Consider the following 51732-nt stretch of genomic DNA (forward strand, 5'->3'; position numbering starts at 1 on the left):
TGATTTTGTTGGGGTTTAATCTTTAACTAAATTGATTTGCGATAAAAAAGACCTTTATACAAAGGTCTTTTTTATGGGTTATGCTTTACTTTTATGCAAATAAGTCGTGACAAAACCTGACAGCGCATAGGTGACACCGATGGCTAGCAGCCCCACTGGGATGTCATATAACAAAGCACCAAAAATCAATAAAGCCACTAATAACACCACAAATGGTACTTTTTGCTTATCAAATTCTTTGAATGAATAATATTTGACATTGCTGACCATCAAAAGACCGCAAGCAATGACCCAAAACGCAAAGAACCAGGTCAACTGCGCGCTTATACCAGTCATAAAATCAGCATATTTTAGGCTGACAAGCACTGTGCAGGCAATCAACAATGCCGCCAATGGACTTGCCAGACCAATAAAATATTTTTTGTCAACGACGCCAATTTGTACATTAAATCGCGCCAAGCGAAAAGCTGCACACGCTGCATAAACAAACGCACACGCCATGCCAAATCTACCCCACGGCTGCAAAGCAAAGCTATACACCAATACTGCAGGTGCAAGCCCAAAAGCAATACAGTCTGCCAATGAATCATACTGCTCACCAAAAGGACTTTGGGCGTTTAGTAGTCTTGCAGCCCTGCCATCCATCCCATCCAAAAACGCTGAGATAAAAATCGCAAAGCTTGCCTTGATAAACTCACCATTGGTGCTGGATAAAATCGAATAAAACCCTGCAAATAATGACAGCGTTGTAATCAGATTTGGCACAAGATACACGCCTTTGCTCATCACTTTTTTGCCATCGCTATGCTCTGGTTCAATGACTTCAAAGGTGATGCCGTCGTGTTCGCATTCAGGATGGATATCTTGACTGTCTGGCTTATTGATTTGTGTCATGGTTTGCCTTTATCACTGTCTATAAACGATTTTTTCTGCTTATTCACCGACAAGCCATTTCACCACTGCCATCTCGCCGAGCGACATCTGTGGTGCATCCACTGGCTTTAGAATTGGTGCCAAAAATTCCAAAATCTCTTGGGCGGCATCGGCAAATTGCCACGGCGGATTGATGATAAATAGCCCCGTGCCATTTAGACCAACTGCGACATCATTTGGGTAAAGATTCAGCTCACAGACAAGCTGTTTTTTGATGCCCGTGCGTTTCATTTTTTTGTAAAATAGTTCGGTAGCGTCGATATTTTTGATCGGGTACCATAGCACAAAAGTGCCATTGCCAAATTTCTTATAACTAGCAACAAGCAAATCCACCAAACGGCTAAAATCCTTGTGTTCTTGTTCAAATGGCGGATCTAGCAAAATCACGCCACGGCGTTCTTTTGGTGGTACGACAGCAGGTACGCCCTCGAAAGCATCACGATGATGGATGCCGATAGGCAACTGATATAGCTGATAATTAAGCGCATCATATTCATCAGCGATCGCTTCAAAGGCCTCACAACGTAGCGGCGCATCCGCTGAATGATACTCGCTGTGATGGGCAATCCACCAAGGCGATCCTGGATAGACAAACTGGTCGTATTTATTACGAGCAAATGCCAAATCATCCAAATACTGTGCGACTGCTTTTGGTAGATGATCCACGCCTGCCGCGACTGCCTTTTCGAGTGCGACAATACCGCGTTCAGCTTCTTTGGTTTTTTGAGTTTCGGTGCTTGCCAGTGAATACAGACCTCGCCCACCATAGGCATCAAGCACATAGTATGGCTTGGCTTTGGCAGAAAATTGCGCCAATAACTGTAATAATAAAATATGCTTGGCAACATCAGCGAAGTTGCCTGCATGATAGGCGTGTTTGTAATTCATAGCGTCTCGATTGATTTTTTTTTAACAAATTTGTCTGTGATATGGTAGCATAGACAGCGATTTTTGGCGAATTGTTTTTTGTTAGGGATAAGCACATGACAGCAACTATGGCGACAACTCACGATTTTGGCATCGACTGGGCAGCACGGCTAGATGCGATGCTTGATAACTTTGTGCAGACTGGCGTGATGGTGGTTGATGACTGTTTTGACGATAGTGCGGTGCGTGAATTGCAGGCTGAGAGTGGCTATATCGACTATAAAGATGCACATCTGACACATGGCGAGCGAGAAGCGAGTATTCGTGGCGATCGCATTCGCTGGATTGATGATGCTTGCCCTGTGGGGCTGTTATACTTATCAAGTATTGAATCACTGGCTCAGTATTTTAATGCGACACTATTTACTGGTATTCGTCGCTGTGAAGCGCATTATGCCTGCTATCCGTCGGGCTTTGGGTATCAATGGCATAAAGACAATCCCATCGGTCGGGATGAACGAGTCATCTCTGCGGTGTATTATCTCAATGATGACTGGTCACAGACAGATGGTGGCGAGATTCTGGTCGATGACAAGCTTGGCAATGAACAAAAGCTACTGCCAAAAGCCAATCGCCTTGTTCTATTTGACAGTGAGCTATTACACCAAGTCAATATCACCAACCGCACTCGCTTTTCGATCGCTACTTGGATGCGTCGGGATGATGGGGTCTTATAATGGCTGATATAAAACAAATCTATATTGATAGATTAAAAGAAATCATCAATAAATCCTATCAAATTTTAATTCATAAATTAGGTAATGGTAGTTTAAATGCTCAAAATGAAGCCTCTTTTCAATTGGAGTTTGCTTATATATTAAAAACAATTGGTAATTTATACGAATTTAACCTTGATGATAAATTTCATCTAGAACTTGAAAGTTATATTAAATTGACAGAAAAGTCCCCAAAAAGTAGGTCGAATCAAGCAAGGGTAGATTTAGTTGCAATTTACAAAAATAAAGACGTTAGTGTTCGCTGTGCCATTGAACTAAAATTCTTTAAAAAAGAAAACCACAGAGAACCAAACAATAGATATGATGTATTTCAAGATTTAAAAAACCTTGAATTGTACAAAAAACATGAAGTAGACTTCTGTTATTTTATTCTAGGCACAAACCACGCACATTATTATAATCAAGAAGAGTACAGCATAGGAACGGGGGACTTTGATTTTAGGCATTCCAAAACATACCAAAAGGGCAAATTACTTAAATATAATACCAAAAAACCACACGGAGGCCCAATTAGCCTAGAGAATGATTATACATTCTATTGGGATAGCATTAATAATTTGCACTTCTTAAAAGTTGAAGTTTGAGAAATTGAAGGAAAGCAAACCATAGCTCTGTCCTATTTGGCAGCGATTTATTACACCGAGTCGATATTGCAAATCATACATGCTTTTCGATTGCAATATGGATACAACAAGATGATGCACCATGCATATAGATAATACAAAGGAGTTTTTATGCCATCCATTACCCAGAAACGCAATCGAGCCATTGGCGTTCTAACCGGTCTAGCAGTTGGTGATGCCTTGGGCGCACCTGCCGAATTTAAAGCCCGTGGCAGCTTTTCCCCTGTCACCGACATGATAGGTGGTGGTATATTTAATTTACCTGCCGGCTATTGGACGGATGACACCTCAATGGCATTATGCTTGGCAGATAGCCTGCTGGCTTGCCACGGTTTTGATAGCCATGACCAAATGCAGCGCTATGCCAGATGGCTAGAATTGGGTGAAAATTCCTCAACAGGTAGATGTTTTGATATTGGTGATACCACCAGAAAAGCTGTGATGCAGTTTATCCATCGTGGCATCAGCCAAACCACTTATACCGATCATAGCAACTCTGGCAATGGCTCAATCATGCGCCTTGCCCCCGTGCCTATTTTTTATCATCATGATATTGAGCAAGCGGTGCATTATGGGCGGTTAAGCTCAACCACCACACATGGTTCGGATGCGTGTTTATCTGCTTGTGCCTACCTAAGCCTAGTGCTGTGGCGCGCTATCAACAGTAAGGTGAGCAAGGACGAACTGCTTGCAGATGATTCAACTCAATACAATGAACATTTGCATTCTATCATCAGTGGTGATTATCAGCACAAAAGCTGTAATGACATCATCGGTAGCGGCTATGTGGTCGAAAGTCTCGAGGCGGCTTTGTGGTGTTTTTATCATACCGATAACTTTACCGATGCTGTATTGACGGCTGTCAATCTCGGCGATGATGCCGATACCACCGCCGCCATCTGTGGGCAAATCGCTGGTGCTTATTATGGTGTTGATGCCATACCAGCACACTGGCTTGAAAAGCTTCATGACAGTGAACGCATCATCAATCTTGGCGCGGCGTTATTTGACGCCAATCAATAGTCAAAATACCAACCATCTACATAAGATATCAATTAGGAAATTATGATGAGCCACTCTCCAGAACTTGCCCTATCCATTGAGCTTATCCAACAAGCATCCATCACCCCTGATGATAAAGACTGCCAAAATATTCTTGCTAAACGATTGCAGGCACTGGGTTTTGACTGTGAATTTATGTTTTTTGGCGATAAAAACGACAGTGGCAAAAATGCCGAAGTCAAAAACCTATGGGCAATCAAACACGGTACGGATAAAGATGCGCCGGTGTTGTGCTTTGCTGGTCATACCGATGTCGTGCCAACCGGTGATGAATCAGCATGGACTTACCCACCATTTTCGGCGACTGTCGCTGATGGCAAACTGTGGGGGCGTGGTGCATCGGATATGAAAACTGGTGTGGCAAGCTTTGTGGTGGCGTGTGAGCAGTTCATCAACAAACACCCGCATCACAAAGGTGGCATCGCTCTACTAATCACCAGTGATGAAGAAGGTGTGGCAATTAATGGCACGGTCAAAGTCGTCGAAACGCTCGCCGCTCGTGGTCAAAAGATGGATTACTGTCTCGTCGGTGAGCCGTCTAGCACGGATAAGCTTGGCGATATCATCAAAAATGGTCGCCGTGGCTCGCTCAATGCCAAACTCACCGTCACTGGCAAACAAGGCCATATCGCCTATCCGCATTTGGCCATCAATCCCATTCATGCTGTCGCTCCAGCACTCGCTGAACTGACCGCCACACACTGGGATGATGGCAATGACTATTTCCCTGCCACATCAATGCAAATCTCCAACATCAACTCAGGTACAGGCGCGACCAATGTCATCGGCGGCACTTGCACGGTGCTATTTAATTTCCGCTATTGCACCGAAAACACCGCTGATAGCCTGATGGCAAAGACACATGAAATTTTTGATCGGCACTTTGCGGATAGTGATGCCACTTATCATATCGACTGGACGCTCTCGGGCGTGCCATTTTTGACCGAAAAAGGTAAATTTGTCAGCGCCTGTGTTGATGCCATCAAAGCCGTGACAGGAGTAGATACCAAACTATCCACATCAGGCGGTACATCCGATGGTCGCTTTATTGCGCCGATCATGAATGCCCAAGTGGTTGAACTTGGTGTCAAAAACGCCACCATCCACCAAGTCGATGAGCATATCGACATCAAGGAGATTGAGCAGCTAACCCAAGTTTATGAAGCGATTTTGGATCGTTTGGTGGCATGAGTTGACCAAATAATCTGGAATAAAAAACAAGCCATGCAATCGCTGCATGGCTTGTTTTTGGGTGAGTTAATTAATCAATCACTTATAGCCTGCTTTTTTCATCAGCATGGTGGCTTTTTGTTGGTTTTGACCTGCAACAGAGACATTGATCATGTCGCGCTTAAAGCTGCTTGGCAACCAACGAGCCATATTGCCAGTCACAGCGACGCGTGGGTTGGCTGGGTATTCAAAGTTATTTTGGGCGTATAGGCTTTGAGCTTCAGAGCCACTTAGCCATTCGATGAATTTTTGGGCTTCAGCAGCATTATCGCTGTGCTTGACCACGCCTGCGCCTGAGACATTGACATGAGTACCTTTGCCTTTTTGGTCAGCGAAGAACACTTTGACATTGTTAGCAACGCTTGGCTTTTGGTTCAGTAGGCGGCCATAATAATAGGTGTTGGCGATACCCACATCACAGCGACCTGCATCGATGGCTTCTAGCAGTGCGGTGTCATTTGAAAACGGTGCTGCTGCCAAGTTATTCACCCAGCCTTTGACCACTTGCTCAGTTTTGGCTTGGCCATTATGCGCAATCATGGTTGCGACCAAAGATTGGTTATAGACATTGTTTGAGGTGCGTAGGCATAGCTTGCCTTTCCACTTGGCATTTGCCAAATCAGCATAGGTGGAGAGCTGGCTTGCGTTGACTTTCTTTGGATTATAAAAAATCGTACGAGCGCGCACAGACAGACCAAACCACTGGTTTTTTGGGTCGCGCAGGTTTGATGGGATATTTGATTTTAGGACCGATGAGTTGATTGGGCGAAGTAGGCCTGCTTGAGCGGCTTGCCATAGGTTACCGCCATCAACAGTGATGAATACATCCGCCTTGGTGTTTTTGCCTTCGGCTTTAAGCTTTTCCATCAATGGACCTGCTTTATCGCTCACCAATGTCACTTTGGTGCCCGTTTTCTTTTGATAAGCCTGAGTCAATGGCTTAAGTAGCTCATCTGCACGAGCAGAATATACCACGATTTCGCTTGCCATGGCTGGCGCGGTGACCGCCAATGCCAGTGACGCTACAACTAACTTTTTCATCATCGATCCTTTGTCTTAAAAAGCTATTGAAACAAAAATTTATCCAATATGTAAGTTTTGTCAAGAAAACTTGCTATTAATTGTGTTATTATAATAGAATATTTTCTAAATAGAAACAAGAAAAATTATCATTATCAATGATTTTTTGATTTTGATGACTTAACTTTCCCTTTGCCACTTCTGGCGTCGCAATTTTCTTGATATGAGTGCTATGAATTCATCATTTCTGGCTCGTCTTTGGCTATCGCTGTGTGCGTTTTTGGTCATCATTCCGCTGGCTGTCATCGTCTCATCATTGGGCAGTTTTAATGCTGAGATTTGGCAGTTTTTGCTTGAATACGAATTGCCTTTATTATTGAAAAATACGTTATTGCTCGTCATCGGGGTCGGTGTTGGCGTAACCATACTTGGTACGACCACTGCTTGGCTGACTGCGATGCATCGATTTCCGCTACAGCGGTTTTTTGCTTGGGCGATGATGCTGCCCTTGGCGGTACCTGCTTATGTGCTTGCTTTTGTGCAGCTTGGGATTTTTGATTATACAGGTGGTATTAGCACTTATTTAAGAGACAATCTAGGATTTGAAAACGGCTTGCCCGATGTGCGAAACGGCTTTGGTCTGACCATCGTGATGAGTCTGACGCTGTATCCTTATGTCTATCTACTTGCCAAAAATGCCTTTGGCAGCATGGGCGTGCGCGCCTTGGAAGCTGGGGCATCGATGGGGCTATCTGCACCCAAAGCCTTTGTCAAGCTTGCCTTGCCGATGGCTCGTCCATGGATTGCTGGCGGTATGATACTTGCCTTGATGGAAGTATTGGCAGACTTTGGGGCGGTGAGTGTTTTTGGCTATGACACGTTTACCACTGCCATTTATCAGGCGTGGTTTGGGTTTTTTTCGATTGACACCGCTAAGCAGTTGGCAAGCTTGCTCATTACTTTGGTATTTATTTTTTTGGTGCTTGAGCAGTTAAGCCGTGGGCGTCGCCGTTTTGAGACCACAGGGCGTGCCAGCCATCATCGCCCAATTGCCCTGCATGGCTACAAAAAATGGCTTGCCACCGCTTATTGTGCGATCATTCTTTGTCTTGCTTTTGTCGTGCCTGTCGTTCAGCTGATCTTGTGGGCGACGGCTATTTGGCAAGACACCATCTTTGCTGAACTATTGACCCAGATTTGGCACTCAATCAGTGTTAGCCTAATGGCATCGCTGCTCGTGGCGGTGGTTGCGTTATTTATCGCCATCAGCACAAGGAGCGACCACAGCAAATTTGCCCTTGCCAGTGCCAAAATCTCAACGCTCGGCTATGCCATCCCAGGCTCGGTGCTGGCTGTTGGCGTGTTTGTCCCTGTGGCATGGCTGGATAATTGGCTGATTGCCACCCTGCCTAGCTTATCAGACGCCGATGCTATCTTTAAGGGTACGCTTGGCGTGATGCTGATTGCGTTATTGATTCGCTTTTTGGCATTGGGCGTGCAGTCAGTGGATGCCGGCATGAAACGCATCAAATCTGCACACATCGAAGCAGCGGCATCACTTGGAGTGGCGCCATTTGACACCGTGCGTCGTGTCTATCTACCACTCATCAAAGGCTCACTCGGTGTGGCGATGCTGATGGTCTTTGTTGATACGATGAAAGAGATGCCGATTACCTTGATGATGCGTCCGTTTGATTGGGATACCTTGTCCGTGCGGATTTATTCGTTCACCAGTGAAGGCTTATATGATAAGGCGTCGCTACCTGCGCTTGCCATCATCATTGCAGGGCTGATTCCTGTGATTTTATTTGCCAAAATGGATCAAAAATAACGCCATTATCAGTAGAATATTAAAAATTTTGAGAAAATTATGCTAAATATTCATCAACTATCCATCAGCTTTGACAAAAAAACCATCCTAAGCGATATCAGCTTTGAACTTCAAAAAGGTCAAATCGCCTGCCTGCTGGGCGCTTCAGGCTGTGGTAAGACGACGCTACTACGCTGTATCGCAGGTTTTGAGACACCTGACACAGGCAGCATTACCCTTGATGGTCAAGCACTATTTGATGGCAAAGGGGCTACGCCTGCTCATCGTCGCCATATCGGTATGGTATTTCAGGACTATGCACTGTTTCCACACTTGACGGTGGCGGATAACATCGCCTTTGGACTGTCAAACATGGATAAATCTGCACAGGTGTCACGAGTAGATGAGATGCTGAGCCTAATCGATATGCAAAGCTACAAAAACAGCTATCCGCATGAACTGTCAGGCGGTCAACAGCAGCGCGTGGCATTGGTGCGAGCGCTGGCACCCCGTCCAAGCTTGGTGCTGCTCGATGAGCCATTTTCAAATCTCGATGTCGAACTACGCACCAGCCTATCCAAGGAAGTACGCCGCCTGCTCAACTCCCAAAATGTCAGCGCCATCATGGTGACACATGATCAAGCCGAAGCCTTTGCGATGGCGGATATGGTCGGCATGCTTGCTGATGGTAAGCTACAACAATGGGACACGCCCACTGCCCTGTATCACACGCCTGCCACCGAGACCGTCGCCCGCTTTATCGGTGAAGGGGTGCTTGTCGATATCCAAAACGGTGGCGAGCATGGCTTTGATAGCATCTTTGGGCATATCAATCTGCCTGTGCCACCGCACGCCACCAAAGCACTCATCCGCCCACATGATGTCAAGCCCTACAAGGCTGATCGTGATACGCACGCCATCGATGCCACAGTGAGTGATCGAGATTTTCGTGGGGGTAATTGGCTCTATACGCTCAGCACAAATACTGGTCAAACGCTACTGATGCAATCGTCACTGGCTGCCAATCACGATAGCCACCAAATCGGTGATGCTTTGACTGTCGCTATCAGACGGGTCAGCACCTTATAAATCGCCCACATCATAAAAAAACCGTTCATGGCTGATACCAAGAACGGTTTTATTTCAACTAAAGCATCACAGCTCATCAAGCCATGCCATCTGGATGGCTTCTAGGATGCGTTCGTTCGACTTATTTGGGTCATCGCTAAAGCCATCAAGCTCACAGACATAGCGGTGTAAATCAGTAAAGCGAATGTACTGCACATCTTCATCAGGGTATTTTTCTGCCAACGCAATGGCAATATCTAGGGTGTCGTGCCAAGTTAGGGTCATGGGATTCTCCTGTGTTTTTTTATCATTGTAACACATGCCATCGCGCTCGCCAACTCATCGCACCATCGCGATCAACTTATCCCCAAACATAAAAACCATCAAACCCATCAGCATCACGCCCAGTCCCAAATATTTATGCCAAGTCAAAGGGCGTACTGGCATCTGAATCAAGCCAAAAGCATCGATCGCCATGCCCGCTGCCAATTGACCGATGATGATCAAAAACACCATGTTCACCAAGCCGATCTTCGGGGCAAGCAGCACGGTCGAAAACACGAACGCCGCTCCGATCGCACCGCCAATCCATCGCCACCAAGGCTGTGATGGCAAGCCTGCCACCGCCAATCCCAAATTGGCCTGATGCAGCATGACCACGCCCAAGCACAGCGTACCGACCAAAAAAGACAAAAAAGCCGCCACCACAGGCTGCTCACCCAATCCATGCGCCAAGCGTGCATTGATCGCTGCCTGTATCGCCGCACCTGCACCAACTGCAAATGCCATCAGCCAATAAATATACTGCATAATCACCCTGTTGAAGTTGATAAGTATCCACATCGCCACTTTAGCACAACCCACCCACCAACACAAACCAAAAAAATCACGCCCATCATAGGCGTGATTTGTCATATTCAGCAATCGATCAGCTGTTCATCATCAGATATTCAAAGGCTGATAGACCCGCTTTTGAGCCTTCACCCATTGCGATGTTGATTTGCTTATATGGCACTGTGGTTACATCGCCACAAGCAAAGATGCCTGGCTTGTCGGTACGGCATTTGGCGTCGATTTCAATCTCACCTTGCGGGGTGGTTTTTACCAAGCCTTTGGCGACTTCAGAGTTTGGCACCAGACCGATTTGGACGAATACCGCTGATAGTGGTAGCGTTTGGTTCTCGCCTGTGGTGCGGTCTTGATAAATCAGTGCATTGACCTTGCTACCATCAGTGGTGATTTCTGTCGTGGCAGCTGATTTGATGATGGTGATGTTGTCTTTTGCCATCGCCTTATCCACCAGTACTTGGTCAGCACGCAAGGTGTCACCAAACTCAAGTACAGTCACATGCTTGACGATACCTGCCAAGTCTAGAGCTGCTTCGACGCCTGAGTTGCCGCCGCCGACGACAGCGACATCTTTACCCTTGAAGAATGGGCCGTCGCAGTGTGGGCAGTACGCCACGCCATTACCGATGTTCTCATCTTCGCCTTTGACACCAAGCTTACGCCATTTGGCACCTGTGGCTAGGATGATGGTGCGTGTTGTCCAGCTTTCACCTGTGTTTAGTGTAACTTGATAGCCACCTTTGACTTCTTCGATACTGCTGATACTCACGTGCTCTTTGACGGTGATGTTGTACTCTTTGATGTGCGTCGCTAGATTGGCAGCAAGCTGATTACCATTGGTTAGCGGAATTGAAATCAGGTTCTCGATATCTTGGGTGTCTTTGACCTGACCACCGATACGGTCAGCCACCAGTGCCACACGCAGACCCTTTCGAGCGGTATAAATCGCCGCCGCACTACCTGCAGGGCCACCACCGATGACGGTCACATCTTGAGTCTCCAGCTGTGGCTCATCCGATGCTGATAGCAAATCAGGGTATTGCTCTTGTAGTTTTTCGATGAGCTTGGCAGTATCCACTTTACCATTGGCAAATGGCTTACCGTTCAAGAATACCGCTGGTACGCCTTGGATGCCTTTTTCGGCGACCAATTCAGGGAATACACCACCGTCGATCATTTCGTTTTCGATGCCGTCATTTAGGATGGCAAATTGGTTCAACGCCTGCACGACATCAGGGCAGTTGTGGCATGATAGCGATACAAAAGTTTGGAACTTTAGCGGTGCTTGGATACGCTTAACTAGGCTTTGGATGCCTTCGTCCAGTTTTAAGGTATGGCCACCTGCTTGTAGAATCGCCAGAATCAATGAAGTGAACTCATGACCGCCTGGGATACCGCTAAAGACGATACCTGTGTCTTTGTTTTCGGTGGTGATCTTAAAGCTCATTGGGCTAAGATCGGTATCGACTACGGTCGCATCAAAGCCAATCTTGTCGCTAGTGCCTGCGATTTTGGTCAAAAAATCCACCAATTCGGCACGCTTTTCGTGCTCACCTGCACCGATGACCATTTGGATTGGGCGAGTCATGTTTTCGCTATAAGTTTTTACTGCATTTAATAGATTTTGATCTAACATAAGTGTCACCTTTATTTCTGTGATTTGTTGGGTATGATGGCCATCGCCAAACTGTGTGATGATTACATGTGATTATTATAACCGATTATTGATGATTGAAAATTTAGGAATTTAAAACATTGCCATCACAATCTTCAAATCATGAATCAGCCATCGCCACCTGCCTGATGTGAATCTGCTTGCCAATTTGTCGCTTTCTTGCTAATATAATCTCAACAAACCAATTTATCCAAAACTTAAAAACTTGGTGCCAAGCACCCAATCACAGGAGAATACCATGCTTCCAGAATATCGCGATTTGATGACTCAACTAAAAAGTGAAGGTGATGCTCACTTCCTAAAACTATTTAATGAGCATAACGATCTTGACACCGAAATCGACAATCTTGAAAAAGATCCAGTCGCTTCAGCCAGCCGCGCTGGTGAAATCGATGAGATGAAACACAAAAAACTTCATCTAAAAGACGAGCTAAAAGCTTATCTAGAAAAAGTTGCCGCTGAACGCGCATAATCAGATTTGCTTAGCAATCAAATCAGCCACTTGTTGGCTGATTTTTTTATAAGCAATCCACTGTCAAATTTTTAAAACAATAAAAACTCCAAACCACACGGCTTGGAGTTTTTGTCAAATTATCCTAAGTGATAATTAGATTTTACCAACTAGGTCTAGGCTTGGCTTCAAGGTTTCTTGACCTGCTTCCCAAGCTGCTGGGCAGACTTCACCGTCGTTCTCACGAACATATTGAGCTGCTTTTACTTTACGAACCATGTCTTTTGCGCTACGGCCGATGCCTAGGTCGTGGATTTCAGCGACTTTGATGAAGCCATCTGGATCAACTAGGAAAGTACCGCGAAGTGCTGCGTTGTCTTCTTCGATCATCACATTAAAGCCACGAGTGATCTTACCAGTACCATCACCTAGCATTGGGTATTGTACTTTTGAGATCGCTGGAGAAGCATCGTGCCATGCTTTGTGTACGAAATGTGTGTCAGTTGATACTGCATACACTTCTACGCCAAGACCTTTTAGCTCGTCGTAGTGAGCAGCCATGTCTTCAAGCTCAGTTGGGCAAACGAAAGTAAAGTCGTGTGGGTAGAATAGGAAAATCGCCCAGTTGCCTTTGACATCGTCAGAAGTGATGGTTTTGAATTCGCCGTTGACATAGGCTTGAGTTGAGAACTCAGGGATTTGTTGGTTGATAATTGCTGCCATAATATTCACCTTTTCAATGGTTGGTTTGTTAAACTCACTAAGCCAAATGCCTTGATGCGACCGATGCCGCCCATTTGCCTTAGCACCCTTTTATAATACAACAAAAAAACACAATTTCAACAGTTAAAACTTTCAAATCTATTGTTTTATTTTATCAAACTTAGGTAAAATAGATATCAATAATACTCGATCATGGTGCTTATGAGTGCCATCTGCCAAGGATTTTTATGATTACCCTACGCCAACTGGAATTTGCCCTTGCTGTCGCCAAACATCGTCATTTTAAGCGTGCCGCTGAAGAGTGTAACATCTCGCAATCAGCGCTAAGCTTAGGCATCGCCGAACTCGAAAAACAGCTGGATACCCAAATCTTTGAGCGCAATAACAAACAGGTACTCATCACCCCCATCGGTGAAGAGCTGCTGGAACGCGCTCAGCGAATCTCAAGTGAGATCAATGACTTAATGACACGAGCGCACAGCCATCAAGTGCCACTGGCATACCCGATGACCATCGGTATTATCCCCACCATCGCTCCTTATTTGCTGCCCAAAGTGCTGCCAACATTAAAGCGCACTCACCCAAACTTTGAGCTGTCTGTGGTCGAAAAGCAGACCGAGCGCCTGATCGATCAGGTGCGCTATGGCCATATCGATACTGCCATCATTGCGCTGCCGTATCCGCTAGAAGGCTTGCACGCGTTTGAGTTTTGGGCAGAAGATTTCTTTGCCATCTTGCCTGAGCATGATGCGCATATCCAAGCAGGTAAAATTAACAGCGATGATCTATCCAAGACCAACTTACTGCTGCTTGGCGAGGGTCACTGTCTGACCGATCATGTGCTGTCCGTGTGCGCACTTAGTAAAAACGAGATCCATTCTAGCTTTTCAGATGCCAGTCTAAACACACTGATTCAAATGAGTCTTGCTGGCATGGGAACGACACTCGTGCCAAAAATGGCGCTCGATCAAATCAACGATGGCAAGACCGTCCATGCCGTACCCTTGGCCGAGCCTGGCCCGCATCGCAGACTGGCGTTCATCACCCGCCTAAATTATGCGCGTGTCAATGATGTACGCCTATTAAGCGAGATATTTGGACAAGCATTAGCCGAAGCCGACCAATCACGCTCATAATGTACGCGTTTTATGGTTTAATAAGCTGTGCCAGTGGCGATAGTCTGGCATGGCTTGTTCGACGCTTGCCCAAAAATCAGCGCTGTGATTGGCATGATGCAGATGGCACAGCTCATGCACCAGCACATACTCCAAACATCGCTTGGGATGCGCGGCAAGCTGCGTGTTTAGGGTGATTTTGGCGGTGCGTACATTACAGCTGCCCCACCTGCTGCGCATGTATCTTAGGCGAATCGACGAGGCTTGTTTGCCGACGATGCTTTGCCATTTTTGAATCAATAAAGGCAGCTGCTCATTGATCTCATGGCGATAAATCCATTGCAGCCGAGCATCATCATCCATCAGGCGCTGGCTGTTGCGACAAGATGCGCCATGATTATCCATCCAAGCATGCACATCAAAGCACTCACCCCACAAGCGATCAGGCTCAGACTGTCGGGTCATCAGTGATTGGTGTGCCGCCACCGCCCAATCAAGGCGATCGGTAATGGCTGTGATTAGCTGACTTTCACCAATACGCATGGGCGCACTGACGGACAAGACGCCTGCTTTGATGCGAAAGTTGATATTTTTGACAGATTTTCGTTGTACTGACAGCACGATGCCATGACCAGACAAGCGCTCAGCAAGCATGGTCATGGCATCAAAATGGCTGCTCACAGCGTTTGTGCCAAGATTTGTACGCACAATGATGCAAAATCAATACCACGAGCTTTGGCTGCCATCGGTACAAGGCTGTGGTCTGTCATGCCTGGCACGGTGTTAAGCTCAAGTAGGTATAATTTGCCATCATCACTTTTTAGGAAATCCACACGTGACCAACCACGGCCGCCAATGGCTTCAAAGGCACGCTTGGCGATGTCTTGCATCTCTCGCTCTTGCTCAGCGGTCAAATCCGATGGGCATTGATATGTCGTGTCATTACGCAGGTATTTGGCTTCATAGTCATAGAACTTACCTGTCGGAATGATGCGAATGCTTGGCAAAGCTTCATCGCCCAGTAGTGAACAAGCATATTCACCACCTGTGATGGCAGGCTCCGCCAAGATAGCACCGTGATACTGCTTCAGCGTCGGATAAACCTTGGCAAGCTCGCCTGCAGTCTCAACCATCACCACGCCCACACTTGAGCCTTCGGCGGCTGGCTTGACGAACAGTGGCAAGCCAAACTGTTGTTCAACCGCATCAAAATCACTGTGATCATCCAGCACCACATAAGGGACATTCGGCAGATTAAACCCTTGCCAAATCAGACGGCAACGAAACTTATCCATCGCAATCGCTGAAGCAAGCACGCCGCAGCCAGTATAAGGAATGTCAAAACCATCAAGCACTCCTTGTAAGCTACCATCTTCGCCAAAGGTGCCATGTAGCACATTGAACACACGGTCAAATTCACGCAGTTTTGAGATGTCGGTTTCTTGTGGGTCAAAGTGATGCGCATCCACGCCTTTTGATAGCAAGGCATCCAGCACCGCCTTACCACTATTTAATGACACTTCTCGCTCGCTACTAAAGCCACCGCAGACGACTGCCACTTTGCCAAATTGTTTTACATCAACGCTCATTTTATACTCTCAATTTTTATGAATGGATCATCGTGTTATAGATACAAATTATTGTCGCGTAGCTCAAGGCAAATCTGCCCCACATTGCCCGCTCCTTGGGTGATCAATAAATCATTGGCTTTAAGTACACGCTTCATGGTACTTGCCAAGTCATTTTTATCGACCAAAGTCGGCTCCACCTGTCCACGGTGGCGAATACTGCGAGCAAGCGCCTTGGTATCTGCACCTACAATCGGCGCTTCACCAGCGGCATACACATCCAGTAGCAATAACTCATCAACGCCCGATAGCACATCCACAAAGTCATCAAAACAATCTCGAGTACGGCTATAGCGATGTGGCTGGAACATCAATACCAATCGACGATCTGGATAGCTTTGGCGAGCGGCTTTGATGGTTGCAGCCACTTCGGTTGGGTGATGGCCATAGTCATCAATCAATAGCACATCCCCGTCATCGATCGCTACTTGTGCTTGTTTTTCAAAACGGCGACCCACGCCAGCAAATTTCTCAAGCGCGCGAATAATGGCAGCGTCATCCACACCTTCATCCGTAGCAAGGGTGATGGCAGCCAGAGCGTTATAGACATTGTGCTCACCTGGCACATTGAGCGTCAAAGACAATGGCTCACGGTCTTTGCGTAGTACGGTAAAGTGCGTCTTGGCACCGTCAACGACCAAATCCACTGCACGCACATCGTTGTGTTCTTTTAGACCAAAGGTCAGCACAGGGCGAGCGATGGCATCAATCATGCCAAACAGCACTTCATCATCACCACACACCGCTGCCAAGCCATAAAATGGCATATTTTGTAGAAACTGAATATAGGCTTGCTTAAGCTTCTCAAAGCTACCTTCATAAGTATCCATGTGGTCTTCGTCGATGTTGGTGACGATCGCCGCCATTGGACGCAGTGACAAGAATGACGCATCCGACTCATCCGCTTCAGCGACCAGATAACGAGACTGACCAAGGGCAGCATTTTTACCCGATGCATTTAGTTTGCCGCCGATGACATAAGTCGGATCAAGCCCTGCTTCGGTCAGCATCATCGTCAGCATACTGGTGGTCGTGGTCTTGCCATGTGCACCTGCCACCGCGATACTGTGGCGATAACGCATCAGCTCACCCAGCATATCCGCACGGCGTACCACAGGTAGGCGAGCGGCAAGCGCTGCTTGGATTTCAGGGTTGGTCTTGTCAATCGCTGATGACACCACGACCACATCGGCATGATCGATGTTGCTGGCGTTATGACCGATATAGACAATCACCCCTAGACCGACCAAACGCTCAGTCACAGCACTGGCTTTGATGTCAGAGCCAGTTACCTTATAGCCTTGGTTGGCAAGCACTTCAGCGATACCACACATCCCTGCCCCACCGATACCGACGAAGTGGATGGTTTCGATGCGACGCATTTCTGGGATTTCAATCAGGCGTTTTGGCAGGGATTTTTTGGTTGGCATGGGGATTCCTTTGGTATATAAACTTTCAAATAAATAAATCAGCGAATGCTATTTTCAATGATGTCAGCCACAGTCTGTGCGACATCTGCTTTGGCTTGACTGCGCGCGATGATTGCCATCTCTTGACAGCGGCTGCGATCCAACTCATCCAGCGTCTGGGCAAGCGCCTGTCCTGATAGACTTGATTGCGGCATCAAAATCGCCGCCCCTGCATCCACAAGCACTTTGGCATTGGCAGTCTGATGATCGTCCACAGCGTGCGGTAATGGCACAAAAATCGCCGCCACGCCTGCCGTCTGAATCTCAGTCACAGTCAATGCCCCTGCTCGGCAAATAATCACATCCGCCCATGCATACGCTGCCGCCATATCATCAATAAATGGCTTGAGCTCCACGATATGCTTAGTGGTGTCGATATCAGCCTGAGAGTAGGCAACGAGCATCTGCTCATGATTGTCCTTGCCGCATTGATGACGCAGACTGATTGGGCGATTGACCTTATCAAGCATCTCAACCACCGCTTGGTTAATCGCCATCGCACCCAATGAACCACCCACCACAAGCACCTTGAGCGCAGACTCATCACTGATGTCATAACGCAGCTCAGGACGAGCGATTTGGGTAATGGCATCACGCACAGGATTACCCACGGTGATGACTTTGGCGTCGCTGGCAAACGCACCATCAAAGGCCTGTAGCACCTTATCCGCATGACGAGCCAGATTTTTGTTGCTCATGCCGACGATGGCATTTTGTTCATGGATAATCAGTGGTTTTTTCAATAATTTAGCAGCCAATCCCCCTGGTGCAGTCACATAGCCACCAAAGCCAACCACCACATCGATGGCATGGTCAGTCATCAGCTGGCGCGCCTGCATGACGGCTTTTAGTAGCATAAATGGCAGTTTCACCATACGCGCCAAACCCTTGCCACGCAAGCCTTGCATATCTATATGATGCATCTGATAGCCGTGCTTTGCGACCAAATCATTCTCCATGCCAGTTGGTGTGCCTAGCCAATGAATGGTTGCACCACGAGCCGCCAATTCGTCCGCCACTGCCAATGCAGGAAATACATGACCGCCCGTACCTGCTGCCATCATAAGGACATTGATTTTTTTTGTCATAAAATTATCCAAAGCCATCTTAAAAATCATCTATTTTCAATGACTTTTGTGGCAAATTCAAGCAAATTTTCTTTACTTTTTTGTCAATAAAAATTACCGTCAATCGCTTTTGCTTTGTCGGTTAAACTGCCGACAAACAAGTCTCGATAAATTCAATAAAATCGACCGCAATGTGCGTCCCAAATTGATCATCAATCTCACGCACGCAAGTTGGGCTTGTGACATTGATCTCAGTGATTTTTGCACCAATCAAATCCAGTCCCACAAAATACAAACCTTTTTCAAGCAGAATCGGTGCGACTTGTTCAGCCACTGCTCGTTCTTGATCACTAAGCGGCATCGCAACACCACGACCGCCTGCCGCCAGATTGCCCCGAGTTTCGCCATCGGCAGGAATGCGTGCTAGGCAATACGGCACGACTTGACCGCCGACAATCAGCACACGCTTATCACCTTCTTTGATGGCAGGTAGATAGCCTTGTGCCATGATGGGCAAGCTTTGGTTTTGTGTCAACAGCTCAAGCGTCGAGCCAATGTTATGACTGTCTGCTGTCAAGCGAAAAATCCCCATGCCACCCATGCCATCAAGCGGCTTGACGATGACATCACCCTGCTCTTGGATAAACGCACGGATATGCGACTGCTTCGCCGTCACGATGGTCGGGCTCATATGCTCGCTAAACCAGGTGGCGAACAGTTTTTCGTTACAATCACGAATTGAGCTTGGATCATTGACCACTAGGACTCCTGCATCCTTGGCTTTATCCAACAGATAAGTCGCGTAGATGAAATTCATGTCAAATGGCGGATCTTTACGCATCAAAATCACATCAAAATCAGTGGCTTGATGCGTGGTTTTTGGCTCAAGTTCATAAAACTTTTGTGGATCTTTAAAAACTTTGGTTGCTTGAGCATCAATATGCAATTGACCCAAATTCAGCCACAAATCATGAATGCCACAAGTGTACAAGCCATGCCCCTTATCGGCAATCGCCCACATCATGGCAAGTGAAGTGTCTTTTTTATAATTAATCGTCGCAATATCATCCATGACGATAAGAAAGTTAAGTTTTTTCATAGTTGCTACTTTTGTTTATCCAAAATTATTCATCGATACCGTATTGGGCGCGATATGCTTGCATGGCGGATAACTGCTCAGCCGTGCCGTGAGTGGCAACATAATCAGTGATGTCATCCATCGTCACCAGTGCCAGCACAGGTACACCAAGGCTTTCGCCAAGTTCTTGGATGGCAGATTTGTCGCCTTGACCTTTTTCTTTGCGGTCAAGTGCAACGATGATGCCAGCGACACTTGCACCTGCTTTATCCAAAATCTCCACCACTTCACGCATCGCCGTACCTGCGGTCATCACATCGTCAATCACCCAGACCTTTTTGCCAGTCAGATCAGCACCCACAAGCATACCACCTTCGCCGTGATCTTTGGCTTCTTTGCGGTTGTAGCCCCAGTTGGCATTAATACCATGCTGTGACCAGAGCGCCTGAGCGGTCGCCGCCACGAACGGAATGCCCTTGTACGCCGCCCCAAAAATCACCAAATCATCCGTCTTTGCATGCTTTGCCAGTGTATCGGCATAGCCTGTGGCAAGTACGCTTAATAACTCACCTGTCGATAGCAGGCCTGCATTAAAAAAATACGGGCTGACTCGGCCTGATTTTAGGGTAAACTCACCAAATCTCAGTACATTGTTTTTTAGAGCGACTTCAATAAACGCTTGGGGATTGAATGATGGCATGATAATTCCTAATGTTGGCATAAATTATGGCTATTTTACTCTGATTGTGCACGATTTACAAATAGCAAAAAGCCCAGTTCGATGAACTGGGCTTTAAAAATGGCAACAAGCAAAAAATTATGCTTGAGCAGCAGCTTGAGCAGCGGCAACTTCAGCAGCGAAGTCTTCTTGCTTCTTCTCGATGCCTTCGCCAACTTCAAGACGCTTGAAGCTAACAACAGTTGCACCTTCAGCTTTTAGCACATCGCCAACTTTCTTTTCGTTGTCCATGACATATGGTTGGTTAACCAAAGTCACTTCGTTTAGATATTTTTGGATACCGCCAGTGATCATCTTCTCAACCACAGCTTCTGGCTTGCCAGATTCTTTAGCTTTGGCTTCGATGATGTCTTTTTCGCGAGCTAGGATGTCAGCTGGTACATCAGCTTCGTTCACTGCCAGTGGGTTGAATGCAGCAACTTGCATTGCAACTGCTTTGCCCACTTCTTCGTTACCACCTTCGAATGATACCACAACACCGATACGCAGACCGTGACGGTATGCAGCAAGGTTAGCACCTTCGATGACTTCTGCACGGCGAACTTGGATGTTCTCACCGATTTTTTGAACTAGAGCAATACGCGCTTCTTCAACAGATGCGCCATCGCCATATGGTAGCGCTGAGATTGCTTCAACATCAGTCGTGTTGTTCGCTAGTGCCAATTCAGCAACTTTGTTTGCAAATACAGTGAAGTTTTCATCTTTTGCAACGAAGTCAGTTTGGCAGTTTACTTCTAGAAGTAGTGCTTTGCCTTCGCCTTGAGCGATTACGATAGCACCGTCAGCAGCGATGTTACCAGCTTTCTTAGCAGCTTTGGCTTGACCTGATTTGCGTAGGTTGTCAATCGCAAGCTCGATGTCACCATTTGCTTCTTCTAGTGCTTTTTTGCACTCCATCATGCCAAGACCAGTACGGTCACGCAACTCTTTTACAGTCTTTGCAGAAACTTGAGTCATTTGGATTCCCTCAAATATGAACGATGATAAGCCCAAAGTGGATTGGGCTTATCTGTGATGTATTAGTAATTGTTAACTACTTGGCCAGCTTGATCGATTGAATCTTCAACTGGTGCAGTCGCATTGTCGCGGTTTGCTTGCTTGTCTGCGTCTTGAGCATCAGCGCCGCCTTGAGTTTTTGCATACTCTTTGCCAGCGATGATGGCATCAGCCATTGCAGTCACATATAGGTTAACGGCACGGATAGCGTCGTCGTTGGCTGCGATGATATAGTCAACATTGTCTGGGTTTGAGTTGGTATCAACGATACCGATCACTGGGATACCAAGCTGCTTGGCTTCTTTGATTGCGATCGCTTCGTGGTCAACATCAACAACAAATAGCGCATCTGGAAGACCGCCCATATCTTTGATACCGCCTAGAGCGCGCTCTAGTTTTTCCATTTGGCGAGTACGCTCTAGCGCTTCACGCTTAGTCAGCTTCGCAAAAGTACCGTCTTCAGCTTGTTTTTCAAGCTCTTTTAGACGAGTGATTGACTGGCGAAGAGTTTTGTAGTTAGTTAGCATACCGCCCAACCAACGATGGTCAACATATGGCATACCAGCACGGGTCGCTTGCTCACGGATAACCGCAGATGCAGCGCGTTTAGTACCAACGAACAAAATCTTGTTGCGAGCTGCTGCTTGCTTGTTCACGAAAGTTAGTGCTTCGTTAAACTGCTTAACAGTGTGCTCAAGGTTGATGATGTGAATGCGGTTACGAGCACCAAAGATGTATTGGCTCATTTTTGGGTTCCAAAAACGAGTTTGGTGACCGAAGTGAGCACCTGCTTCTAGCAAGTCACGCATTGAGATTTGAGTTGGGTTCTTGTCTGACATAAGAGTTCCTAAAAAGTTTGGGTTACGCCTCCACGAAATCAAAAATACCGAATCCATCAGCACGCATCTGACCATCGGGTCAAATTATTCAAACTGATAGACACCCCGATATTCCAAAACACCGTAAGCCTACGCTGTAAATTTCGTGTGTGTAGTGTAAAGTTAAATTAAAAAATACGCCCATTTAAAAAAATGGACGCATTATTATAGCAAAAATTTTGTATAAAGCCAAGGCAATTTGTCATAACAATTGTCATTCTACAGATCTTCTTGGATTGGTAAATAATGGGGTAAAGGCAACGCAAAAGGCGGATGTGACGACAAATCGACTAGGATAATTTCATCTTCATTGCGAATATAATGCAAAATATATTCACTGGTCAAATCACCCAATTCACCTTGATAGTCTGGAATGCCAATATGATAATGCCATAGACGGTGCATCTTTGCATAATTGACATAATTAAGCCAGCTTGGATGGTTGGTTGGTGCATTATCCGATGACTTATTTCTCCCTGCCAAGTTGTTTAATCCAAACTGCTCAACATGGTTAATAAATGCCAAAATCTTTTGGCGGTCTGCTTTTGGGAAATTTTGCAAGTGCTTGGCAAAAAGCGGTGTCAATGTCACTTTCATGGCGCAACATCAGCAAGCCAACGGTCAAAGGCATCAATATCCGCTGTTGCCGTTTTTGGTACAGCAACCTGCCCACTTGAAACCGATGCTTGGATTCTTGCAAAATCAAACTTGGCATCATAAGATTTTGGGCTAAGCACAGCCACTACCTGCCCATCTTTTAAAATACTCACAGGTTCTTGCAGATTAACAATCCGCTCTTGCACTGTGATTGGCAAAGTTGCAAAATCAATCATCATGAACATATCTCTATTGTAGATACCATTATTGTAACACAAAGCATCGTCAATACCTAGAAATGCCTAGACTTAGGCATTCGGCTCCAAATACTGCTCCGCCTCTTCTAAATTGACCGTGACTAGGCTTGAAATCCCCGCCGTCGGCATGGTGATGCCTTTGAGCTCATCGGCAATTTGCATGGCAAGCTTATTATGACTAATAAAGATAAACTGCACATCGTCAGCCAGCTCATGAATCAGCCCTGTAAAGCGTCCGACATTGGCATCATCCAGTGGCGCATCAACCTCATCTAGCACACAAAATGGCGCTGGATGCTGTTTAAAAATCGCAAAAATCAGGCTAAGCGCCGTCAAAGTCTTCTCGCCACCTGACAGCACCGCTAGGCGTGAGTTTTTCTTGCCTTTTGGCTGTGCCATCAGCACAAGCCCTGCACGCCATTTGTCCGCCTTGGATAAGGTTTCATCTTCCATCAGGCTTAAGCTTGCCTGGCCACCGCCAAATACTTTTGAGAACAAGGCATTGAGCTCTTTATTCACCGCATTGAGCGCTGTCAAAAACAGCGATTTGGTCTTCTCATCGATCGCTTTGATGGCATCTTCAAGTTTTTTCATACTATCGGTGATGTCTTGGATTTGCTCATCCATCGGTGATACGCGTGCCTCAATCTCGGCAAGCTCAGCAGCAGCAGCTAGGTTTACCGCACCGAGTTTGGCGATTTGCGCTTTGACATCCTCGCGCTTTTGGCTATGGTCAATGAACTGCTGATTGGGATTGGCTCGAAACTCTGCCAAGGTCGCAGGCAGGTTAAACGCCTCATCAAATCGCAACAGCTCATCGCCCAAATCCTGCATCCGACTCTCGCCCACTGCCGCATCGGCACTGATTTGGGCAGACTGTGCTTGGGCGGTGGCAAATTTACCATGTGCTTCAGTCAGCTCATCTTGTAGCTTGGTTTGAGCGATTTGCAGTGCTTTGGCAGCCGCTTCATATTCATCGCTTGAGATTTTGAGTTCATGACTGCTTATCTTGGCAGCTTTGAATATTTCTTCAAGCTTTGGTAATTTTTCCTGCAAGGTTTCTTGGTGTTTTTTGGTAACTTCGATGTCTGCTATCGTCTGCGTGGCGCTGTTTTTTGCCATATCAAGCAGGCGTTCGGCATGGGTTTTGCTTTGGCTGAGTGTGCCAAATTTGAGCTGCATGGCTTGATAGGTTTCATTTTTGGTCTTGACCAGTCCATTAGCTTCATCAATGCGAGCCGTCAGCACGGTCATTGCTTGATTCGCCATCTCAAAACGTGGGGCAAACTCGCCAAGCTTTGTGTGATATTCATCAAGCTGTACGGTCAACTCATTGAGCTCTTTTTGGCGGTCTTGTTTTTCTTCATCGAGCGCTTGACGGTTTTTGGCGTGGTTGTCACGACGGATTTTATCCGCATCCAGCTTGGCAGTGAGCGCTGTCAGTGCTTTTTCGGCACTGTGCAGCTGTGCGGTGGTGGCAGTTTTTTGGGCGATGACTTCTTCGAGCTCAACTTTGGTTTGTTCAAGCAGATTCAGCTGATTTTTTAGCTGTTTTTGGTCGGCATTCAGCGCATCTTCTAGGGTGTTCAACTCTTCTTCTAGCACAGCCAATCGCTCGATATGTGCTTGTTTTTGGGCAAGAAATTGACTGCCTGTCTCACCAAAACGACTGATATGCACCATGCCAAAACTGCCAATCAGCCAGCCCGCCTTGGTCAAAATCATCACGCCAATCAATGCGCTTGTATCCATCTCATCAAGCACATCATCGCCCGTATATAAAAAGGTGCGCCCAAAAATCTCCAAAGTCGGTGTGCTAAATAACTGATCCAAGCGAATCAGTCGCTCACCAATCTGCTTGGGCAGCTTGGCAATGGCATCACTGGCTGCGATGGCGCTTGTCGTGATGGCAGTATCGCTTTTTTTACCAGATTTTAATAATAAATTCACACCATCTTTGGCAGGTCTGGTCAAGGCGGTCGCCATATTGAGCTGAGTAGTCACTTTGGCATCCAGCCAAAATCCCAAAAACTGATCCAGTACTTTGGCATATTGATGCCCCGTACTGCTCGGCATCAAACCATGCTCAAGGCTTGGCAAAGCTTGCAAATCCGCTTGATCATCGCTCGATACGCTATTTTGTTGAGCGATTGGCGTATGCACAAGCTTGTGCAAAATATCATACTCACCCATCAGCACCGCATGGCGTTTTTCTTGGGCTTGGGTGCTTGCTTGTAGCGTTTTGACAGTCTCACTGAGTGCATCATAGCGAGATTTGAGCTCATCATGATCTGATAGATTATCAAGTTTAAGTTTAAGATTGTCGATCTGCTCTTGATACGCTTTTTGCTCGGCTTGGTCTTGCTGGGCATCAACAAAGCCTGCCTGCTCCGCATCAAGTGCATCGCTGCGTTTTTGCCATTTTTGCTCAGCATCTTTTAGGCGGGCGATTTGGGATTCGGCAAGTTTTTTGCGGTTATCCAGATTGTTTTTGTCTTGGGTGATGACAGATAACTCATCACGCTGTTTTTGCCATGCCTCTTGGGCATCAGCAAGTACCTGTTTGGCATCAGTGAGTGCCTGCTCTAGCGCCATCGTGTCAGGCATGATCGTAGCAAGCTGACTGTCAATCTCGGCAAGCTCGGCGGTGGCGTGCTCGATATTGGCAAGCGCTTCTTGATGCTGTGCTGTCAGGCGGGTGATTTTTTCATCACTTTGGGCAAGCTCACTATTGACGGTATAAAAATTGTGCTGAGCAGTTTGTTCTGCCATCTGTGCATTATGGTATTTATCTCGTGCTTCGTCTTTGAGCCATTGACCTTCGGCGACACGAGCCGATAAGGTATCAAGTTCACGACGCACACGAGTGACCTCCATCTCAAGCTTGGCAAGCTCATCACTGAATTTGCCATGCTCGCCTTTTTTGAGTTCGTGATATTGCCACGCTTCGAACAACCGACGCACCAAGTCATCACGATGCAGTGCCTGCAGCTCATCATTGAGCGCTTGATATTGCTTGGCGGATTCGGCTTGGCGGATGAGCGTTTTTTGTTGTTTTTTTAGCTCGCCTTGCAAGTCGGATAAGCGTTCTAGATTGTCTCGAGTCTCAGCAAGCTTTTTTTCGGTATCAGCTCTACGTACCTGATAGCGAGAGACACCTGCGCCCTCTTCGATGAACTCACGCAGCTGCATGGGGCTAGACTCAACGATGCGCCCAATCATCCCCTGCTCAATCACCGCATAACTGCGCGCACCCAGTCCCGTACCCAAAAACACATCCACCACATCACGGCGACGCACTCGCTGACCATTGATAAAATAATCCGACTTACCGTCTTTGGTGACTTGTCGGCGTAGGCTCAGCTCTTGGTACAGGTTTAGCTCATGGCGGATGCCGTGCGTCTCGTCTTGGGTATGCTCAAATATCAGCTCCACACTGGCAAGACTCTTGGCAGCACGACCCTCGACACCAGCAAAGATGACGTCACTCATCGCCCCACCACGCAGCTGCTTGGCTGATGTCTCGCCCAGCACCCAGCGGATCGCATCGATGACATTGGATTTACCACAGCCATTTGGCCCGACGATGGCAGTGATGTCGTGCTTAAAGGTGAAAGTCGTTGGATTGGCAAAAGATTTAAAGCCAGCAAGTTTTAGGGATTTGAGTCGCATGCGTGTGTTTTTGATGGTTTAAAAAGGCGATATTTTAGCAAATTTTGGCTGATGACGCTAATCACAAATCCAAGTGAATGATCTTAGCGTGCAAGTTGATGTGATCACCCATAATAAAAAGCCATCCCTTGATGGCGATGGCTTATGGTATGAAATTAGGCTTAGGCCAAAACTTCATTTGCTGGCACAGCTTCGATCAGTTCACTGAGCGCCCGCTGATAGACATTTCTTTTAAAGGCGACGACACCCGTCAGCGGATACCAGTAGCTCACCCACTGCCAGTCATCAAACTCTGGCACGCCCACATCAAAGCGGATATGGTCGGTATAAGCATCATCCAGATACAACAAAAACCATTTTTGTTTTTGTCCGATACACAACGGCTCTTGCCCTGCTCGTACATAGCGTTTTGGCAAGCGATAACGCAGCCAATCACGAGTCACAGCGAGCACTTTGACGTGCTCAGGCAACAAGCCAACTTCTTCGTACAGCTCACGATACATCGCTTCAAGCGGTGTCTCGCCACGGCTAATACCCCCTTGGGGAAATTGCCAACTGTCATGTCCGATGCGTTTTGCCCACAGAACCTGCCCTTGTGCATTTACCAAGATGATGCCGACATTCGGTCGAAAACCGTCTGCATCAATCATAACTAAACTCTTAATTTATAAATCATTGAAATATCACCAGTTTTTTACCGATGACTTTACTTAATGACTATTAAACCAAAAAAACGCGCAAATGTGTAATGTTTTTTAAAATAATTTGCGATTTTTAGCAAAACCGCTAGAAAAACAGCCATTTGCCCCAATTTATCCATCATCACTTTGATAATCAGCCTTTGATGGCATCTGATGGCATCGGTTGCCAAAGCGTATCAAAACCATTACAATGACTGATATTTTTATAAGGAAACTTCCATGGCAGAATTAAACGCAAGCTTGGTATGGAAAGATGGTGTGCATTTTGAAGGCACTTCTCCATCAGGTCATACCGTCCAACTCGACGGCAATAAAGAGCAAGGCGCAAGCCCGATGGAGCTGATTTTGCTCGGTCTTGGCGGCTGTGCCAGCTATGATGTGGTGACGATTCTAAAAAAATCTCGCCAAGATGTCCAAGATGTCCGCTGCCAGATGCGTGCGGTGCGTGCTGATAGCGTGCCTGCAGTCTTTACTGATATTCACCTGCACTTTGTGGTGACTGGCACCGACATCAAAGATGCCCAAGTCGCCAAAGCCATCGAGCTGTCTGCCGACAAATACTGCTCAGCATCTCGTATGCTGTCAGCAGGTGGCGTGAATATCACCCATGACTTTGAAATCATCGCCGCCTAACTGATTGGCATTTGTTATGATTATTTCATTATTTATGCAGACAGGCATGAAGCTTACCATCATCTTGATGGTCATTGCAAGCCTGTTGCCTTGGCTCTGCTCAGTACTCGCCAAAGCCTCGGCTGGTTTTCGCTTTGCTAAGCACAATCAAGACCCGCGTGGATTTTTGGCAGATAGCACAGGCATCGCTGCCAGATTTAACCATGCTCAGGCAAATGGCTATGAGACTTTGCCAGTGTTTTTGGCGGCGGTGCTGATCGCGATTTATACCTTTGTACCGATGGCAGTGGTGAACTTATTGGCAGCAGGCTATGTGCTGTTTCGCATCGGCTATATCGCAAGCTACGCTGCCAATCTTGGTATGCTGCGTTCGGTAAACTGGCTACTGTCGATGCTGTGCGTGCTTGGGCTGTTTACCTTTGCGTTTTGGTTTGGCATTTAGCCGCTATCACAGATCACATTGTCATTGCCATCGTCGCTGTATTGCGACACAATTTGTCGCCATCTTATGTTATCGTTGATTCATTGCAATCAGACTGGAGATGACAATGCATCCGATTAATGAATTTTATTTGGGTTTACGCAAAACGACGGCATTTGATTGTACGCTAGAAGATTTGTGGGTGCTACCACCGAGTATCATTAGCGTGCAGTATTTTTATATTGAGTGGCTGTTTCCTGTGGACCATGCATCCAAATGGAATAAAACCGTGCCGACACTGCACGGTGATGAGCTGTTATTCTTCCAAACCAATCCAGACATCCAGCAAAAATTCTTGACATCGTTTGATAAAATCATCGGCTACTTTGAAATCGAAAGACAAGGCAATCAGCTATTTGCCACAGATACGCTCAAGGCTCGGGATTATTGGCTCAAGCCAATCGGTCATCAAGAAAAGAAAATCAGTCGTATCATCCGCTCACTGGCTTGGTGCGGACAGCTTGACTTAGCCAAGAATTTACAAAGTCTAGCCCTTGAGATAATTGTCCAAAAAGGTCATCTTAAGCCTGATACTTTGCACATTTGGCGACATCTGCTAGATGACCTGCAAGGCGGTTCAATCAATCACAATGCCATACATCAGATGATACCCTAAAGAGTAAGCCATCATCATTAAGCTAGATTAGACACCTTGGCAATGCTCAAAATACCGCTGTAGCCCTGTCAAAATCAGCCCTTCATCAACGATGGCACCATCCAAATGTGGAGCAAGTGTCATCGCCCCACCCCCTGTCAAAACCAGCTCAAACTCTGGATAGTTTGCCTGTATCGATTTGACCGCACCAACAATCCCAAACAAAATCCCGTGATGCACCGCATCATCGGTCGTACGCCCAAGCTCAAGGCTGTCAAATCGCCCTTGCTTAACGCCAATCTGCTGCGTCCCTGCATATAGGGCATGACGCTGCATATAGGCATTTGGCAAGATATATCCACCCAGATGCACACCGCCATCAATGATATCGATGGTCAATGCCGTACCACAGCCCACCACGCACTGCTTAGCACCATTGACAGCACCCAACATCTGTAACCATCGATCAACGCCCAACTGAAGCGGATCATAATGACTGTGTAGCATTGGGTGCTTGTCATTGACCTTGGCAAACTCAAACGGCACGCCAAGCTCATTGAGCGTATCGGCAATTTTGGCATTGATTTTCTCGCCAAGTACGCTTGAGATACCCACAAACTCTGGATGAAATCGCACAAAGGTCCCAAACAAACCCATCAATAGCTCATTGGGTGCTTTTAGATGCTCTTTGGCATCCGATGCGATGACTTTGCCATCATCGATCAGCCAATATTTTAGCCGTGTATTGCCCAAATCAAGCCACAGTGCGATCATGTGTTTTTCCTTTTTTAATCTTATCAATATCTTAGCACAGATGTCTAAGCACAAATGCTTAAACGTAGCCGTCTGAATGTAGCCGTCTAAACACAGCCATCTAAGCAGACTGAATCATACCCGCCAATACACGCACGGTACTGCCAGCTTGCTCAAGCAATAACGCACCATCATGATCGATGCCAATACAACGCCCCGACTGACTGACGCTCTGCATATCATCTCTGGCAAAGACATTGACCGATCTGCCCATCAAGACATGCGCACGGTTAAACGCATCAATAAAATCCAGCTTCGCTGTCGCGTCTGATAGCTGATTGTGCTGATGCACCGCTTGGCAAATCGCTTGGCAAATCGGCTGATACAGTGCTTGATAAGTAGGCAACTCGCCAAGATTAACCATATCCGCAAGCTGTCTTAGGCAGGTGGCTTGATACAGACCATCTTTGATTATTGGGCCGATTTCGACATTTAGCCCCACTCCAGTCACCACGCCGACTAGGCGAGTTTTGTCATTGACCTTGGCATAGACAGGCTCAATCAAGATTCCGCATAGCTTTTGGAACAGATGCTCTGTATCATCATAATAGCCGACATCATTCGCCCATTTGACACCGATCGCCGATAAGCCCTGCTTGGCACGCTCAGCATTGATTGCTTGGATCGTATCAAGCCGTGCCAGCTCATAGCCCACCGCCAAGGACAAAAATCCATCCAAACGCACAAGCCCAAAGCCATCATCACTATCCGTCTGCATCGGCGTATATAGCGACAAAAACACATTGCCCTGACCGCTCACCCACGATCTGCCATGCTGACCACGCCCTGCACTTTGGGCATCGGCGGTATATAGATGATGCTGGCGATGGCTAAGCTTGCCTATGCTCACCGCCTGTATCAGCTGTGTGTTGGTGCTATCGGTTACAGCATCATGTCGATGATGACGATGAATACTCGCCCAAATCAAAGCAAAATCCATCTTAGCGTGTGAATAATCCATCGAAAATGCATCCACAAAACTCATAAAATTGCGTTATAATAGCACAATTTCACTAAAACAATGGGATTTGAATCATGATTTATTTGTGGTTTTCGATCGCAGGGATCGTGGCAGGACTGTGCGCAGGACTGTTTGGTGTTGGTGGCGGCATGGTCATCGTGCCAGCACTGATTTGGATTTTGGCGTATTATGGCTTGCCAAGTGAAATCGTGCCACACGTGGCAGTCGGTACGGCACTGGCGACGATCATTTTGACTTCAATCAGCTCAATGTCAGCACATCACAAGCGTGGTGGCGTGCGTTGGGAAATCTTTAAAAACATGGCAAAGGGATTGGTGCTTGGCAGTCTAGTCGGTGCTTGGGTGGCGACACTCATTGACGGTGCGATGCTCCAAGCCATCTTGGGCGGTGGTGCAATCTTGATGGCGGTGAAGATGCTATTTTTCCCCAATCAAGAACGACTCGACATCCCACCCCCTGCTGACTACAAGCAGATGATCTCTGGCATCGTCATCGGCATATTATCTGCCATCTTTGGCATCGGCGGTGGCAGTCTGACCGTGCCTTATTTGAGCCAAAATGGCGTACCGATGAAACAAGCCGTCGGCACATCAGCCGCCTGCGGTCTGCCGATTGCCATCGCAGGTGCGTTGGGTTTTATTTGGTTTGGTCATCAAGGCGGCAGCGTCGATCAGGTCGATGGCTTGATCGGTTTTGTGCACATCGGCGCATTCATCACCATCAGTATTTTAAGCTTTGTGATGGCAAAAGTCGGTGCACGCCTAGCCCACGCCCTGCCTGCACAGACACTCAAGCGCGCCTTTGGTGTACTACTCATGATCGTCGGCGTACAGCTGATGGTGAGCGGATATTTCTAAACAATCACCAATACATCAGCTTGACTCTGAGGCATTCAAATAAAATGCTTGGCTGTCTATGCCAAGCTTTTTTTGATGGGTGAACAAAGCCCTACAAATGCGCTGATCGTCATAAGCTAAAAAAAATCATCCCAAAAGAGTGATCTTTTGGGATGATTTATCAAGATGGTGGCGAGAGGCAGGATCGAACTGCCGACACACGGATTTTCAATCCGTTGCTCTACCAACTGAGCTATCACGCCGAAGTGGTGCATATTAAACCAAAATCCACGGGCATTGTCAAGAAAAATCTGACTAAGGTTGCAAATAGTCAGTAAACTGTGAAAATGTTGCACAGTTGTACACAGGCATTTACACAATCTTTATCAAAGCACACACAAATTACAATTTATCAGTATTTTTTATAAAAGTGCCTGCCTATAATAACAACCAAGAAGACAGTTTGTAATACCAGTTATTAAAAACTGATATTTATCAACACCAAGCCGACGGTTGTTTTTAAATAGATGCTTGAAATGGTCGGTTATTTATAAGGAGAATTACTATGTTTCGTTGGGCTATTATTTTTGCAATCATCGCTGTGATCGCCAGTTTCTTAGGTTTTGGTAACATCGCTGGCTTGACCAAAGAATTTGCATACATCTTCTTGATCATCGCTGTGATTTTGTTCATCGTTGGTTTTATTGGCGGTCGTCGCCGTTAATCACCCTGTGGTGAATAGATCGTATAGATCATCAACGACAAATCCCATCAGTTTTGATGGGATTTTTTGATGGAATTTTATGATAATAAAAACAGCCAGCACTGCACAGCTGACTGCTTTATTCTCTGATCACTTGGCAGCATCAAACATCAATCGCGCCGCCTCTAGTACATACGCTTCATTCTCAGGCAGCTTAGGACGCTCATTTTCTTTCATCGCACTGCGCTCTTCTGCCAGCGCTTCAAGATTGGCCTGATAGGTTGACCAACTGGTAAATGGCGCCTCGCCCACCGCTTGACGACGCGCATTTTCGGCAGCCAAGGTGCGATTTTCGATCATTTGCATCTTGGCACGGCGTTTCTCCAGATGAATTTCTGTCGGTTTTTTGTCGTCATCAAGTGCGCGGATGGCATTCAATTCAGACAAATACACAAACTGCGGATCGCTGGCTTGGCGCGCTTTAGATTGTGCATTTAAAGACTCGATCAGTGCCGGTGAATATTTGCCCTCGGCTTGATAATTGGTGGATTTGATGGTGTCCCACGGCAGCGGATTTTTATATTCGCGTTCGCCAAACTCGATGCCCTCATAAATATTCACCAACTCCACATCTGGCACGACGCCCTTATTTTGGGTACTGCCGCCATTGACGCGGTAGAATTTGCGTTGGGTCAGCGTCACCGAACCCAATGCCACATCATCGCGCTGCACCTGCGCTGAACCTTTGCCCGTCGTGGTGCTACCTACCACCAAGCCCAAGCCATAATCTTGGATAGCAGCAGCAAAGATCTCACTGGCCGATGCTGAGCCTAAGTTGATCAGCACTGACATCTCACCATCGTACAGCTGGCGACCGCCATCATTGTCGGCATAGACTTGCACATTGCCGCGATTGTCACGAATTTGCACCAACGGCCCTTGTTTGATGAACATGGCAAGCATCTTGGCAACTTCATCAAGCGAGCCACCTGGGTTGTTGCGCAGATCCACCACCAGACCATCAATGCCTTCGGCCGTCAGTGCTTTTAGCGCTTTTTCGGTGTCGTTGCTGACGCTGCGATATTGATCGGCATTCAAGCCCTCACGGCGCGCCTTAAAATTCAAATAAAAGCTTGGGATCTCAATGACGCCGACGCGCTTGATACCCCCTTCATACGGCATTTCGATGATGCGATGCTGCACGCCAGATTCTTCTTGTTGAATGACATCGCGCACCAAAGTCACCGTACGCGCTTGCGAGTCTGGTGTATTTGGCTGCTTAACTTTGATGGTCACTTCTGTGCCACGCGCGCCACGAATCAAAGCAACGATCTCACGAGTGTTATAGCCGATGGTATCCACCATCTGGCCATCGGCCTGAGCCACACCGATGATCAGGTCATTGGCCAGCACTTGTCCAGACTTGGCAGCAGGGCCGCCATCGACGAGGCTGACGATGCGAATATAATCGGGGTTTTTGCGGTCAGGGCGGATTGATACGCCAATGCCCTCAAGCTGCAAACTGGTCTGAATCTGCATGTCCTGTGCTTGAACAGGTGCATAATAATTGCTATGCGGGTCATAGGCTGTGGTCGCAGCATCCAACACCGCCTCCATGATTTCGTCATTTTTTAGGCGAGTCAGCTGCTCTTCTTGGCGCTTGATGCGATTTAATAAAATCTGCGTCGGTGTACGCGCTTCAGCCTTTACCAAGTCCTGCCCACGAGCCAGCTCAGGATTATCCAGATAAGCTTGATCCTTGGCCTTATCATCTTCTTGATTGAGCGTGATGGTGATCAAAGACAGTGCTGTTTGGTTTTTCCAGTATGCTTGCTGCTCTTCGATGGAGCCAAAGCGCGGCGCATCTTCGCGATCCAAAACGATGCTTTGGTCGGTGTGCAGATCGACATCACCTGACAGATATTGCTTGGCAAATTCAAAATACGCCATCGAACGCGTACGATAACGCTCAAAAATCTCAATGCCTGGCGTCAAATCACCACGCAGCAGACGCGCGGCATAAGTTTTGGCATATTTTTGGGTAAACTCATCAACATCCGACTGCAAAAACAGCGTGCGATTCGGGTCAAGCTTATCAAAATACATCGCCAAAATCTTCTCACCCATCTGCGCATCCAGACGCTGATCCTTATAATGCGCGCGATCTAATAAAATGGCAACCTGTCGAGCAGTCACGCGCTGCTCAGGCGTTTGGGTGAATGCCGCGCGGTCTGCCGCTTGAGCAAAGGATGCCAGACTGCTTGAAAAAATCACGCCTGCCACCGCCATGGCAACGCCTGATAAGAGATATTGTTGTTTTGACATATCAAGATCCTGATATCGATAAGAAAAGTCAGGTCAGCATACGACCGACCAAAATATTTGCTATCTTAGCACAAAAATCACAAAGTTTTTTTACCAAAATACTGGTTTTTGTGCATCTGCCTTAAGCAATCGTTACAAAACTGCCGATTTTGTGCGAAAAACTCAAATCAGTCTCAACAACCACCCCATTTCATGGCATAATATGCCAACCCATGGTTGCGCCCGATGAAATTTAATGATATTTATCAGTGCATCAGCACTGTCATCGAGCAAAAAAATTATCCAAACCCATCATGTAAGGCAAAAAATTATGGCAAATGTAATGGTCATGGCAGATGTCGCTGGTCACACACTCGATGACAGCGATGTGGCTTTATTAAAAAGTCCTGAGATTGGCGGCATGATCTTGTTTGCGCGCAATGTTGATACACCCGAACAAGTGCGCGCTCTGACCGACAGTATGCGCAGCATCAACCCAAACATCCTCATCGCAGTGGATCAAGAAGGCGGCCGTGTCGCCAGATTTCGTCAGGGTTTCTCACCGCTGCCTGCGATGGGTAAGCTTGGCAAATTGTACGACGAAGATCCACAAACAGCCTTGGCACGCGCTTATGACTGTGGTTATTTGATGGCCTGTGAGGTGCTGGCAGTTGGCGTGGATTTCAGCTTTGCACCAGTGCTGGACATTGATGGTGTCAGCTTGGTGATTGGTGATCGCGCTTTTCATGCCGACCCAGAAGCCATCATTGCATTATCACGACAATTCATGGCAGGCATGAAAGCAGCGGGCATGGCGACCACTGGCAAGCATTTCCCAGGTCACGGCTCCATCGCGCCTGATTCGCATGTGGCTGATGCCATCGATGATCGCAGCTTTGATGAGATTTTTGATCATGACACCCAAACTTTCGTACAGACGCTCGATCAGCTCGATGCACTGATGCCAGCGCATGTGATTTTCAGTCAAGTGGATGATAAGCCAGCTGGATTTTCTAAAGTCTGGCTTGGGCAGATCATCCGCGATCAGCTGGGTTTTGACGGCCTATTATTCTCTGATGATCTGTCTATGAAAGCAGCACATGTCGCAGGTGATGTTGATGCGCGCGTGGTGGCTGCCATCAAAGCCGGCTGTGATATGGCGCTGGTGTGTAATGATCGACAAGGCGCGCTGATGGCCATTGAGGCTGTCAAGCCACTGCCTGAGCAGCCACAGCATCGCTTTGATCGCATGAAAGGCAATATTCCTGCTTGGCAAGGCAGCTTATATGACACTTGTTTGCAGTTTGATGGCTGGCAGGCAGCGAGAGCGCGAGTGCAGGCGGCATTCTTCGATACTGCCGACACCATCGATGGCATTGATCCCACCAATTACACCACTTAAATGCAACAGCAGCCCACACTTGGCACTGGGTTGGCAGTGCTTGGCCGGTGCTAAGTGTGGGCAGATCAATGATCAGCGCATCGTCACAAACTCTTCTGACCCTGTCGGGTGAATGGCGACGGTGTCATCAAAATTGGCTTTGGTGGCGCCCATTTTCATTGCCACAGCAAAGCCTTGGATCATCTCATCAACCCCAAAGCCGATGCCGTGTAGTCCGATCACCTTTTCTTCTTCACCCAGACACACAAGCTTCATGCGGCAAGGTTCACGGTGACTGGTCACTGCGCTGTACATCGGTGTAAAATTACTGGTATATACTTTGATGGCATCCTCACCATGCTTTTCGATGGCGGCCTCTTCGGACAATCCCACCGTGCCAATCGGTGGATGGCTAAAAATCACTGTCGGTACCAGTGAATAATCCAAATACTCACCAGGCTTATTATTAAACAGTCGCTCTGAGAGTCTGCGGCCTGCTGCCACTGCCACAGGGGTCAGCTCCACGCCATTTTCGATGATATCGCCGACTGCATAAATGCCATCGATGTTGGTATTTTGAAATTTATCAACGATGATTTGCCCCTTGTCATTACGCTTGACACCGACCGCCTCAAGATTCAGATCATCGGTGGCAGGTGTGCGCCCCACTGCCCAGATCAGACAGTCCACCTGTTCGGTGCGACCATCTTCAAGTGTGATGGTCAGTGACTCATCATCATTTTTGGTGATTTTCTGTGGTTTGGCTTCTTGATGCAAAGTGATACCATCAGCTTTCATCACCTGCATTAACACATCAACAATGCTCTGATCAAACTTGCGCAGCGGGCGATCGCCTCGCACGAACAGATGCGTCTGCACACCCAAGCTGTTTAATACACCTGCCAATTCCACACCGATATAGCCTGCACCCACGACAGCCACACGCTCAGGCAGCTCACTTAGCTCAAAAAAACCATCAGAGTCGATGCCATATTCGGCACCTTCAATCTCAGGGACGCTGGGCTTACCGCCTGTAGCGATGACGATGTGATCAGCAGAAATTTGCTCTGTGTTACCCTCTGTATCCATCACCTCAACGGTATTTTTATCAATAAAACGCGCAAACCCTGTGATCAAATCCACATTATTTTTAGCAAAAACATTTTGATAAGACTGATGTACACGCGAGATATACGCTTGGCGCGCTTGGATCAATTTGCCAAAATCCAAACCATTCACCTGTAAGTCAAAGCCATAATCTGGTGCATATTTATGCATCGCATCGGCGATCTGTGCGGCATTCCACATGATTTTTTTGGGGACGCAGCCGACATTAACGCAGGTGCCACCAACATGGCGCGCCTCGATGATGGCGCATGTTTTGCCGTAGCTGGCTGCACGATTGATCGATGCGATACCACCACTGCCGCCACCGATGGAAATATAGTCGTAGTGTTTCATTTCATATCCTCATGATGCTGTTTTGTCCATTGTATCACAAACTTGGCACAAAAAAAGAAAGCCGCTTAATGAAAAGCGGCTTTGGGTTTGACATGTCGTCATCAGAACAGTACACGCACACGAATGGTCTCAGGTACGGCACGCAGACGAGCCATCGCCTTGTCCGAATCATTATCATCAACATCCATGACCAGATAGCCGACATCGCCTTTGGTCATCAATGACTGAGCGGCGATGTTGATGCCTGCATCAGCAAACGATGCGTTGATTTGTGATAGTACGCCAGGGACGTTGCGATGGATGTGCAATAGGCGGTGTGTACCTTCGGTGAATGGGATAGAGACATTCGGGAAATTCACCGCACTTGTCGTATCGCCTTGATCAGAATAACGAACGAATTTCTCACCCACTTCAAGACCGATGTTCGCCTGCGCTTCTTGGGTTGAGCCACCCACATGTGGAGTCAAGATGACATTATCAAAGGCACGCAGTGGTGATTCAAACACTTCGTCTGCTGATTTTGGCTCTTTTGGGAATACATCGATGGCAGCGCCCAAGATTTTTTTGCTTTCAAGTGCTGCAGCCAAGGCATCGATGTCCACACAGCCACCACGAGCAGCATTGATAAAGAATGCACCATCTTTCATCTGTGCAAATTCTTTGGCAGTCATCATATTGCGAGTGCTTGGCAAATCAGGCACATGCAAGGTCACGACATCCGCTTTGGCAAGCAGCTCTTCTAGGCTACCGACTTGTACCGCATTGCCCAGTGGTAACTTTGTCACAGCATCATGATAGATGACTTTCATACCCAGGCTTTCGGCAAGTACTGACAGCTGCGAGCCGATAGAGCCATAACCAACAATACCCATCACTTTGCCACGCACTTCATAGCTATCTTTGGCTGATTTATTCCAGCCACCACGATGGACGACGGCATTTTTTTCAGGAACGCCACGCATCAGCATGATGGTCTCAGCAAGCACAAGTTCAGCCACAGAACGCGTGTTTGAATACGGTGCGTTAAATACAGGAATACCCAGCTCTAGTGCTGCTTCTAGATCGACTTGGTTTGTACCAATGCAGAAGCAACCGATGGCGATCAATTTTTCGGCACTTTCTAGCACTTTGCGAGTCAGCTGAGTGCGTGAACGGATACCAATAAAGTGTGCATCTTTGATTTTCTCAATCAACTCGGCTTCATCTAGTGCTGATTTGATGTATTCGATATTGGTATAACCAGCATCGTTCAATACCTTTAGGGCATTATCATGTACGCCTTCTAACAACAAAAAGCGAATCTTGTCTTTGTGTAGAGATAAAGTCATGTCGGATTCCTTTGGCGGATAAAATTCAATGTACTGTTATACACTGATTGATAAATATTTGCAAGATTGGGCAAGTAATTAGTTTATAAAATCTTGGAATAACGCACCCAACTCACAAAACTCACAAGATAAAAACACAAAAGCCCATCAATCATGACAGGCTTTTGGTGTTACACAACCATTATTCTTGGCTGCCCAATTCATCGGCAAACGCTTTGGCGAAGTTGTCTTCGTTCAGCGTCTCTTCACCAACCACTGGCTCATCACTTGCTGTCACTAGCAGCTCATCGACTTGTGCGATCGATGCGCTGATGTTTTGTGCCTTGCGTTGGCGTGATTGATGATAAGCTAGACCAGTACCAGCTGGGATCAAACGACCCACCACGACATTCTCTTTTAGGCCGCTTAGGTCATCGACTTTACCCATCACCGCAGCTGCTGTCAAGACACGCGTGGTCTCTTGGAACGATGCCGCTGAGATGAAGCTTTCGGTAGCAAGACTTGCTTTGGTGATACCAAGTAGCTGACGCTCGAACTGTACTGGGAATTTATTATTCGCAGTCAATTCAGCGTTAAGCGCACGAATCTTCGAGTATTCAGCTTGGTCGCCTTTGAAGTAACTTGAATCGCCGCCGTCGGTGATCTCAACTTTGCGCAGCATCTGGCGTACAATGACCTCGATGTGCTTATCGTTGATCTTAACACCTTGTAAGCGGTAAACTTCTTGGACTTCATTAACAATGTAATTTGCCAAAGCGGTTTCGCCTTTTAGACGCAAGATGTCGTGTGGGTTTTGCGGACCATCAGACACAACCTCACCACGCTCAACTGTCTCACCCTCAAACACGTTGATTTGACGCCATTTTGGAATCAGCTCTTCATGCACATCGCCATCTTCATTGGTGATGATAAAGCGGTTTTTGCCCTTGGTTTCTTTACCAAAGCTCACCACACCACTCATCTCAGCCATGATCGCATGATCTTTTGGACGACGGGCTTCGAATAGGTCGGCGACGCGTGGCAGACCACCGGTAATATCTTTGGTACCTGAGGTGGCTTGTGGGACACGGCCTAGCACCGAACCTGCAGTTACATGCTCACCTTCGGCAACACGGATGATGGTTTCGTTTGGCAAGAAGTACACCACTTCTTTACCTTCATCGGTATCAAGAATGATCGCAGGACGCAAGTCTTTGGCGATGCTTGGACGGTCTTTGCTTGCCAAGATTTCAAACGAACTCACACCAGTCATTTCATCGACTTTCACGGTCGCAGTCATGCCGTCGGTGATGTCGCTAAAGCGCGCTGTACCAGCAAATTCTGTGATAATCGGATGGGTATGCGGATCCCATTTAGCGATCACCTGACCTGCTTCTACCGCATCGCCATCACGCACCAGTACGCTTGAACCATAAGGCACTTTATAGCGCTCACGCTCACGGCCTTGAGCATCTGCCACACCGATTTCAGCTGAACGAGAGACGATCACCAAATGGCCATCGGCATGCTCCACAGTTTTCATGTTGTGGAAACGCACTGAGCCTGCATTCCCAACAGAGACACTGTTATCTACAGAGGCTGCCGATGCTGCACCACCCACGTGGAAGGTACGCATGGTCAACTGAGTACCTGGTTCACCGATTGACTGCGCTGCCATAACGCCCACAGATTCACCGATATTCACCAGATGACCACGAGCTAGATCACGGCCATAACACTTAGCACACACACCTTGAGATGCTTCACAGGTGATGACTGAGCGGACATAAACCTCATCAATGGCATTGCTATCAAGCTGCTCAACGACGCGCTCATCGATCAGCGTGCCAGCAGTCACGACCACTTCACCATCAGCATTCACGACATCTTTGGCAGCAACGCGACCAAGTACGCGATCACCTAGGCGTTCAACGATTTCGCCACCGTCAATCACTGGTGTCATGCGTTGACCTGCTTCTGTACCACAATCATCTTGAGTGATCACAAGATCTTGCGCCACATCAACCAAACGACGAGTCAAGTAACCTGAGTTCGCAGTTTTCAAGGCGGTATCGGCAAGACCTTTACGCGCACCGTGCGTAGAAATAAAGTACTGCAAAACGGTCAAGCCTTCACGGAAGTTCGCCTTAATTGGCGTCTCGATGATCGAGCCGTCTGGTTTTGCCATCAGACCACGCATACCTGCAAGCTGACGAATCTGTGTCGCGCTACCACGAGCACCAGAGTCTGCCATCATGTAGATTGAGTTGAATGATTTTTGGCTTTGGGTTTCGCCCTCTCGGTTCACGACTTCATCGGTTGACAAGTTTTCCATCATCGCATTAGCGATCTTATCCGATGTACGCGCCCAAATATCAACAACTTTGTTGTATCGCTCACCAGCGGTCACAAAGCCTTGCTCAAACTGATGTTCGATGTCGCGCACTTCTGCATCTGCCGCATCGACGATTTCTTTTTTGGTCGGTGGAATGACCATGTCTTCCATACCGATCGAGATGCCTGATAGCGTCGCTTGTGCAAAGCCCAGATACATTAATTGGTCGGCAAACATGACTGATTCTTTGACGCCAAGCTTACGGTAGCAAGAGTTTAGCAATTTTGAGATGTTTTTCTTGGTCATCTCAGTATTACATTCGCTAAATGCCATCCCTTCAGGCATGATGTTCCAAATCAATAGGCGGCCAGCGACAGTATCTTGAACAGTCGTACGGCTGGTTTTTTCACCAGTTTTTTCGTCCAGTACAGTCTCAGCCACGCGCACTTTGATTGTAGCATTGACTGACAAATCGTCAGAGCCGATCGCGCGCAATGCTTCGTTCACGGTGCTAAACACCATGCCTTCACCTTTGGCATTGACACTGGCACGACTGATGTAATATAGACCCAAAACAACGTCTTGCGATGGTACGATGATTGGCTCACCGTTTGCAGGCGATAGGATGTTGTTGGTTGACATCATCAGTGCACGGGCTTCTAGCTGTGCTTCTAGCGTCAATGGCACATGCACCGCCATTTGGTCACCGTCGAAGTCGGCGTTGAATGCCGCACAGACCAGTGGGTGCAACTGAATCGCTTTACCTTCAATCAATACTGGCTCAAACGCTTGCAGGCCCAAACGGTGCAGTGTTGGCGCACGGTTTAGTAGTACTGGATGCTCGCGGATGACCATGGCAAGCATATCCCACACCGCAGGCTCTTCACGCTCTACCATCTTCTTGGCAGCTTTGATGGTGCTTGCGATGTTGTTTTGGAGCAATTTGGCATAAGTAAATGGCTTGAATAGCTCAAGTGCCATTTTCTTTGGTAGACCACATTGATGCAGGCGTAGCGTCGGACCAACAACGATGACCGAACGGCCTGAGTAGTCAACACGCTTACCCAGTAGGTTTTGGCGGAAACGACCTTGCTTACCTTTAATCATATCTGCCAAAGATTTCAGCGGACGCTTGTTGCTACCTGTGATCGCACGACCACGGCGACCGTTATCCAGCAGCGCATCCACCGCTTCTTGTAGCATACGCTTTTCATTACGCACGATGATATCTGGTGCGTTCAGTTCAAGCAGGCGCTTTAAACGGTTGTTACGGTTGATGACACGGCGATACAGATCGTTCAAATCCGACGTGGCAAAACGACCACCTTCAAGCGGTACAAGCGGACGCAAATCTGGTGGCAATACTGGCAATACTGTCATTACCATCCACTCAGGCTTGTTATTTGAATCGCGGAATGCCTCAAGCAGCTGTAGGCGCTTTGACATTTTTTTTAGCTTGGTTTCAGAGCCAGTCTGTGGAATTGCTTGGCGCAGCTCATCGATCTCGCCATCGACATCGATGTCTTTTAGCAAGTCTTGTACCGCTTCCGCGCCCATCTTGGCCACAAACTCATCGCCGTATTGCTCAAGCGCAGTAAAATACTCTTCATCGTCAAGCAGCTGATATTTTTCAAGACTGGTCATGCCAGGATCGGTGACGATATAGCTTTCAAAATACAGCACGCGCTCAATATCACGCAAAGTGATGTCAAGCAACAGACCGATGCGGCTTGGTAGAGATTTTAAGAACCAAATATGCGCAACTGGGCTTGCCAATTCGATGTGACCCATGCGTTCGCGGCGAACTTTGGCCGCGGTAACCTCTACGCCACATTTTTCGCAGATGATGCCTTGGAATTTACGGCGCTTATATTTACCACACAAGCACTCAAAGTCCTTGACCGGGCCAAAGATTTTGGCACAGAACAGGCCATCGCGCTCAGGCTTAAAGGTACGGTAGTTAATCGTTTCTGGCTTTTTCACTTCGCCATGTGACCAAGACTTAATCGCTTCAGGTGAGGCAAGTGAGATTTGAATGCTATCAAACTCTTTGACACCACTGTCAGCAGGGCCTTTCATGATATCTAATAAATCTTTCAAAAGGTTTCTCCGTTGTATTCGTCGTAATTCTGACGCCTAGCCACCACGCTCGATGGCTAGGCAAATTTTGGTCTTGGCTGACTTATTTCTTTTCTTTTAAGTCAATGTTAATACCCAGCGAGCGAATCTCTTTGGTCAAGACATTGAACGACTCAGGCATACCTGGATTCATGTATTGCTCACCATCAACGATGTTCTTATACATGCGGGTACGGCCTTCAACATCGTCCGACTTGACTGTCAGCATCTCTTGTAGCGTATAAGTTGCGCCATATGCTTCTAGTGCCCAGACTTCCATCTCACCGAAACGCTGACCACCGAACTGTGCTTTACCGCCAAGTGGCTGCTGAGTGACGAGCGAGTACGAACCAGTCGAACGCGCGTGCATCTTGTCATCAACCAAGTGGTTTAGCTTCAGCATATACATATAGCCGACAGTCACAGGACGGTCAAATTTCTTACCAGTACGGCCATCATAAAGCGTTTGCTGACCTGTGGTCGATAGACCTGCTAGGCTTAGCAGCTCTTTGATTTGAGTTTCTTTGGCACCATCAAAGACCGCGGTACCCATTGGCACGCCATCTTTTAGATTTTGGCACAGTGCCAATAGATCTTCATCAGACAAGCTGTCTAGGTCAACTTGCTCACCGCCAACTTTGTTATAGATCTTATCCAAGAAATCACGCAGCTCAGCGATACTTGCTTGGGCGCGCAGCATGCCATTGATCTTATCACCTAGGCCTTTTGCCGCCATGCCCAGATGCGTCTCAAGCACCTGACCGATGTTCATACGCGATGGTACGCCCAGTGGGTTTAGCACGATGTCAACTGGGTTACCGTTTTCGTCATACGGCATATCTTCTACAGGCATGATGCGCGAGACCACACCCTTGTTACCATGACGACCTGCCATCTTATCACCAGGCTGAATGCGACGCTTCACCGCCAAATATACCTTAACGATTTTTTGGACACCATGTGCCAAATCATCACCTTGAGTCAATTTGCGTTTTTTCTCGGCAAATTTATTATCGATGTCTTTTTGCTTATCGCTTAAAAATTCAGCGATTTGACCCAGACGCTCTGATACTTCTTCTTCAGCAGGTTGGATGTCCAACAAGGTTTCAAGTGGCAAGTTCTCAATATCAGCAACTGCCAATACAGTACCTGCTTTAAAGCCTGCACCACCTGAGACTTTTTTGCCGTCAAGCAGGCTTAGGATACGACCTTTTGCTGCTGCTTCAAAAATCACCAACTCTTCTTTTAAGTCTTTGCGATAATCATCCAGCATCGCTTTTTCGATAGACTTAGCTCGGCTGTCTTTTTCTAGGCCATCACGGGTGAAGACTTGTACATCGATGACGGTACCCTTGGTTGATGATGGTACACGCAGTGAGGTATCTTTGACATCCGCTGCTTTTTCACCGAAGATGGCACGAAGTAGCTTTTCTTCTGGTGTCAATTGGCTTTCACCTTTTGGTGTGACTTTACCCACCAAGATATCGCCTGCATCAACTTCAGCGCCGATATACACGATGCCAGCTTCGTCCAGATTTGACAGTGCTGCTTCACCGACATTTGGAATATCGCCAGTGATTTCTTCAGGGCCAAGCTTGGTATCACGAGCCACACAGGTCAGCTCTTGGATGTGAATGGTGGTGAAGCGATCTTCTTGTACCACACGCTCAGATAGCAAGATGGAGTCTTCGAAGTTATAACCATTCCATGGCATAAATGCCACACGCATATTCTGACCCAAAGCCAATTCGCCAAGGTCTGTCGATGGGCCATCAGCCAAGATGTCGCCACGAGCGATCTCGTCACCTTCATTGACAATGACGCGTTGGTTGATACAGGTATTTTGGTTTGAACGAGTGTATTTGATCAAGTTATAGATATCAATACCTGCTTCACCAGCAGTCATCTCACTTTCATTGACACGCACGATGATACGGCTGGCATCAACTTCTTCGATCACACCACCGCGTTTAGCGACCACACACACGCCTGAGTCACGAGCAACATGGCGCTCCATTCCCGTACCCACCAAAGGCTTATCAGAGCGCAAAGTTGGTACCGCTTGGCGCTGCATGTTCGAACCCATCAAAGCACGGTTCGCATCGTCATGCTCAAGGAATGGGATAAGACCCGCTGCCACTGACACCACCTGACGAGGTGATACATCCATGTGCGTGACTTTATCCGCACTCATGCGCACAAATTCGCCATCATGGCGTACGCTGACCATCTCTTCGGTCAGTTCACCATTTTCATTCATCGGTGAGTCAGCCTGTGCGATCACCATGCCCACCTCTTCGATGGCTGAGACATATTCAATCTCATCGGTCACGCGACCATCGACGACGCGTCGATATGGCGTCTCAAGAAAACCAAAGTTATTGGTCTTAGCAAAAGTAGCTAATGAGTTGATCAAACCAATGTTTGGACCTTCAGGGGTCTCAATCGGACACACACGGCCATAATGCGTGGTGTGTACGTCGCGCACCTCGAAGCCTGCGCGTTCACGCGTCAGACCACCAGGGCCAAGCGCTGAAACACGGCGTTTATGGGTGATCTCAGACAATGGGTTGTTTTGATCCATAAACTGAGACAGCTGGCTTGAACCAAAAAATTCTTTGATTGATGCGGCAACTGGTTTTGAGTTAATCAAATCTTGTGGTGATAGATTGTCAGAATCTGCTGTGGTTAGACGCTCTTTGACTGCGCGTTCTACACGAGCCAAACCAATGCGGAATTGGTTCTCGGTCATCTCGCCCACTGAGCGGATACGACGGTTGCCCAAGTGGTCGATGTCATCAACCTCACCACGACCGTTACGGATCTCGATCAGCTCTTTTAGTACATCGATGATGTCTTGGTTAGACAAAACACCCTGCTCACGCTGTACATCGATATCATCTGTCTCAACAAATTCACGACCAAGACGACGGTTGAATTTCATGCGACCAACATTTGACAGATCATAACGCTCTTGGCTAAAGAACATCGACTCAAATAACTTTTCAGCAGTTTCAAGTGTTGGTGGCTCACCTGGGCGCATCACTTTATAGATCTCGATCAATGCTTCTTCGCGAGTCAAGACGGTATCTGCACGCAATGTATCGGCGATGAATGCTCCGTGATCGATGTCATTGGTGAACAAAATTTTAAATGATTGCACATTCTTCTCGGCAAGCTTCACCAAAGTCTCATGGTCAATCAAAGTATTGGCGCGTACAACAACTTCGTCATTAACAATGACATCTTCGCCGATGATGCGCTCATACAAGTACTCATCAGGTACAGCAAGCTTGGTCATGCCAGACTCGATGATTTGCTTGACACGGCGAGCATTAATACGCTGGCCTTGCTCCACGATCACCTTGCCCTCTGGGCTGACGATGTCAAACTGCGCCATCTCACCTTTTAGGCGATCAGCGATCAATTCAATCTCAAATGACTCTGCGCCTTTAAACACTTCAACTTTTTCAAAGAAAGTATCCAAAATCTGAGCAGTATCCATGCCAATGGCGCGCAGAATGATGGTCGCCAATAGCTTGCGACGGCGGTCAATACGCGCATACACCAAATCCTTGGCATCAAATTCAAAATCAAGCCATGAGCCACGGTAAGGAATAATACGAGCGTTATACAGCACTTTACCGCTAGAGTGTGATTTGCCCTTGTCATGGTCAAAGAACACGCCTGGTGAGCGATGTAGCTGTGATACGATGACACGCTCAGTACCATTAATAATAAAAGTACCGTTATCAGTCATCAAAGGAATCTCGCCCATATAGACGCTTTGTTCGCGAACATCTTTAATGGCGGTTTTGTTTTCTTTGTCTTTGATCACTAGGCGAATTTTGACGCGCAGTGGTGCTGCAAAAGTCGAACCGCGCATGATGCATTCGCGCTCGTCAAACTCAGGCTCACCCAGATAATACTCAACAAACTGCAGCTGTGCATTACCAGAATGGCTTTCGATTGGGAAAATCGATGAAAAGGCCGCTTGTAAACCGATATTGGCACGCGCTTTAGGTTTTTTGTGCTCTTGAAGAAATTGCTCATAAGAATCCACTTGGATCGCGAGCAAATACGGCACATCCATGACATCTGGAAGCTTTGAAAAACTTTTGCGAATACGTTTCTTTTCGGTATAAGAATATGCCATTAAGATTCCTTAGATTAACTAACATTGTGTCCACCGAGGACAGACACTGCCAAACAAATTGTTCACCACAATGAACAAATCAAACTTTTTTAGCCGATCGTCTTGATCATTCAATCTTATCAATGTCATCACATCAAGCGTCAGCATGACTTACATCACCCAACCAAAGCCCATAAAATAGCGGCTGGAATCTGTAAAATCTTTAAATTAATCATTTTTTATCAAGCAAAATTGAGAAATTTGCTCTACATGCACCCATTTTTGAACTTTTTGAAAGAAAAACACACCGTCATCGAACAACAGACACAACAAAGCGCCAAATACTGGTGGGTATTCAGCACAGATAAATCAATGATGCTTGAGTCGTTCAGCTTGCATGGGTGCGTTTGTCCTTTTGGGATGTGTACGCCTTTCCGCTGTAAGAAGGTTACACAAAAGGTCAAATACTAAATTATAATAAAAAAAAGCCAATAATGCAATACATTATTGGCTTTTTGGCTAAATAATTTTGATCTTTTTGGCTAAGCCGCCAAAGTAAGATCCATCAAATTATTTAAGTTCAACGCTCGCGCCAGCTTCTTCAAGCTTCTTCTTAAGCTCTTCAGCTTCAGCTTTAGATGCGCCTTCTTTAACAGTTTGTGGAGCGCCTTCAACTAGGTCTTTAGCTTCTTTCAAGCCAAGGCCAGTAACTTCGCGCACAACTTTAATTACTGCTACTTTCTTGTCGCCGCCGTTGGTTAGAACAACATTGAAGTCGTCTTTTTCTTCAGCTGCGCCGCCAGCGTCGCCGCCAGCTGCTGGAGCTGCTGCTAGAGCTGCTGCAGATACGCCGAATTTTTCTTCCATCGCAGAGATAAGCTCAACGATTTCCATTACTGATTTTTCCGCGATTGCGTCTAGGATTTGTTCGTTAGTTAGTGACATAGCAATTATTCCTAAATAAAGGTATGAGAGTAAATAAATTTAAAATAAAACGGTAAATTAAGCCGCTTCTGATTCCATCTTGTCGCGAAGTGCAGCAAGTGTGCGAGCAAGTTTGCCAGCTGCTGCTTCTTTCATAGTACCCATTAGGCGAGCGATAGCTTCGTCGTAAGTAGGTAGGGTTGCTAGGCGATCGATAGATTTTGCGTCGATAAATTCACCTTCAAAAGCTGCGCCTTTGATTTCGAACTTGTCATTGCCCTTGGCAAATTCTTTGAACAAGCGTGCAGCTGCACCTGGATGTTCATTAGAAAATGCGATCAAAGTAGGGCCAACGAATACATCGTTCATGCACTCGAATGAAGTGTCAGCTAGGGCACGACGCAACAAAGTGTTACGCACGATACGCATATCGACACCTGCTTCGCGAGCAGCTTTACGAAGTTCGGTCATCTTTGCTACTGTAACGCCGCGTGAATCGGCAACTACAGCAGAGAGCGCACCTTTGGCAGCTTCATTTACTTCAGCAACAATTGCTTGTTTGTCTTGAAGATTTAGTGCCATGGGTTGTCTCCAATATATTGTCCAATAAAATTGAACAATAAGCTAATTTCACAAAGCATTTAACCTAAGTCAAATCTTTGCACCATTACGGGAGAATCGTCTCACCGTCTGCGTAGGCAGGTTTCCCAATTAGACTCATAAGAGCACCTACGGTCTTAGACAGCACAACCCGTTGTGCTGAGCTAATTTGAAAATTCTTTTGATCATCATAAGGCAAAGCTAAGCTTTTCGGGTGGCCTTATGATGAAAAATTCGCACTATTATAAGTAAATCTGACAAAAAATCAAGTTAAATGTTGTATCTAACCGAGTTATAGTCGATTACTTGTTCACGCGATGTGGAACTGGATCGATTGCAATGCCAGGACCCATGGTGCTAGATAGTGTGATCTTCTTGATATAAATACCTTTAGAAGTCGCAGGCTTAGCACGCTTAAGGTCATTTAGTAGTGCAGTTGCGTTTTGTTCGATCTGTTCAGCGGTGAAGCCAACTTGACCGATTGACGCATGGATGATACCTGCTTTATCAACACGGTATTGAGCCTGACCAGCTTTGGTGTTCTTAACAGCAGTCGCAACATCAGCGGTTACTGTGCCAACTTTTGGGTTTGGCATTAGGCCGCGTGGACCAAGGATGGTACCCAATTGACCAACAACACGCATGGCATCTGGCGATGCGATAACCACATCGAAGTCCATGTTGCCAGCTTTGATGCTGTCTGCTAGGTCCTCAAAACCAACAACATCTGCACCTGCTTCTTTTGCAGCATCAGCAGCAGCGCCTTGAGCAAATACAGCAACGCGCTTAGTTTTGCCAGTACCTGCTGGTAGGTTGGTTGCACCACGAACCACTTGGTCAGATTTACGCGGGTCAACGCCTAGGTTGATTGCGATGTCGATTGACTCTTTGAATTTAGCTGCTGGTAGATCGTTTAGGATCGCTACCGCTTCTTCGATGGTGTATAGCTTGTTGCTATCGACACGATCTTTGATCAGCTGTTGACGCTTAGTTAGCTTTGCCATGTTACACACCCTCCACAGTGATACCCATTGAGCGAGCAGTACCAGCGATGGTACGAACAGCCGCATCAAGGTCAGCAGCGGTTAGATCTGCTTCTTTGGTTTTAACGATTTCTTCTAGCTGCGCACGAGTGACAGTACCTACTTTGGCGCTGTGTGGTGTGCTTGAACCTTTGGCGATGCCTGCTGCTTTACGCAGTAGTACCGCTGCTGGTGGCGATTTCATCACAAAAGTGAATGACTTATCGTTAAATACAGTGATCACAACTGGAATTGGCAAACCTGGTTCGATATTTGCAGAAGCTGCGTTGAACTCTTTACAGAATGCCATGATGTTAACACCTTTTTGACCCAATGCTGGACCAATCGGTGGTGAAGGGTTTGCCTTACCGGCAGGCACTTGTAGCTTGATGTAGCCATCAATCTTCTTAGCCATGAGAATCTCTCCGATGGTGGGTACAAACGCTTATGAAGCTCCCCGTGAATAACAAGCTCTAGACGAAAGCCTAGAGCCGAAACTGCGTATTATACGCGAATTAATTAATCTTTTCAACCTTGGTGAATTCAAGCTCAACTTCCGTTGGGCGATTGAACACACTGACGGTTAGATGCAGCTTTGATTTGTCATAATCGACCTTTTTCACCAAGCCTTTAAAATCAGTGAATGGACCATCAATGACCAAAACTTCCTCACCTGGTTCAAACATGGTTTTAGGGCGCGGTGCATCGCCAGTTTTATTAATGCGATTTAAGATACGATCAGCCTCTGCCTTGGTAATAGGTGCTGGGTTTTCTGGCGTACCGCCGATAAAACCTGTGATATTAGGGCATGAGCGCACAATATGCCAAGTGTCTTCATTCATGTCCATATTGATCAAGACATAGCCAGGGAAGAGTTTTTGTTGCGTGGTGCGCTTTTTGCCATCGCGCATTTCGATGACTTCTTCGGTAGGTACCAGTACCTCGCCAAATTTATCAGCAAACTCACTGCGCTTAATACGCTCGATTAAAGAACGCTGAACTTGATTTTCATAACCAGAAAACGCCTGAATGATATACCAACGCATTGATTCACCTTTATGATAAATTGTCTGATCGTTTAAATGACAAAACCAACGATATAATTAAAAAACATATCCAACAACCAAATAATCACACCAAAAATGATGGTGGCCAGTATCACTTGCCAAGTATAGCGTACAGTTTCATCTTTGCTTGGCCAAGTCACACGACGCAGCTCGATGCCGGCGTCCTTTAACAAGGTTTTAAATGCTGTGCCTTGATTGGTAAATGCCAAACAAAGAAAACCAAACACCACCAAGCCCACTGTGATGCCAATCTGCACCCAGATATCATTAGCTGGCGCCCAATATCTTGGCAAATACTGAGAAACCAAGGTAGCTGAAATCATCGCCACAATGGCAATCAGCCACAATACCACATCTTTAGCAGAGCGCTTTTTTGCAACTTCTACCACGCTTTCTTTGGAAACTGTGATGGGTTGTTTGTGATCTTTTGAGTCTGCGGTAATTTTAGATTGGGTATCCAAATTGTCTTTATTATCGCTCATGCAGGGACTTGCCTTGGAATGACCAATTTTTATGAAATTAAAAGAATGGTGTGGAAAAGAAGATGGCAGGCGATGAGGGACTCGAACCCCCAACCCTCGAATTTGGAGTCCGATGCTCTACCAATTGAGCCAATCGCCTAGGGTTGTTATGGGTTGCTATTATAGCAAGCTTTTTTGATTTTGCAAGCATTTTTTTTAAAAATCTTCTTGGCTGTCAAAATACAACTCTCAAAACAAAAAGACAAACC

General features: G+C 46.9%; 46 protein-coding genes and 2 tRNA genes. 14 read left to right on the top strand and 34 right to left on the bottom strand.

Annotated features, from left to right (window positions below; translation table 11 throughout):
• Nucleotides 1-78: 78 nt before the first annotated feature.
• Both pssA and B0681_RS07000 read right to left on the bottom strand, forming a co-directional pair.
• Nucleotides 79-894 carry a CDP-diacylglycerol--serine O-phosphatidyltransferase gene (gene pssA, locus B0681_RS06995; protein WP_078318037.1) on the bottom strand — a complete coding sequence of 272 codons (816 nt, stop codon included), beginning with the start codon at nt 892-894 and terminating at the stop codon, nt 79-81.
• A 39-nt stretch (nt 895-933) separates the two neighbouring features.
• A complete protein-coding gene (locus B0681_RS07000) occupies nt 934-1821 on the bottom strand; it encodes a 23S rRNA (adenine(2030)-N(6))-methyltransferase RlmJ (RefSeq protein WP_078318038.1) in 888 nt (295 codons plus the stop codon).
• A 95-nt stretch (nt 1822-1916) separates the two neighbouring features.
• On the opposite strand from B0681_RS07000, the gene B0681_RS07005 reads away from it, so the two are divergent.
• The 4 genes from B0681_RS07005 to dapE all read left to right on the top strand — a co-directional run bounded on the left by B0681_RS07005 (nt 1917) and on the right by dapE (nt 5473).
• The gene (locus tag B0681_RS07005; protein WP_114144970.1) at nt 1917-2537 is read left to right on the top strand and encodes a 2OG-Fe(II) oxygenase; all 621 of its coding nucleotides are present in this window, start codon (nt 1917-1919) and stop codon (nt 2535-2537) included.
• Nucleotides 2537-3181: a hypothetical protein gene (locus B0681_RS07010; protein ID WP_078318039.1), complete on the top strand. Its 645-nt coding sequence runs from the start codon at nt 2537-2539 to the stop codon at nt 3179-3181. The genes B0681_RS07005 and B0681_RS07010 overlap by 1 nt, the downstream gene beginning before the upstream one ends.
• A 150-nt stretch (nt 3182-3331) precedes the next feature.
• Nucleotides 3332-4243 (top strand): ADP-ribosylglycohydrolase family protein, encoded by a 912-nt coding sequence (locus tag B0681_RS07015; RefSeq protein WP_078318040.1) that lies wholly within the window; start codon nt 3332-3334, stop codon nt 4241-4243.
• A gap of 45 nt (nt 4244-4288) precedes the next feature.
• Nucleotides 4289-5473, top strand: a complete 1185-nt coding sequence (gene dapE / locus B0681_RS07020; RefSeq protein WP_078318041.1) for a succinyl-diaminopimelate desuccinylase — start codon at nt 4289-4291, stop codon at nt 5471-5473.
• Between the two features lie 78 nt (nt 5474-5551).
• Here dapE and B0681_RS07025 read toward each other — a convergent pair whose 3' ends face one another.
• Nucleotides 5552-6553: an extracellular solute-binding protein gene (locus B0681_RS07025; protein WP_078318042.1), complete on the bottom strand. Its 1002-nt coding sequence runs from the start codon at nt 6551-6553 to the stop codon at nt 5552-5554.
• Between the two features lie 202 nt (nt 6554-6755).
• Here B0681_RS07025 and B0681_RS07030 point away from each other — a divergent pair, with 202 nt between their 5' ends.
• On the top strand, nt 6756-8363 hold the full coding sequence (locus B0681_RS07030) for an ABC transporter permease (RefSeq protein ID WP_078318043.1): 1608 nt from the start codon (nt 6756-6758) through the stop codon (nt 8361-8363).
• A 39-nt stretch (nt 8364-8402) separates the two neighbouring features.
• Nucleotides 8403-9431, top strand: coding sequence for an ABC transporter ATP-binding protein (locus B0681_RS07035; RefSeq protein ID WP_078318044.1), 1029 nt, complete (start codon nt 8403-8405; stop codon nt 9429-9431).
• Nucleotides 9432-9497: 66 nt separating this feature from the next.
• Here B0681_RS07035 and iscX read toward each other — a convergent pair whose 3' ends face one another.
• The 3 genes from iscX to ahpF form a co-directional block, all read right to left on the bottom strand.
• Nucleotides 9498-9695: a Fe-S cluster assembly protein IscX gene (gene iscX / locus B0681_RS07040; protein ID WP_078253014.1), complete on the bottom strand. Its 198-nt coding sequence runs from the start codon at nt 9693-9695 to the stop codon at nt 9498-9500.
• A 54-nt stretch (nt 9696-9749) separates the two neighbouring features.
• On the bottom strand, nt 9750-10220 hold the full coding sequence (locus B0681_RS07045; protein WP_158077927.1) for a DMT family transporter: 471 nt from the start codon (nt 10218-10220) through the stop codon (nt 9750-9752).
• A gap of 118 nt (nt 10221-10338) precedes the next feature.
• On the bottom strand, nt 10339-11895 hold the full coding sequence (gene ahpF / locus B0681_RS07050) for an alkyl hydroperoxide reductase subunit F (RefSeq protein WP_078318046.1): 1557 nt from the start codon (nt 11893-11895) through the stop codon (nt 10339-10341).
• Nucleotides 11896-12172: 277 nt separating this feature from the next.
• On the opposite strand from ahpF, the gene B0681_RS07055 reads away from it, so the two are divergent.
• The gene (locus B0681_RS07055; RefSeq protein ID WP_078318047.1) at nt 12173-12406 is read left to right on the top strand and encodes a YdcH family protein; all 234 of its coding nucleotides are present in this window, start codon (nt 12173-12175) and stop codon (nt 12404-12406) included.
• Between the two features lie 135 nt (nt 12407-12541).
• Here B0681_RS07055 and ahpC read toward each other — a convergent pair whose 3' ends face one another.
• Complete coding sequence (gene ahpC, locus B0681_RS07060) at nt 12542-13108, bottom strand: alkyl hydroperoxide reductase subunit C (protein ID WP_078318048.1); 567 nt, start codon at nt 13106-13108, stop codon at nt 12542-12544.
• A gap of 227 nt (nt 13109-13335) precedes the next feature.
• Between ahpC and B0681_RS07065 the strand changes: the two genes are divergently transcribed.
• Entirely contained in the window at nt 13336-14244 is a 909-nt protein-coding gene (locus tag B0681_RS07065; protein WP_078318049.1) for a hydrogen peroxide-inducible genes activator, read from the top strand.
• Here B0681_RS07065 and B0681_RS07070 read toward each other — a convergent pair.
• The 12 genes from B0681_RS07070 to B0681_RS07125 form a co-directional block, all read right to left on the bottom strand.
• Nucleotides 14239-14904, bottom strand: coding sequence for a M48 family metallopeptidase (locus B0681_RS07070; RefSeq protein ID WP_228143880.1), 666 nt, complete (start codon nt 14902-14904; stop codon nt 14239-14241). The two genes, B0681_RS07065 and B0681_RS07070, sit on opposite strands and share 6 nt — an antisense overlap.
• Nucleotides 14901-15812 (bottom strand): D-alanine--D-alanine ligase, encoded by a 912-nt coding sequence (locus B0681_RS07075; RefSeq protein WP_078318050.1) that lies wholly within the window; start codon nt 15810-15812, stop codon nt 14901-14903. The genes B0681_RS07070 and B0681_RS07075 overlap by 4 nt, the downstream gene beginning before the upstream one ends.
• A 35-nt stretch (nt 15813-15847) precedes the next feature.
• A complete protein-coding gene (gene murC / locus B0681_RS07080) occupies nt 15848-17281 on the bottom strand; it encodes a UDP-N-acetylmuramate--L-alanine ligase (RefSeq protein WP_078318051.1) in 1434 nt (477 codons plus the stop codon).
• Between the two features lie 38 nt (nt 17282-17319).
• Nucleotides 17320-18408, bottom strand: a complete 1089-nt coding sequence (murG, locus tag B0681_RS07085; RefSeq protein WP_078318077.1) for an undecaprenyldiphospho-muramoylpentapeptide beta-N-acetylglucosaminyltransferase — start codon at nt 18406-18408, stop codon at nt 17320-17322.
• 121 nt (nt 18409-18529) lie between these two features.
• Nucleotides 18530-19486, bottom strand: a complete 957-nt coding sequence (gene gshB, locus B0681_RS07090; RefSeq protein ID WP_078318052.1) for a glutathione synthase — start codon at nt 19484-19486, stop codon at nt 18530-18532.
• A 25-nt stretch (nt 19487-19511) separates the two neighbouring features.
• Entirely contained in the window at nt 19512-20165 is a 654-nt protein-coding gene (pyrE, locus tag B0681_RS07095) for an orotate phosphoribosyltransferase (protein WP_114144971.1), read from the bottom strand.
• A 117-nt stretch (nt 20166-20282) separates the two neighbouring features.
• Nucleotides 20283-21161, bottom strand: coding sequence for a translation elongation factor Ts (gene tsf, locus B0681_RS07100; RefSeq protein ID WP_078318054.1), 879 nt, complete (start codon nt 21159-21161; stop codon nt 20283-20285).
• Nucleotides 21162-21223: 62 nt separating this feature from the next.
• Nucleotides 21224-22039 (bottom strand): 30S ribosomal protein S2, encoded by an 816-nt coding sequence (gene rpsB, locus B0681_RS07105; RefSeq protein ID WP_078318055.1) that lies wholly within the window; start codon nt 22037-22039, stop codon nt 21224-21226.
• Nucleotides 22040-22297: 258 nt separating this feature from the next.
• Nucleotides 22298-22675, bottom strand: coding sequence for a hypothetical protein (locus tag B0681_RS07110; protein ID WP_078318056.1), 378 nt, complete (start codon nt 22673-22675; stop codon nt 22298-22300).
• Nucleotides 22672-22914 carry a hypothetical protein gene (locus B0681_RS07115; protein ID WP_078318057.1) on the bottom strand — a complete coding sequence of 81 codons (243 nt, stop codon included), beginning with the start codon at nt 22912-22914 and terminating at the stop codon, nt 22672-22674. Before B0681_RS07115 ends, B0681_RS07110 begins: the two co-directional genes overlap by 4 nt.
• Nucleotides 22915-22983: 69 nt before the next feature.
• Nucleotides 22984-26604, bottom strand: coding sequence for a chromosome segregation protein SMC (gene smc / locus B0681_RS07120; RefSeq protein WP_078318058.1), 3621 nt, complete (start codon nt 26602-26604; stop codon nt 22984-22986).
• 161 nt (nt 26605-26765) lie between these two features.
• Nucleotides 26766-27254: an RNA pyrophosphohydrolase gene (locus tag B0681_RS07125; RefSeq protein ID WP_078318059.1), complete on the bottom strand. Its 489-nt coding sequence runs from the start codon at nt 27252-27254 to the stop codon at nt 26766-26768.
• Nucleotides 27255-27524: 270 nt separating this feature from the next.
• On the opposite strand from B0681_RS07125, the gene B0681_RS07130 reads away from it, so the two are divergent.
• From B0681_RS07130 to B0681_RS07140, 3 genes are all read left to right on the top strand, one after another.
• The gene (locus B0681_RS07130; RefSeq protein WP_078318060.1) at nt 27525-27938 is read left to right on the top strand and encodes an OsmC family protein; all 414 of its coding nucleotides are present in this window, start codon (nt 27525-27527) and stop codon (nt 27936-27938) included.
• Between the two features lie 16 nt (nt 27939-27954).
• Nucleotides 27955-28380 (top strand): MAPEG family protein, encoded by a 426-nt coding sequence (locus B0681_RS07135; protein ID WP_078318061.1) that lies wholly within the window; start codon nt 27955-27957, stop codon nt 28378-28380.
• 106 nt (nt 28381-28486) lie between these two features.
• Complete coding sequence (locus tag B0681_RS07140; protein WP_078318062.1) at nt 28487-29035, top strand: opioid growth factor receptor-related protein; 549 nt, start codon at nt 28487-28489, stop codon at nt 29033-29035.
• A gap of 27 nt (nt 29036-29062) precedes the next feature.
• Here the strand turns inward: B0681_RS07140 and B0681_RS07145 are convergent, their stop codons facing one another.
• Entirely contained in the window at nt 29063-29785 is a 723-nt protein-coding gene (locus tag B0681_RS07145) for a pantothenate kinase (protein ID WP_078318078.1), read from the bottom strand.
• 103 nt (nt 29786-29888) lie between these two features.
• On the bottom strand, nt 29889-30812 hold the full coding sequence (locus B0681_RS07150) for a biotin--[acetyl-CoA-carboxylase] ligase (RefSeq protein ID WP_228143881.1): 924 nt from the start codon (nt 30810-30812) through the stop codon (nt 29889-29891).
• Between the two features lie 50 nt (nt 30813-30862).
• Between B0681_RS07150 and B0681_RS07155 the strand changes: the two genes are divergently transcribed.
• On the top strand, nt 30863-31666 hold the full coding sequence (locus B0681_RS07155) for a sulfite exporter TauE/SafE family protein (protein ID WP_078318064.1): 804 nt from the start codon (nt 30863-30865) through the stop codon (nt 31664-31666).
• 166 nt (nt 31667-31832) lie between these two features.
• On the opposite strand, the gene B0681_RS07160 is transcribed toward B0681_RS07155, so the two are convergent.
• Nucleotides 31833-31908: transfer RNA gene (locus tag B0681_RS07160), tRNA-Phe, on the bottom strand.
• A gap of 302 nt (nt 31909-32210) precedes the next feature.
• Here B0681_RS07160 and B0681_RS07165 point away from each other — a divergent pair.
• Nucleotides 32211-32369 (top strand): DUF1328 family protein, encoded by a 159-nt coding sequence (locus B0681_RS07165; RefSeq protein WP_049237842.1) that lies wholly within the window; start codon nt 32211-32213, stop codon nt 32367-32369.
• 129 nt (nt 32370-32498) lie between these two features.
• On the opposite strand, the gene B0681_RS07170 is transcribed toward B0681_RS07165, so the two are convergent.
• The gene (locus B0681_RS07170) at nt 32499-34673 is read right to left on the bottom strand and encodes a carboxy terminal-processing peptidase (RefSeq protein WP_078318065.1); all 2175 of its coding nucleotides are present in this window, start codon (nt 34671-34673) and stop codon (nt 32499-32501) included.
• Nucleotides 34674-34983: 310 nt separating this feature from the next.
• On the opposite strand from B0681_RS07170, the gene nagZ reads away from it, so the two are divergent.
• On the top strand, nt 34984-36054 hold the full coding sequence (gene nagZ / locus B0681_RS07175) for a beta-N-acetylhexosaminidase (protein ID WP_078318066.1): 1071 nt from the start codon (nt 34984-34986) through the stop codon (nt 36052-36054).
• 72 nt (nt 36055-36126) lie between these two features.
• On the opposite strand, the gene gorA is transcribed toward nagZ, so the two are convergent.
• The 11 genes from gorA to B0681_RS07230 form a co-directional block, all read right to left on the bottom strand.
• Nucleotides 36127-37494 (bottom strand): glutathione-disulfide reductase, encoded by a 1368-nt coding sequence (gorA, locus tag B0681_RS07180; protein ID WP_078318067.1) that lies wholly within the window; start codon nt 37492-37494, stop codon nt 36127-36129.
• A 101-nt stretch (nt 37495-37595) separates the two neighbouring features.
• The gene (gene serA, locus B0681_RS07185; protein WP_078318068.1) at nt 37596-38822 is read right to left on the bottom strand and encodes a phosphoglycerate dehydrogenase; all 1227 of its coding nucleotides are present in this window, start codon (nt 38820-38822) and stop codon (nt 37596-37598) included.
• A gap of 181 nt (nt 38823-39003) precedes the next feature.
• Nucleotides 39004-43236, bottom strand: coding sequence for a DNA-directed RNA polymerase subunit beta' (gene rpoC / locus B0681_RS07190; protein WP_078318069.1), 4233 nt, complete (start codon nt 43234-43236; stop codon nt 39004-39006).
• Between the two features lie 82 nt (nt 43237-43318).
• Nucleotides 43319-47410 carry a DNA-directed RNA polymerase subunit beta gene (gene rpoB, locus B0681_RS07195; RefSeq protein WP_078318070.1) on the bottom strand — a complete coding sequence of 1364 codons (4092 nt, stop codon included), beginning with the start codon at nt 47408-47410 and terminating at the stop codon, nt 43319-43321.
• Between the two features lie 549 nt (nt 47411-47959).
• A complete protein-coding gene (gene rplL / locus B0681_RS07200) occupies nt 47960-48334 on the bottom strand; it encodes a 50S ribosomal protein L7/L12 (RefSeq protein ID WP_078275469.1) in 375 nt (124 codons plus the stop codon).
• Between the two features lie 57 nt (nt 48335-48391).
• Nucleotides 48392-48895 (bottom strand): 50S ribosomal protein L10, encoded by a 504-nt coding sequence (gene rplJ / locus B0681_RS07205; protein ID WP_078318071.1) that lies wholly within the window; start codon nt 48893-48895, stop codon nt 48392-48394.
• 320 nt (nt 48896-49215) lie between these two features.
• Nucleotides 49216-49917, bottom strand: coding sequence for a 50S ribosomal protein L1 (gene rplA / locus B0681_RS07210; protein ID WP_078318072.1), 702 nt, complete (start codon nt 49915-49917; stop codon nt 49216-49218).
• Nucleotide 49918: 1 nt separating this feature from the next.
• A complete protein-coding gene (gene rplK, locus B0681_RS07215) occupies nt 49919-50350 on the bottom strand; it encodes a 50S ribosomal protein L11 (RefSeq protein ID WP_078318073.1) in 432 nt (143 codons plus the stop codon).
• 100 nt (nt 50351-50450) lie between these two features.
• Nucleotides 50451-50981, bottom strand: a complete 531-nt coding sequence (gene nusG, locus B0681_RS07220) for a transcription termination/antitermination protein NusG (RefSeq protein WP_078318074.1) — start codon at nt 50979-50981, stop codon at nt 50451-50453.
• A gap of 32 nt (nt 50982-51013) precedes the next feature.
• Entirely contained in the window at nt 51014-51484 is a 471-nt protein-coding gene (gene secE / locus B0681_RS07225; RefSeq protein ID WP_078318075.1) for a preprotein translocase subunit SecE, read from the bottom strand.
• 63 nt (nt 51485-51547) lie between these two features.
• A tRNA-Trp gene (locus B0681_RS07230) sits at nt 51548-51623 on the bottom strand.
• Nucleotides 51624-51732 lie beyond the last annotated feature (109 nt).

The organism is Moraxella porci DSM 25326 (assembly GCF_002014855.1).
In the GTDB taxonomy this organism is placed as follows: domain Bacteria; phylum Pseudomonadota; class Gammaproteobacteria; order Pseudomonadales; family Moraxellaceae; genus Moraxella; species Moraxella porci.

Coding starts and splice junctions, on each gene's coding strand:
- rplJ (WP_078318071.1), bottom strand. CDS start 48,895: ATGGCACTAAATCTTCAAGACAAACAAGCAATTGTTGCTGAAGTAAAT.
- B0681_RS07110 (WP_078318056.1), bottom strand. CDS start 22,675: ATGAAAGTGACATTGACACCGCTTTTTGCCAAGCACTTGCAAAATTTC.
- ahpC (WP_078318048.1), bottom strand. CDS start 13,108: ATGGCAGCAATTATCAACCAACAAATCCCTGAGTTCTCAACTCAAGCC.
- B0681_RS07035 (WP_078318044.1), top strand. CDS start 8,403: ATGCTAAATATTCATCAACTATCCATCAGCTTTGACAAAAAAACCATC.
- B0681_RS07010 (WP_078318039.1), top strand. CDS start 2,537: ATGGCTGATATAAAACAAATCTATATTGATAGATTAAAAGAAATCATC.
- rplL (WP_078275469.1), bottom strand. CDS start 48,334: ATGTCACTAACTAACGAACAAATCCTAGACGCAATCGCGGAAAAATCA.
- B0681_RS07130 (WP_078318060.1), top strand. CDS start 27,525: ATGGCAGAATTAAACGCAAGCTTGGTATGGAAAGATGGTGTGCATTTT.
- B0681_RS07115 (WP_078318057.1), bottom strand. CDS start 22,914: ATGATGATTGATTTTGCAACTTTGCCAATCACAGTGCAAGAGCGGATT.
- B0681_RS07030 (WP_078318043.1), top strand. CDS start 6,756: ATGAGTGCTATGAATTCATCATTTCTGGCTCGTCTTTGGCTATCGCTG.
- B0681_RS07170 (WP_078318065.1), bottom strand. CDS start 34,673: ATGTCAAAACAACAATATCTCTTATCAGGCGTTGCCATGGCGGTGGCA.
- secE (WP_078318075.1), bottom strand. CDS start 51,484: ATGAGCGATAATAAAGACAATTTGGATACCCAATCTAAAATTACCGCA.
- B0681_RS07065 (WP_078318049.1), top strand. CDS start 13,336: ATGATTACCCTACGCCAACTGGAATTTGCCCTTGCTGTCGCCAAACAT.
- dapE (WP_078318041.1), top strand. CDS start 4,289: ATGAGCCACTCTCCAGAACTTGCCCTATCCATTGAGCTTATCCAACAA.
- rplK (WP_078318073.1), bottom strand. CDS start 50,350: ATGGCTAAGAAGATTGATGGCTACATCAAGCTACAAGTGCCTGCCGGT.
- nusG (WP_078318074.1), bottom strand. CDS start 50,981: ATGCGTTGGTATATCATTCAGGCGTTTTCTGGTTATGAAAATCAAGTT.
- B0681_RS07150 (WP_228143881.1), bottom strand. CDS start 30,812: ATGAGTTTTGTGGATGCATTTTCGATGGATTATTCACACGCTAAGATG.
- B0681_RS07135 (WP_078318061.1), top strand. CDS start 27,955: ATGATTATTTCATTATTTATGCAGACAGGCATGAAGCTTACCATCATC.
- murC (WP_078318051.1), bottom strand. CDS start 17,281: ATGCCAACCAAAAAATCCCTGCCAAAACGCCTGATTGAAATCCCAGAA.
- smc (WP_078318058.1), bottom strand. CDS start 26,604: ATGCGACTCAAATCCCTAAAACTTGCTGGCTTTAAATCTTTTGCCAAT.
- serA (WP_078318068.1), bottom strand. CDS start 38,822: ATGACTTTATCTCTACACAAAGACAAGATTCGCTTTTTGTTGTTAGAA.
- rpoB (WP_078318070.1), bottom strand. CDS start 47,410: ATGGCATATTCTTATACCGAAAAGAAACGTATTCGCAAAAGTTTTTCA.
- pssA (WP_078318037.1), bottom strand. CDS start 894: ATGACACAAATCAATAAGCCAGACAGTCAAGATATCCATCCTGAATGC.
- B0681_RS07075 (WP_078318050.1), bottom strand. CDS start 15,812: ATGAGCGTTGATGTAAAACAATTTGGCAAAGTGGCAGTCGTCTGCGGT.
- rpsB (WP_078318055.1), bottom strand. CDS start 22,039: ATGTCAGACAAGAACCCAACTCAAATCTCAATGCGTGACTTGCTAGAA.
- B0681_RS07015 (WP_078318040.1), top strand. CDS start 3,332: ATGCCATCCATTACCCAGAAACGCAATCGAGCCATTGGCGTTCTAACC.
- iscX (WP_078253014.1), bottom strand. CDS start 9,695: ATGACCCTAACTTGGCACGACACCCTAGATATTGCCATTGCGTTGGCA.
- tsf (WP_078318054.1), bottom strand. CDS start 21,161: ATGACTCAAGTTTCTGCAAAGACTGTAAAAGAGTTGCGTGACCGTACT.
- B0681_RS07055 (WP_078318047.1), top strand. CDS start 12,173: ATGCTTCCAGAATATCGCGATTTGATGACTCAACTAAAAAGTGAAGGT.
- pyrE (WP_114144971.1), bottom strand. CDS start 20,165: ATGCCATCATTCAATCCCCAAGCGTTTATTGAAGTCGCTCTAAAAAAC.
- B0681_RS07000 (WP_078318038.1), bottom strand. CDS start 1,821: ATGAATTACAAACACGCCTATCATGCAGGCAACTTCGCTGATGTTGCC.
- B0681_RS07155 (WP_078318064.1), top strand. CDS start 30,863: ATGATTTATTTGTGGTTTTCGATCGCAGGGATCGTGGCAGGACTGTGC.
- B0681_RS07165 (WP_049237842.1), top strand. CDS start 32,211: ATGTTTCGTTGGGCTATTATTTTTGCAATCATCGCTGTGATCGCCAGT.
- B0681_RS07025 (WP_078318042.1), bottom strand. CDS start 6,553: ATGAAAAAGTTAGTTGTAGCGTCACTGGCATTGGCGGTCACCGCGCCA.
- gshB (WP_078318052.1), bottom strand. CDS start 19,486: ATGAAAAAACTTAACTTTCTTATCGTCATGGATGATATTGCGACGATT.
- rplA (WP_078318072.1), bottom strand. CDS start 49,917: ATGGCAAAGCTAACTAAGCGTCAACAGCTGATCAAAGATCGTGTCGAT.
- B0681_RS07005 (WP_114144970.1), top strand. CDS start 1,917: ATGACAGCAACTATGGCGACAACTCACGATTTTGGCATCGACTGGGCA.
- B0681_RS07045 (WP_158077927.1), bottom strand. CDS start 10,220: ATGCAGTATATTTATTGGCTGATGGCATTTGCAGTTGGTGCAGGTGCG.
- murG (WP_078318077.1), bottom strand. CDS start 18,408: ATGACAAAAAAAATCAATGTCCTTATGATGGCAGCAGGTACGGGCGGT.
- gorA (WP_078318067.1), bottom strand. CDS start 37,494: ATGAAACACTACGACTATATTTCCATCGGTGGCGGCAGTGGTGGTATC.
- B0681_RS07140 (WP_078318062.1), top strand. CDS start 28,487: ATGCATCCGATTAATGAATTTTATTTGGGTTTACGCAAAACGACGGCA.
- B0681_RS07125 (WP_078318059.1), bottom strand. CDS start 27,254: ATGATTGATGCAGACGGTTTTCGACCGAATGTCGGCATCATCTTGGTA.
- ahpF (WP_078318046.1), bottom strand. CDS start 11,895: ATGTTAGATCAAAATCTATTAAATGCAGTAAAAACTTATAGCGAAAAC.
- nagZ (WP_078318066.1), top strand. CDS start 34,984: ATGGCAAATGTAATGGTCATGGCAGATGTCGCTGGTCACACACTCGAT.